The organism is Bacillus sp. JK62 (assembly GCF_053663455.1).
This window is the reverse complement of the sequence record NZ_JBSJQA010000008.1, coordinates 57520-114734: the sequence shown is the minus strand read 5'-3', so window position 1 is coordinate 114734 and position 57215 is coordinate 57520. Positions and strand designations below refer to the sequence as shown.

Annotated in this window: 58 protein-coding genes (2 of these 58 only partly in view); 13 read left to right on the top strand and 45 right to left on the bottom strand. The window is 48.0% G+C overall.

Features of this window, described 5'->3' with window-relative positions:
* The 5 genes from ACWJJ4_RS18205 to ACWJJ4_RS18185 form a co-directional block, all read right to left on the bottom strand.
* Positions 1 to 22 carry the 5' portion of a proline dehydrogenase family protein gene (locus ACWJJ4_RS18205; protein WP_087920787.1) on the bottom strand. 890 nt of this gene lie to the left of the window's left edge, so 22 of the gene's 912 nt are visible here — the first part of the coding sequence; it begins with the start codon at positions 20 to 22; its stop codon lies off the left edge, out of view.
* Positions 23 to 209: 187 nt separating this feature from the next.
* The gene (locus ACWJJ4_RS18200) at positions 210 to 995 is read right to left on the bottom strand and encodes a nucleotidyltransferase domain-containing protein (protein WP_025650333.1); all 786 of its coding nucleotides are present in this window, start codon (positions 993 to 995) and stop codon (positions 210 to 212) included.
* Between the two features lie 65 nt (positions 996 to 1060).
* On the bottom strand, positions 1061 to 2017 hold the full coding sequence (gene cah / locus ACWJJ4_RS18195) for a cephalosporin C deacetylase (RefSeq protein ID WP_025284201.1): 957 nt from the start codon (positions 2015 to 2017) through the stop codon (positions 1061 to 1063).
* Positions 2018 to 2160: 143 nt separating this feature from the next.
* On the bottom strand, positions 2161 to 2721 hold the full coding sequence (locus ACWJJ4_RS18190) for a shikimate kinase (RefSeq protein ID WP_003156609.1): 561 nt from the start codon (positions 2719 to 2721) through the stop codon (positions 2161 to 2163).
* A 125-nt stretch (positions 2722 to 2846) separates the two neighbouring features.
* Positions 2847 to 4157, bottom strand: a complete 1311-nt coding sequence (locus tag ACWJJ4_RS18185; protein ID WP_032857845.1) for an MFS transporter — start codon at positions 4155 to 4157, stop codon at positions 2847 to 2849.
* 198 nt (positions 4158 to 4355) lie between these two features.
* Between ACWJJ4_RS18185 and ACWJJ4_RS18180 the strand changes: the two genes are divergently transcribed.
* The 3 genes from ACWJJ4_RS18180 to ACWJJ4_RS18170 all read left to right on the top strand — a co-directional run bounded on the left by ACWJJ4_RS18180 (position 4356) and on the right by ACWJJ4_RS18170 (position 6257).
* A complete protein-coding gene (locus ACWJJ4_RS18180) occupies positions 4356 to 5144 on the top strand; it encodes a sugar phosphate isomerase/epimerase family protein (RefSeq protein ID WP_326359137.1) in 789 nt (262 codons plus the stop codon).
* Positions 5145 to 5198: 54 nt separating this feature from the next.
* Positions 5199 to 5792, top strand: coding sequence for a tunicamycin resistance ATP-binding TmrB (gene tmrB, locus ACWJJ4_RS18175; RefSeq protein WP_077721765.1), 594 nt, complete (start codon positions 5199 to 5201; stop codon positions 5790 to 5792).
* Between the two features lie 180 nt (positions 5793 to 5972).
* Positions 5973 to 6257 (top strand): antimicrobial peptide LCI, encoded by a 285-nt coding sequence (locus ACWJJ4_RS18170; RefSeq protein WP_017419366.1) that lies wholly within the window; start codon positions 5973 to 5975, stop codon positions 6255 to 6257.
* Positions 6258 to 6303: 46 nt separating this feature from the next.
* On the opposite strand, the gene nadE is transcribed toward ACWJJ4_RS18170, so the two are convergent.
* Positions 6304 to 7122: an ammonia-dependent NAD(+) synthetase gene (gene nadE / locus ACWJJ4_RS18165; RefSeq protein WP_007409061.1), complete on the bottom strand. Its 819-nt coding sequence runs from the start codon at positions 7120 to 7122 to the stop codon at positions 6304 to 6306.
* 134 nt (positions 7123 to 7256) lie between these two features.
* On the bottom strand, positions 7257 to 7853 hold the full coding sequence (locus ACWJJ4_RS18160; protein WP_454021854.1) for a DUF1989 domain-containing protein: 597 nt from the start codon (positions 7851 to 7853) through the stop codon (positions 7257 to 7259).
* Between the two features lie 124 nt (positions 7854 to 7977).
* Here ACWJJ4_RS18160 and ACWJJ4_RS18155 point away from each other — a divergent pair, with 124 nt between their 5' ends.
* The gene (locus ACWJJ4_RS18155; protein WP_007409059.1) at positions 7978 to 9306 is read left to right on the top strand and encodes an amino acid permease; all 1329 of its coding nucleotides are present in this window, start codon (positions 7978 to 7980) and stop codon (positions 9304 to 9306) included.
* A gap of 1 nt (position 9307) precedes the next feature.
* Here ACWJJ4_RS18155 and ACWJJ4_RS18150 read toward each other — a convergent pair whose 3' ends face one another.
* From ACWJJ4_RS18150 to ACWJJ4_RS18140, 3 genes are all read right to left on the bottom strand, one after another.
* Positions 9308 to 10069 carry a YqcI/YcgG family protein gene (locus ACWJJ4_RS18150; RefSeq protein ID WP_454021853.1) on the bottom strand — a complete coding sequence of 254 codons (762 nt, stop codon included), beginning with the start codon at positions 10067 to 10069 and terminating at the stop codon, positions 9308 to 9310.
* A gap of 64 nt (positions 10070 to 10133) precedes the next feature.
* A complete protein-coding gene (locus ACWJJ4_RS18145; protein WP_007409057.1) occupies positions 10134 to 10763 on the bottom strand; it encodes a LysE family translocator in 630 nt (209 codons plus the stop codon).
* A 63-nt stretch (positions 10764 to 10826) separates the two neighbouring features.
* Positions 10827 to 11288 (bottom strand): MarR family transcriptional regulator, encoded by a 462-nt coding sequence (locus ACWJJ4_RS18140; protein WP_017419364.1) that lies wholly within the window; start codon positions 11286 to 11288, stop codon positions 10827 to 10829.
* Between the two features lie 114 nt (positions 11289 to 11402).
* Between ACWJJ4_RS18140 and ACWJJ4_RS18135 the strand changes: the two genes are divergently transcribed.
* Positions 11403 to 12935: an MDR family MFS transporter gene (locus ACWJJ4_RS18135; RefSeq protein WP_045206666.1), complete on the top strand. Its 1533-nt coding sequence runs from the start codon at positions 11403 to 11405 to the stop codon at positions 12933 to 12935.
* 41 nt (positions 12936 to 12976) lie between these two features.
* On the opposite strand, the gene ACWJJ4_RS18130 is transcribed toward ACWJJ4_RS18135, so the two are convergent.
* The 4 genes from ACWJJ4_RS18130 to ACWJJ4_RS18115 form a co-directional block, all read right to left on the bottom strand.
* Positions 12977 to 13930, bottom strand: coding sequence for an L-lactate dehydrogenase (locus ACWJJ4_RS18130; RefSeq protein WP_454021852.1), 954 nt, complete (start codon positions 13928 to 13930; stop codon positions 12977 to 12979).
* Positions 13931 to 14201: 271 nt separating this feature from the next.
* On the bottom strand, positions 14202 to 16181 hold the full coding sequence (amyE, locus tag ACWJJ4_RS18125) for an alpha-amylase (protein ID WP_232213369.1): 1980 nt from the start codon (positions 16179 to 16181) through the stop codon (positions 14202 to 14204).
* 229 nt (positions 16182 to 16410) lie between these two features.
* Positions 16411 to 16899: a DUF6773 family protein gene (locus ACWJJ4_RS18120; protein ID WP_064107321.1), complete on the bottom strand. Its 489-nt coding sequence runs from the start codon at positions 16897 to 16899 to the stop codon at positions 16411 to 16413.
* A gap of 91 nt (positions 16900 to 16990) precedes the next feature.
* Complete coding sequence (locus tag ACWJJ4_RS18115) at positions 16991 to 18424, bottom strand: YfcC family protein (protein ID WP_003156632.1); 1434 nt, start codon at positions 18422 to 18424, stop codon at positions 16991 to 16993.
* Between the two features lie 134 nt (positions 18425 to 18558).
* On the opposite strand from ACWJJ4_RS18115, the gene ACWJJ4_RS18110 reads away from it, so the two are divergent.
* Positions 18559 to 19680: a M20 peptidase aminoacylase family protein gene (locus tag ACWJJ4_RS18110; RefSeq protein WP_077721761.1), complete on the top strand. Its 1122-nt coding sequence runs from the start codon at positions 18559 to 18561 to the stop codon at positions 19678 to 19680.
* Positions 19681 to 19715: 35 nt separating this feature from the next.
* Here the strand turns inward: ACWJJ4_RS18110 and ACWJJ4_RS18105 are convergent, their stop codons facing one another.
* The 10 genes from ACWJJ4_RS18105 to ACWJJ4_RS18060 form a co-directional block, all read right to left on the bottom strand.
* Positions 19716 to 20597, bottom strand: coding sequence for a glycine betaine ABC transporter substrate-binding protein (locus ACWJJ4_RS18105; RefSeq protein ID WP_007409051.1), 882 nt, complete (start codon positions 20595 to 20597; stop codon positions 19716 to 19718).
* Positions 20597 to 21445 (bottom strand): glycine/proline betaine ABC transporter permease subunit OpuAB, encoded by an 849-nt coding sequence (gene opuAB / locus ACWJJ4_RS18100; RefSeq protein ID WP_003156639.1) that lies wholly within the window; start codon positions 21443 to 21445, stop codon positions 20597 to 20599. The genes ACWJJ4_RS18105 and opuAB overlap by 1 nt, the downstream gene beginning before the upstream one ends.
* Positions 21446 to 22702, bottom strand: a complete 1257-nt coding sequence (opuAA, locus tag ACWJJ4_RS18095) for a glycine/proline betaine ABC transporter ATP-binding protein OpuAA (RefSeq protein WP_003156640.1) — start codon at positions 22700 to 22702, stop codon at positions 21446 to 21448.
* Positions 22703 to 23084: 382 nt separating this feature from the next.
* Positions 23085 to 24287 (bottom strand): MFS transporter, encoded by a 1203-nt coding sequence (locus ACWJJ4_RS18090; protein ID WP_172614424.1) that lies wholly within the window; start codon positions 24285 to 24287, stop codon positions 23085 to 23087.
* A 114-nt stretch (positions 24288 to 24401) separates the two neighbouring features.
* Positions 24402 to 25490 carry a toxic anion resistance protein gene (locus tag ACWJJ4_RS18085; RefSeq protein WP_003156642.1) on the bottom strand — a complete coding sequence of 363 codons (1089 nt, stop codon included), beginning with the start codon at positions 25488 to 25490 and terminating at the stop codon, positions 24402 to 24404.
* A gap of 6 nt (positions 25491 to 25496) precedes the next feature.
* Positions 25497 to 27119, bottom strand: coding sequence for a YceG family protein (locus ACWJJ4_RS18080; RefSeq protein ID WP_070081333.1), 1623 nt, complete (start codon positions 27117 to 27119; stop codon positions 25497 to 25499).
* Positions 27120 to 27191: 72 nt separating this feature from the next.
* Positions 27192 to 27965, bottom strand: a complete 774-nt coding sequence (locus tag ACWJJ4_RS18075; protein WP_003156644.1) for a TerC family protein — start codon at positions 27963 to 27965, stop codon at positions 27192 to 27194.
* A 38-nt stretch (positions 27966 to 28003) separates the two neighbouring features.
* Positions 28004 to 28582, bottom strand: a complete 579-nt coding sequence (locus ACWJJ4_RS18070) for a TerD family protein (RefSeq protein WP_003156645.1) — start codon at positions 28580 to 28582, stop codon at positions 28004 to 28006.
* 33 nt (positions 28583 to 28615) lie between these two features.
* The gene (locus ACWJJ4_RS18065; RefSeq protein ID WP_003156648.1) at positions 28616 to 29197 is read right to left on the bottom strand and encodes a TerD family protein; all 582 of its coding nucleotides are present in this window, start codon (positions 29195 to 29197) and stop codon (positions 28616 to 28618) included.
* A gap of 23 nt (positions 29198 to 29220) precedes the next feature.
* On the bottom strand, positions 29221 to 29817 hold the full coding sequence (locus tag ACWJJ4_RS18060) for a TerD family protein (RefSeq protein ID WP_003156649.1): 597 nt from the start codon (positions 29815 to 29817) through the stop codon (positions 29221 to 29223).
* A 275-nt stretch (positions 29818 to 30092) separates the two neighbouring features.
* On the opposite strand from ACWJJ4_RS18060, the gene ACWJJ4_RS18055 reads away from it, so the two are divergent.
* Positions 30093 to 31088, top strand: coding sequence for an LLM class flavin-dependent oxidoreductase (locus tag ACWJJ4_RS18055; protein ID WP_007409045.1), 996 nt, complete (start codon positions 30093 to 30095; stop codon positions 31086 to 31088).
* Between the two features lie 44 nt (positions 31089 to 31132).
* Here the strand turns inward: ACWJJ4_RS18055 and ACWJJ4_RS18050 are convergent, their stop codons facing one another.
* The 6 genes from ACWJJ4_RS18050 to ACWJJ4_RS18025 form a co-directional block, all read right to left on the bottom strand.
* Positions 31133 to 31972 carry a metal ABC transporter permease gene (locus ACWJJ4_RS18050; protein WP_146283843.1) on the bottom strand — a complete coding sequence of 280 codons (840 nt, stop codon included), beginning with the start codon at positions 31970 to 31972 and terminating at the stop codon, positions 31133 to 31135.
* Positions 31930 to 32625, bottom strand: coding sequence for a metal ABC transporter ATP-binding protein (locus ACWJJ4_RS18045; RefSeq protein ID WP_003156655.1), 696 nt, complete (start codon positions 32623 to 32625; stop codon positions 31930 to 31932). The genes ACWJJ4_RS18050 and ACWJJ4_RS18045 overlap by 43 nt, the downstream gene beginning before the upstream one ends.
* A 54-nt stretch (positions 32626 to 32679) precedes the next feature.
* Entirely contained in the window at positions 32680 to 33639 is a 960-nt protein-coding gene (locus ACWJJ4_RS18040; protein WP_003156656.1) for a metal ABC transporter substrate-binding protein, read from the bottom strand.
* A gap of 190 nt (positions 33640 to 33829) precedes the next feature.
* Complete coding sequence (locus tag ACWJJ4_RS18035) at positions 33830 to 35509, bottom strand: glycoside hydrolase family 13 protein (protein ID WP_003156658.1); 1680 nt, start codon at positions 35507 to 35509, stop codon at positions 33830 to 33832.
* An 82-nt stretch (positions 35510 to 35591) separates the two neighbouring features.
* Positions 35592 to 36371: a glucose 1-dehydrogenase gene (locus ACWJJ4_RS18030; RefSeq protein WP_003156659.1), complete on the bottom strand. Its 780-nt coding sequence runs from the start codon at positions 36369 to 36371 to the stop codon at positions 35592 to 35594.
* Between the two features lie 115 nt (positions 36372 to 36486).
* Entirely contained in the window at positions 36487 to 37608 is a 1122-nt protein-coding gene (locus ACWJJ4_RS18025) for a response regulator aspartate phosphatase (RefSeq protein WP_003156660.1), read from the bottom strand.
* Positions 37609 to 37717: 109 nt separating this feature from the next.
* Here ACWJJ4_RS18025 and ACWJJ4_RS18020 point away from each other — a divergent pair, with 109 nt between their 5' ends.
* Positions 37718 to 38221, top strand: a complete 504-nt coding sequence (locus tag ACWJJ4_RS18020) for a M15 family metallopeptidase (protein WP_060563028.1) — start codon at positions 37718 to 37720, stop codon at positions 38219 to 38221.
* Here ACWJJ4_RS18020 and ACWJJ4_RS18015 read toward each other — a convergent pair.
* Positions 38218 to 39576, bottom strand: a complete 1359-nt coding sequence (locus ACWJJ4_RS18015) for a YcdB/YcdC domain-containing protein (RefSeq protein ID WP_436335377.1) — start codon at positions 39574 to 39576, stop codon at positions 38218 to 38220. The two genes, ACWJJ4_RS18020 and ACWJJ4_RS18015, sit on opposite strands and share 4 nt — an antisense overlap.
* A gap of 200 nt (positions 39577 to 39776) precedes the next feature.
* Positions 39777 to 41165, bottom strand: coding sequence for a YcdB/YcdC domain-containing protein (locus ACWJJ4_RS18010; protein ID WP_454021851.1), 1389 nt, complete (start codon positions 41163 to 41165; stop codon positions 39777 to 39779).
* Between the two features lie 128 nt (positions 41166 to 41293).
* On the opposite strand from ACWJJ4_RS18010, the gene ACWJJ4_RS18005 reads away from it, so the two are divergent.
* The gene (locus ACWJJ4_RS18005) at positions 41294 to 42289 is read left to right on the top strand and encodes a DUF5105 domain-containing protein (RefSeq protein WP_014304282.1); all 996 of its coding nucleotides are present in this window, start codon (positions 41294 to 41296) and stop codon (positions 42287 to 42289) included.
* A 43-nt stretch (positions 42290 to 42332) separates the two neighbouring features.
* On the opposite strand, the gene ACWJJ4_RS18000 is transcribed toward ACWJJ4_RS18005, so the two are convergent.
* The 4 genes from ACWJJ4_RS18000 to ACWJJ4_RS17985 all read right to left on the bottom strand — a co-directional run bounded on the left by ACWJJ4_RS18000 (position 42333) and on the right by ACWJJ4_RS17985 (position 46559).
* Entirely contained in the window at positions 42333 to 43265 is a 933-nt protein-coding gene (locus ACWJJ4_RS18000) for an aldo/keto reductase (RefSeq protein WP_454021850.1), read from the bottom strand.
* A gap of 130 nt (positions 43266 to 43395) precedes the next feature.
* Complete coding sequence (locus tag ACWJJ4_RS17995) at positions 43396 to 44466, bottom strand: helix-turn-helix domain-containing protein (protein WP_003156670.1); 1071 nt, start codon at positions 44464 to 44466, stop codon at positions 43396 to 43398.
* 136 nt (positions 44467 to 44602) lie between these two features.
* Positions 44603 to 45247 (bottom strand): esterase/lipase family protein, encoded by a 645-nt coding sequence (locus tag ACWJJ4_RS17990; protein ID WP_070081325.1) that lies wholly within the window; start codon positions 45245 to 45247, stop codon positions 44603 to 44605.
* Between the two features lie 196 nt (positions 45248 to 45443).
* Positions 45444 to 46559 carry a type II asparaginase gene (locus ACWJJ4_RS17985; protein ID WP_077721752.1) on the bottom strand — a complete coding sequence of 372 codons (1116 nt, stop codon included), beginning with the start codon at positions 46557 to 46559 and terminating at the stop codon, positions 45444 to 45446.
* 177 nt (positions 46560 to 46736) lie between these two features.
* Here ACWJJ4_RS17985 and ACWJJ4_RS17980 point away from each other — a divergent pair, with 177 nt between their 5' ends.
* Both ACWJJ4_RS17980 and lmr(B) read left to right on the top strand, forming a co-directional pair.
* The gene (locus ACWJJ4_RS17980; protein ID WP_070081323.1) at positions 46737 to 47303 is read left to right on the top strand and encodes a TetR/AcrR family transcriptional regulator; all 567 of its coding nucleotides are present in this window, start codon (positions 46737 to 46739) and stop codon (positions 47301 to 47303) included.
* Between the two features lie 36 nt (positions 47304 to 47339).
* Positions 47340 to 48779 (top strand): lincomycin efflux MFS transporter Lmr(B), encoded by a 1440-nt coding sequence (lmr(B), locus tag ACWJJ4_RS17975; protein WP_070081322.1) that lies wholly within the window; start codon positions 47340 to 47342, stop codon positions 48777 to 48779.
* Positions 48780 to 48814: 35 nt separating this feature from the next.
* Here the strand turns inward: lmr(B) and ACWJJ4_RS17970 are convergent, their stop codons facing one another.
* Positions 48815 to 49942 (bottom strand): aminotransferase class V-fold PLP-dependent enzyme, encoded by a 1128-nt coding sequence (locus tag ACWJJ4_RS17970; RefSeq protein ID WP_454021849.1) that lies wholly within the window; start codon positions 49940 to 49942, stop codon positions 48815 to 48817.
* Positions 49943 to 50013: 71 nt separating this feature from the next.
* Between ACWJJ4_RS17970 and pcp the strand changes: the two genes are divergently transcribed.
* Positions 50014 to 50661: a pyroglutamyl-peptidase I gene (pcp, locus tag ACWJJ4_RS17965; RefSeq protein WP_024084855.1), complete on the top strand. Its 648-nt coding sequence runs from the start codon at positions 50014 to 50016 to the stop codon at positions 50659 to 50661.
* On the opposite strand, the gene tatC is transcribed toward pcp, so the two are convergent.
* From tatC to ACWJJ4_RS17945, 4 genes are all read right to left on the bottom strand, one after another.
* The gene (gene tatC / locus ACWJJ4_RS17960; RefSeq protein ID WP_003156680.1) at positions 50658 to 51383 is read right to left on the bottom strand and encodes a twin-arginine translocase subunit TatC; all 726 of its coding nucleotides are present in this window, start codon (positions 51381 to 51383) and stop codon (positions 50658 to 50660) included. The two genes, pcp and tatC, sit on opposite strands and share 4 nt — an antisense overlap.
* A 61-nt stretch (positions 51384 to 51444) precedes the next feature.
* On the bottom strand, positions 51445 to 51642 hold the full coding sequence (locus ACWJJ4_RS17955; RefSeq protein WP_003156681.1) for a twin-arginine translocase TatA/TatE family subunit: 198 nt from the start codon (positions 51640 to 51642) through the stop codon (positions 51445 to 51447).
* A 12-nt stretch (positions 51643 to 51654) separates the two neighbouring features.
* Positions 51655 to 53406, bottom strand: coding sequence for an alkaline phosphatase D family protein (locus ACWJJ4_RS17950; protein WP_146283851.1), 1752 nt, complete (start codon positions 53404 to 53406; stop codon positions 51655 to 51657).
* Between the two features lie 263 nt (positions 53407 to 53669).
* Complete coding sequence (locus tag ACWJJ4_RS17945) at positions 53670 to 54098, bottom strand: cell wall hydrolase (protein ID WP_003156683.1); 429 nt, start codon at positions 54096 to 54098, stop codon at positions 53670 to 53672.
* Positions 54099 to 54251: 153 nt separating this feature from the next.
* Between ACWJJ4_RS17945 and ACWJJ4_RS17940 the strand changes: the two genes are divergently transcribed.
* Complete coding sequence (locus ACWJJ4_RS17940; protein WP_003156684.1) at positions 54252 to 54635, top strand: DUF2512 family protein; 384 nt, start codon at positions 54252 to 54254, stop codon at positions 54633 to 54635.
* A gap of 334 nt (positions 54636 to 54969) precedes the next feature.
* Here the strand turns inward: ACWJJ4_RS17940 and ACWJJ4_RS17935 are convergent, their stop codons facing one another.
* The 4 genes from ACWJJ4_RS17935 to ACWJJ4_RS17920 all read right to left on the bottom strand — a co-directional run.
* Positions 54970 to 55308, bottom strand: coding sequence for a thioredoxin family protein (locus ACWJJ4_RS17935; RefSeq protein WP_071392173.1), 339 nt, complete (start codon positions 55306 to 55308; stop codon positions 54970 to 54972).
* A 179-nt stretch (positions 55309 to 55487) separates the two neighbouring features.
* Positions 55488 to 55877 (bottom strand): DoxX family protein, encoded by a 390-nt coding sequence (locus ACWJJ4_RS17930; protein ID WP_003156689.1) that lies wholly within the window; start codon positions 55875 to 55877, stop codon positions 55488 to 55490.
* A gap of 102 nt (positions 55878 to 55979) precedes the next feature.
* Positions 55980 to 56918 (bottom strand): ring-cleaving dioxygenase, encoded by a 939-nt coding sequence (locus tag ACWJJ4_RS17925; protein WP_454021848.1) that lies wholly within the window; start codon positions 56916 to 56918, stop codon positions 55980 to 55982.
* 24 nt (positions 56919 to 56942) lie between these two features.
* Positions 56943 to 57215: the 3' end of a nitroreductase family protein gene (locus tag ACWJJ4_RS17920; RefSeq protein WP_070081316.1), read on the bottom strand. 348 nt of this gene lie beyond the right edge of the window; 273 of the gene's 621 nt are visible here — the last part of the coding sequence; its start codon lies beyond the right edge, outside the window; it ends in the stop codon at positions 56943 to 56945.

The following is a 57215-nucleotide window of genomic DNA, read 5'->3' as shown; positions in this document are numbered from 1 at the left end:
AGAAAAAATCTCTTGTAATCACTTCCAACCTTAACACCCCGCAATCTAAGAAGTATTTGTATGAGTCTATTGTAAATGGACAAAACATCCTCTCACAATATTCTAAAAATACAAAGATTCTGATAAATTTTTGTGGTTTTACCACAATCAGCTTCTTAGATAGCAGGCGGATTATGCCGAAAAAAGGCGGACGGAAATGACGGCAATCGTCAATTTCCGCCTTTTTCCCCCCACGCCTCTTCGACAGTCTGAATCAATAGCTGATTCAGTTCCTCCGTTATGTCAGGTTTCGGCGTTTTGATCGTTTTGACATAGTGCCCGATGCGTTCTATTTCTTCTTCTATAAACGCGTGAATCATCGTATTTCTCGGTTCCGGAGCCAGCTCCTGACCGCTTTTTTTCCTTGTAAGCAGTATATTGATTTCAGAAATGAGCGCTTCATCCGTCAATAAGGCGTCGGCCAGTACGGGAAATGACATCGGCGGTACGGAGCCGAACGTTTCAATCCATCTGCAGGCAAGGAGAGGACGCAAAACATAAAAATACTTTTTAATCTTCACTTCACTGCCCTGCAATTCCGTTTTTTCATTCCGTTTTGCCATATTGAGATAATGATAAATGCCGGCTTCAGGCGAAAAGGCGCGGATTTTCAGTTTTCGAAGCTTTTCAGCCGCTGAGAAAGCTTCATAATAGATCATCTCAGAAGAGAGCCATTCCAAAAGAGGCGGATTTGATTTTTTAAAAAGCCGCAGCGCTTTTCTCAGTTCCCAGCCGCTGATGTCAAGCATGTCATGAATCGGCTCTTCTATGACATCCCTATGCGGTTCGATCGAAAAGTACCATTCTTTTTTCGGCACATAGAGAAACCGCACATCGTAGTCGCTGTCGCTTGACGGAAATCCCCATGCGCGGCTCCCTGATTCTACGGCGTAAAGCACCTTGACGCCGTGCTGTGCTTCAATTCGTTTTAATTCTTCGATGATCCTTTGTTCCATCTGTATCCGTCCTTTTCCGTGATCATTCCTGAAAAAAGCCCAAGTACTTGGGCTTTTCGCTGTTGTCAGCCTTTCAGATGCGCTTTCAGAAAGGCCAGCTTTTCCGTATGGAAAGAAGGTATGTATTCATGTCCGAAATATCGGTACACCTTCAATTCTTTTTCCGTTTCCAGATGATTGTAAGCGGCAAACACCGTCGACGGCGGAGTCACGCGGTCAATCAGCCCGATGGACATGAGCACCGGAACTTTTACGCGGTCCGCCAGATTCATGATATCAAAATAGGCCAGTGTATTCATCGCGGCCTTCTCCGTCTCAGGGCTGCCGTTCTTTCTGAAAAAGGAGTTAATCTCAAGATACGGCTCATCAAGAGCGACATCAATGGCCCGCTCAAAATTGCTTAAATAAGGATAATCGGCCGCAACCGCTCTCGGAATGTCAGATAGTGCCGCCGCGGCGATTGAAAGTCCGCCTCCCTGGCTCCCGCCGATGACGGCGATTCTCGTTTCATCCACTTCATCAAAGCCGCTGATGACTTCCAAAGCCCGGACGGCGTCTAAGTACACGCCGCGGTAATAATATGTATCTTTATCTAAAATCCCTTTCGTCATCCAGCCGGGAACGTGTCCGTGCGGTGAGACGCTTGTATCTGTGCTGCTGTGCTGGCCGCGGACAAGCATCCCGAACGCGGCATATCCGTGAAGCGCCCAATTTACGATGTCATGTATATCCCCGTCATAGCTCGCGTTGTAGCCGTGATATTTCACGATGGCCGGATGCGGTCCTTGCCGGTCGGGAACGGCGTACCATCCCTCAATTTCCGCCTTGCCGAAGCTCCGGTATGTCAGCCGGAATACTTTCACACCGTCAGCCGGGTAGCTTTCAGCCGTCAATTCAGGCTTTGCCTCTTCCTTTGCAAGCTCATGTAATGATGATGCCCAAAAATCCGAAAAGTCATGAGGAGCGGTTTTATTTGGTTTATAGGTTTGCAGTTGGTCGAGCGGCAAGTCGTATAATTGCATATCCGATTAATCTCCTTTGTTTTATAAGATTTAATTTTCTGACTCTATCTTAACACGATTTTACACTCATTTTCTAAAAATTTTATAAACGTTTGTTTAAAAGAAAACAAAAAAGCCGTACGCTCACAGCGTCACGGCTCTTTTTACATCGGCTGATACAGATCCCAGCCGATTTTTAACGTTTCTACGATATAATCGGCGATTTCTTCTGGTTCCAGATTATCCGTCGCCACTTTTGAATTATGTTTATCATAGATGCTTTGGCGCTCGTTAAAGAGCTGCTGCATTTCATCCATGGAACGGTTATGCAGAACGGGACGGCTTTCAATCAGCAGATCAGCCCGCTGCTTCCAATTCTCCCATGATAGATCCAGATGGAGCACGAGACAGTTTTCAAGGCAGCACTGTCTGATTTCCTCTTGTTTAAACGAACCGCCCCCAAGCGACACGATCTTGAATTTCGTATTGCGGCAGATATCTAATATATAATCCTTCTCGGTCTGACGGAAAAAGGCTTCACCTTTTTTCTCAAACATTTCAGGGATGGACATATTGAAATCTTTCTCAATCTGCAAATCAATATCAATGAAGTCTCTGTATAATTTCTTAGCGACCAGCTGGCCGATTGTTGTCTTTCCGACCCCCATGAATCCGATCAGTACGATATTTCTTTCTCTTACGGGAATGGCACGTTTTGCGTTCATCTTCGGCGAAATCCTCCTAAGAAATGAAAAAGTTATGTTTATTATATGATAACTCAATATTGAAATATAGAGATAATGCAATGAAAGAAAACCCATCCTTTATAAGAAGAGATGAGTTTTTCTTTCTATCGGAGCGTAATGCGTTCCACCTTTCCGACAATGAAAATATAAGAAAATGCCCCGATAAATGCGACAGCGCCGACAAACAGAATCGCTCCGTTATATGAACCGGTCGCAGAAACGATAAACCCGATGATAAGCGGGGTGATAATGCCGGCCATATTGGCGAAAAAGTTAAACACGCCTCCTGCCAATCCGATTGTTTCGCTTGGCGCCACCTCACTCAGCATCGTCCAGGATATATTGGACATGCCCTGCGCAAAAGAAGCAATGGATAAGATCGTCAAAACCGCAGGAGCAGAATCCGTAACATTCGCGAGCACGATGGAGCCTGTCAGCAGAAGACCGAGGATGACGGGGGTTTTTCGGGCAACGTTCACCGACACGCCCCGTTTCATCATTCCGTCAGACCAATATCCGCCGAACAATACGCCGAAAAAGGCGGCGATATACGGGATTGATGCGGCGAAGCCGACTTTCAAGAATGCCATGTGCTTTGCCTCCGCCAGATAAGTCGGAAACCATGTCAAAAAGAAGAACAGCGTGGAGGCTACGGCGAATTGGCCGATATACAAGCCGACAAGCTTGCGGTATTTAAGAAGCTGGACGAAATCCCGCCACGTGATCCTGCCGGCTGATTCAGACACCTCTGTCAGTCCGCCGCCTTCTCTAATATAATCAAGCTCTTCCCGGTTCACTTTCCGGTACCGATTCGGCTCGTGATACATTTTGAACCAGAAAACGGAGAAAACAAGCCCGAGCACGCCTGAAGAAATAAAGACGGCGCGCCAGTCAAATGCCGTTAACACCCAGAATAAAACCGGTGTGGCGAACGCCAGTCCCACATATTCCCCCGCCGTATAAACACCCGTCGCAAAGGCGCGTTCCCGCCTTGGAAACCATGTCGTGACAATCCGGTTGTTTGCCGGAAACGCAGGCGATTCAGCCAGCCCGATAATCAGGCGGCAGCCGAATAAAAACCCGAAACTGGCCGCAAAAGCCTGCACTCCGGTGAAAACAGACCAGATCATTAAAGAAACGCCGTACGTCCGTTTTGACCCGAATTTGTCCAAAATGAGCCCGCCGGGAATCTGCATACCCGTATAGGTCCAGCTGAATGCGGAAAAGACGACGCCCAAAAGCGCGGGGCTTATGTTCAGCGATGTCTGAATGGACGGGGCGGCGATGGATACACTGGCACGGTCTATATAATTAATCGCAGTGATAAAAAACAAAAGAAACAGTATCACATAACGAGCGCGAGTCGGTTTATTGCGGACGGGACTGAAGTCCGTCAGCTCCGTTTCATTTTTCAATGGCTTCTCCCCCCTTACTCGAATGAAATTAATTGTACAACACTTCGGTCAATTATTTAATACTTTGACGCAAAAAAGCGCTAAACAATTTGTATGCCGCACTGACACCCTGCTTATAAAAGTGTCTGCCCTTTTCACCTGTTTATCCGTATCTCACCCGGGGAAAAGTACACATATACAGTTACGGGAGGATTACCGATGAAACTGAGTTTTTGCACGACAGGATTTAAAAAAAAGCATATTTTCGACATCATTTCTTTCGCAAAGGAGCACTCCTTTGACGGAATCGAACTGTGGTACGGACACGCTAAACAATATATAGAGGAAATCGGCCCGCTCGACAGGCTTGATCAGCAGCTTCAGGAGGAAGGCATCGGGGTGCCTGCCGTCAGTTTGTACACTGACTTCGCCGCTCAGGATGAAAGGCAGGCGTTAAAGGATGTTCAAAGGGCATTAAGCGCGGCACGACAGCTGCACAGCCCCTTGATCAGAGTCTTTGCCGGCAATCTTCCTTCGCATCGGACGTCACCGGAAAAGTGGCAACGTGCGGTTGATCAATTTCAGCAGTCGGCACGGCTCGCAGATGACTATGAAGTCGATATCGGGCTTGAGATTCATTACGATACGTACGCGGATACACCGGAGGCGGCGCTGGCATTTTTGGAGGATGTCGGCCATCCGCGGGTCCGCACCATTTTTGACGGCTCCAACCTACACGTCAATCACGTTGACCAAATGTCCGCTTTAGAAAAGCTGTATCATACCGTAAGCCATATTCATCTGAAAAACTATCACTGGAATTTTGACAACTGGTATCTCAGCAAGCCAACTCCGATTTTTCAAGGAGATCTCGATCAAAAAGCATTTTTAAAAGAGCTGATGAACAGACAATATGACGGTTTTGTTTCTCTTGAGTATTTTGGAGAACATGCCTTTACGCATATAAAGGAATCGCTCCGGGAATATACGTCTGTTTTTTCCCGCTGACTCTTCGATCGAAGGGTCTTTTTTTGTATCATATAGAAAAAGGGGGATATCATGATGATCATTTGGATAAATGGGGCTTTCGGTTCCGGAAAAACACAAACAGCGTTTGAACTGCACAGAAGACTGAAACCGTCTTACGTATATGATCCTGAAAAGATGGGGTTTGCGATGCGTTCGATGATACCGCCGGATATCGCTGAAGATGACTTTCAAAGCTACCCTCTATGGCGGGAATTCAATTACAGCATGCTTTCCTATTTGTCAGATACATATCAGGACATCATCATTGTGCCCATGACCATTACGAACGATCAATACTTCCATGACATTATCAGCAGGCTGAGACAGGATGGCCGGACCATTCACCACTTTACCCTGCTGGCTTCAAAGGAAACATTGCTGAAACGCCTGCGCACCAGAGCGGAAGGAAAAAGCTCCTGGGCCGCAAAACAAATCGACCGCTGCATCAACAGCCTGTCTGATAGCCTCTTCACAGAACATCTCCATACAGACCAAATGTCTATTCAGCAGGTCGCAGAAACGATCGCTGCCCAAGCAAATCTGCCTCTTGAGCCTGATTCGAGAGGCAGCCTTCGAAGATTCACCGACAAATTAATGGTGAAGCTGAATCATATCCGTATCAAATAAAAAAATGTTTTGAAAACATGTCCCTGATCCATGCAAATGGATCAATAAATAAAAAGTCCCTCCGAAGAGATGTTTTTTTCAATTTAAGAAAAAAATTTTAGAAATAAAGGAGGAATTATATGGATAATCGTCTAATTATTAACACTGTAATACATTTCATTTGAAAAGGGAGTGTTCGAAATGAAATTCAAAAAAGTGTTAACCGGTTCTGCGCTGTCTCTTGCCTTACTGATGTCTGCCGCTCCTGCCTTTGCCGCATCACCAACAGCATCTTCATCCGTGGAAAATAGCCCAATCTCAACGAAAGCAGATGTTGGCATTAATGCCATCAAGCTCGTTCAAAGCCCTGACGGCAATTTCGCTGCTTCTTTCGTTTTAAACGGAACAACGTGGATTTTCAAAAGTAAAACTTATGACAGCGGCAGAGGGATTTGGATAGGGGTTTATGAAAGTGTAGATAAATAAAAACGATAACAAAAACCTCCCTTTCAAAAGGGAGGTTTTTTTCATTCTATTTCCACCAATCATCAAACATTGATGCCGGCACCTGGCGCTTGTGCTCCGTACTGAGGTAGCGTTTTTCCAGCGCCTCAATCACTTCGGAAGAAACGTCCTTGCCTTCTAAATAATCATCAATGTCATTGTATGTGATGCCGAGTTCGGTCTCATCCGTCTGCTGCGGTTTTTCATCAAGCAGATCGGCCGTCGGTAATTTCAAATACAGGCGTTCCGGCGCGCCGAGCTCTTCTAATAAACGTCTGCCCTGGCGTTTCGTTAATCCGGTCAGCGGCAGCAGATCAGCTCCGCCGTCACCGTATTTCGTGAAGAAACCGGTCACCGCTTCGGCCGCATGGTCGGTTCCGATGACAAGCAGGCCCTCTTGTCCGCCGATGGCATATTGAGCGATCATCCTCATTCTGGCTTTTACATTTCCTTTGTTAAAGTCAGACAGCTGATCGCCCGTGTCTTTTTTGTACTGATCAGCGAACGCGCTGACAGCGGACTTAATATCAAATGTCCATGATTTATCAGGCTTAATGAATTTGAGCGCCAATTGGGCGTCATCCTCATCCTGCTGTGTGCCGTGCGGAAGACGGACGGCGATAAATTCCGCGTTTCCGCCTTCTTCTCTGATGCTTTCAGCCGCCAATTGGGCGAGGCGTCCCGCAAGCGTGGAATCCTGCCCGCCGCTGATGCCGAGCACAAAGCCTTTGGCACCTGTTTTTTTCAAATATTGTTTCAGAAAGTTCACTCTGTCCTCAATTTCTTGTTTCGGATCAATCGAGGGTTTTACATGGAGATCATTCATAATTTGTTTCTGGATGCTCATCCCAATCACTCCTCCTGCATTGTTTCTTTATGATTCATTTCCCGTTCATGCTGAAAATGAATCATGCCACTATGTACGACTCTTTGTTAAATATAGCACAGGTGCAGTTTTTAAGTGAATCAAATACACCGGGATCAGCTGATTTCCACCCGCAGCGCCGTGATGCTGTCGCCGTTGCATTTTCCTTTTTCGATCGGACAGGATGAAAATGCGACGACGAGATCCATTTCCGCACGGAGCCGTACATAATCACCCGCTTCAGAAAGAGGCGTTTCGACTGATAAGTTCCCCTTCTCATCGAGCACCGTGTTCATAAAGATGGCAAATGGGTAATGCATATGCGGCCGCGGCACCCCGAACGGTTCAAGCGCCCCGCTCATATTGTCATAGCACGTATCCTGGAGCTCGTCTTTATGCTTTCCGTATAAAAGCCTGTTCATATCCGGACGGCAGGCGGGAAGCAGCAGGTCATGCTTGCCGACTGTATCCTCAATCAGCGTCAGCATCGGCTTGTATAAATTCGAATAAATATGGTCACCCGTTTTTACATGAATGGACTGGTTGGCATCAATCGTCGCGCCCTGATCAAGATGCTCATAAAAGTCCTTGGCATGATACGCCGTAAAATCAGCCACCTGCTGTCCTTCCACATCGACAACTTTTATAATCTGCCCTTTGTGAACCTTCAGGCCGAGCCCTTTTTTCGGCGGTACGATAAATTTCTGTGTCATCAGACTGCTCCTTTTTTTCTTCTATTATGAACTCCGGCCGTTTGTTTCATGTAAAGCAATTTATTGGATGTATATTCCCCTTCTGACGGCCGCAATCTAAGCTTTGATAAAGGGGTTGAACTTCATGGGTAAATCACAGGACCAGCCTAAAGGAAATCTCGCTTGGTGGCAGCTCTCCTTAATCGGTGTCGGCTGCACAATCGGGACGGGCTTTTTTCTCGGGTCCAGCATCGCTATTGTCAAAAGCGGATATTCCGCGCTGATCTCATTTCTTATTGCCGGGCTCGGCACCTATTTTGTCTTTGAGCAGCTCGCGAAGCTTTCGGCCAAACAGCCCGAAAAGGGGTCTTTTTGCGCCTATGCGAGAAAGGCTTTCGGCACTTGGGCCGGTTTCAGCAACGGATGGGTGTACTGGTCGTCCGAGATGCTGATCACGGGAAGCCAGCTGACAGCGATCTCGCTGTTTACGAAGCATTGGTTTCCGAATGTGCCGCTGTGGATTTTCGCCTCCATTTATGCGGTGCTCGGTCTTTTGATTATATTTACGGGGCTGTCCGTTTTTCAAAAAACGGAAAATGTGCTCGCTGTTGTCAAGACGGCGGCGATTTTTATGTTTATCGTGATCGCCATATTGGCGCTGTGCGGTATATTTTCTCATAAACCGGATGTGCAGGTGCCGAACGAATCAAAGGATTTGTTCCCGCACGGAGCGATGGGGTTATGGACGGGATTGATTTATGCGTTTTACGCCTTCGGAGGAATTGAAGTCTTGGGGCTGATGACCGTACACTTGAAAAAGCCGGAGGAAGCCTCAAAATCAGGCAGACTCATGCTTGCCGTACTTGCGGTGATTTACGTCATTTCTCTCGGCCTGGCGCTGCTGTTAGTGCCGCTGGGCAAATTCACCGAACAGGACAGCCCGTTTATTACATCGCTGAAGGGTTTTCATTTAGATATCATTCTTGATATTTTTAACGGAATTTTTATTATTGCGGGATTTTCCACGCTCGTCGCCTCGCTGTTTGCCGTGACGACATTGCTTTGTACAATGGCCGATGACGGGGATGCGCCGAAATGCTTCAGATTAAAGGAAAACAAAAAAATCTGCTGGCCCGCGCTCGGATTGACGTTTGCCGGACTCATCGTCTCCATCATCCTGTCATTGGTGCTGCCGAAAAATATATATGAACACATGACAACCGCGGCGGGCCTGATGCTTCTTTATACGTGGCTGTTCATTTTGTTCTCGGGCAAGAAACTGCTTGAAACGACAAAGATGGGAACCGTACAGATTGTTATCGCCCTTGTGCTGATTGTCGCGGCCGTCTCCGGGACGCTGTTTGAGAAATCGAGCCGGCCCGGTTTTCTGGTCAGCCTTTGTTTTCTCGCCGTCATTGCGATCGTGACATGGATCGTACAAAAAAAGCAGGGACACAGCCCTGCCGGATCATAGCTTATTTCATCGGTTTAAACAGTCTCTTCAAATAAGAAAAGGGACACTTTGACACTTGCGTCTCATCATCACGGAGGAAATATTGCTTCCATTCTAAATTGTTTTTTCCTCCGTACCACCCCAATCGGGGATGAAGAGGGGCTTCGTCATATGCCTCTAAACGTTTTCTGATCAGCCGGCTCATGTTTCGTCCGAACGCGGTTGAATCATTTAATCCTTCGAAAACCCATCTCGGCTGAAACGCCAGCATAAAAAACGGGAAGCTTCTGCTTTGTCTCGCTTCATGCGCAGGCGTCGCGCACAGAATAAAATACGGTTCGCCGTCAAAGCAGAACTCCCATTTATAATGTTCAGGGTCTTCCGGCATGTCTTCCGGCCAGTCTTTCGGGTCGCATCCGCTCAGCCGGTTTAAAAAAGACCAGAACAGCTCTTCATACGCCTCAACGGAATAATGCTCAGCTAAATCCTCAGGCGTATCAAAAATCACAAGCAGCGACGCGTATCTTCCGGTATTCCTTGAGATCTTTCCGTACTCAGACAGCAGCATCCCCACTTCCTCCGGGGTTCCCTCTTCGCGGGGATCACCCGCAAAGGATATCCGGAGCTGATCTGTCAAAAATCCCTGACGCCCGGGAATGCACGGAAACGTATCCGCTTTATCGCCTACTTTTTCTGATAGAAGCTCAAAAGCGATTCTCTGCCAATTTGGCAGATCCAATAACTTTTCCTCAAGGCAACTTTTTGTGTACAGCCCGCTTGCCATCGGCCCACCTCCAGTATCGTCATGATACGTTATGACGGAGATAGGCGATGGGTGACTCTTCTATTTATGAGATGAGCATTTGAATCCCCTGCCATCCGAAATAAAACCCGAAAACGATCAAAGACACACCCGCCGCTCCCGTCAGCCAGCGGAGCGCTTTTTCATGAAGGAGATTTCTGAAAGTGCTCGCGGCGACCGCCATGCAGAAATCCCAGATCAAAATGCCGAGAAGAATGCCGGAGCTGTAAATCAAAAGCTGATTTGCATCGAAGGATTCAGCGGTTTTGGCGAGAATGCTCCCGTATATGCCGAGCCAGAATAAAATGCTCAGCGGATTGGAAAGAGAAATAAAAAATCCCGCGCCGAATGTTTTGTAAAAAGCCGGTTTTCCTTTTCCGCTTCTGACATTCATGGCTTCCCTGATATTTTTTAACGTTTCGACTCCCGTGTAGGTCAGCACGAAAAAACCGAAGAGCCACAAAAACGTTTTTACAAAAGGAGCGGTCAAAAATTGAGACAGCCCGAAATAGATCAGAATCATATACAGCCCGTCCGCGGCCATGGCGCCGAGACCGAAAATCCATGCATGCCAAAAGCCATTTTTGATGCCTTTGTCAATTTGCGCCGCATTGACCGGTCCGACAGGTGCTGACAATGACAGCCCGAGAACGATGTAGCTTAAAAAGATGTTCATTGGCTTCCCCCTCATTCATGCAACTTGTACAAGTTATTCATGAATGGGCCGTGCTATGATATTTTATTTTAATTTCTCAAGCTCGTCTTCCATTATGTCCGTCACTTTTCCTAAAAAATCGAATATCAGCCGCAGTTCTTCTTCTTTATATTGCCGGCAAAGGCTGATCGTGGACTGGGATAAGGAGCTGAACAATTGCTTCACATTCGCTTTTCCGGCTGTCAGCGGCACGATGATCACCCGCCGTTTGTCTTCGGGGTCTTTTTTCCTCATGACATATCCCGCTTTTTCGAGCCGGTCAATGAGCGCCGTTACCGAACCTGTGCTGAGGCCGGTTTTTTTCCCGAGCTCGCCTGCGGTCATCGGGCCTGCTTCATTTAAGATATCAGCTGATTTCAAATCGGTCGGAAACAGACCGAGAGATTGAGCGGCCGCCTGATGAAAAAGGATCGTCCTTGTGGCCATCTTCCGGAATAACTGTATGGCGGTTTCCTCCGTCTCGCTTCTGGTATTTCTTGTTGACAACTGACAGGCCTCCCTATAAAATCAATTTATCTTGACGATCAAGATAATTTTCGGCAAATCTAATATGATCATAGCAAATTTAATGATCAAAAGTAAGTATGGGAGGAAAAAAGCATGGAACAAACAGCCGCGAAGGACGCCTCGACAAAGTTTGTCGTCATCGGTCTTTTGCTGGGCATTTTAATGTCGGCTATGGATAATACAATCGTTGCCACTGCGATGGGAAATATCGTGGCGGACCTCGGAAGTTTCGATAAGTTCGCGTGGGTGACGGCATCATACATGGTAGCCGTTATGGCCGGTATGCCGATTTACGGAAAACTGTCCGATATGTACGGACGTAAGCGTTTCTTTTTATTCGGTCTTATTCTTTTCTTAATCGGATCTGCATTATGCGGGATCGCCCAAACAATGGATCAGCTCATTATTTACCGCGTCATTCAGGGAATCGGCGGAGGCGCGCTGATGCCGATCGCCTTCACGATCATTTTTGATTTATTTCCGCCGGAAAAACGCGGAAAAATGTCGGGCATGTTCGGTGCCGTTTTCGGCCTTTCCAGCGTTCTCGGGCCGCTTTTAGGCGCGCTCATTACCGACTCCATCAGCTGGCACTGGGTGTTTTACATCAACGTGCCGATCGGTATTTTATCATTGTTTTTCATTCTTCGTTACTATAAAGAATCCCTTGAACATAAGAAACAGAAAATCGACTGGGCCGGCGCAATCACACTGGTGGTTTCCATTGTCGGTCTGATGTTCGCTCTTGAGCTCGGCGGAAAAACGTATGATTGGAACTCCGTGCAGATCATCGGTCTGTTCGCTGTGTTCGCCGTGTTCTTTATCGCCTTTTTTATCGTGGAAAGAAAAGCGGAAGAACCGATTATCTCATTTTGGATGTTTAAAAACCGTTTATTTGCTACGGCACAGATTCTGGCGTTCCTTTACGGAGCCACGTTCGTCATTTTAGCGGTGTTTATCCCGATCTTCGTTCAGGCTGTGTACGGAAGCACCGCGACAAGCGCGGGCTTTATTTTGACGCCGATGATGATCGGTTCTGTTATCGGAAGTATGATCGGCGGAATTTTCCAGACGAAAGTGCGGTTCCGCAATTTAATGCTGATTTCCGTGGTCGCTTTCTTTATCGGAATGCTGCTGCTTTCCAATATGACACCGGATACGGCGCGTACGATGCTGACGGTATTCATGCTGATCTCAGGATTCGGCGTCGGCTTCAACTTCTCACTGCTGCCGGCTGCGTCCATGAACGATCTGGAGCCGCGTTACCGCGGAAGCGCCAACTCAACAAACTCGTTTTTGAGATCATTCGGTATGACGCTCGGTGTGACGATTTTCGGAACCATCCAGACGAATGTGTTTACCAACAAGCTCACAGATTCATTCAGCGGCATGAAAGGAGCGGGCGGCGCGATGCAGAACATCGGAAATCCGCAGGACATTTTCCAGGCCGGCACGCGCGCCCATATTCCGCCGCACATTCTGGATCGCATTATTGACGCCATGTCGCAAAGCATCACATATGTATTTACGCTTGCGCTGGCGCCGATCGTCATTGCGGCCGTTACCATTTTGTTTATGGGAAAAGCGAGAGTAAAAACCTCTCAGGAAATGGCGAAAAAAGCGAATTAAAAAAAGCAGTACATGGCGTTTGTCATGTACTGCTTTTTTGTTTACTCTGCGAAATGCGGAGCGAGAATATCTTTCAGCACGTGTGCGCTGCGGCTGAATTGAGCCTGTTCTGTTTCATTCAGCTCAAGTTCCGTCACGCCTGCGATGCCGTTTCGATTGACGACGGCCGGAACGCCGATAAAGACGTCGTTTACACCGTATTGGCCGTCCAGATATGTGCTGACGGTTAAAATGCTGTTTTCATTACGCAAAATCGCTTTTGTGATGCGGGCGAGGCTCATCGCCACTCCGTAATATGTCGCGCCTTTTTTCTCGATAATATGGTAGGCCGCGTTTTTCACATCGTCAACGATCTGATCCAGCTCGTCCTGTTTGTAAGCTGCATTTTTCTCCAGCAATTGCTGTACCGGCACTCCGCCGATATTGGCGTGACTCCATACAGGAAGCTCGGTATCGCCATGCTCGCCGATAATGTGGGCGTGTACGTTTTGCGGAGCGGCGCCGAAGTATTCACTCAGCATATAACGGAATCGCGCAGAATCCAGTGTCGTGCCGCTGCCGATGACGCGTTCTTTCGGAAGCCCGCTGAATGTCCATGTCGCATAAGTGAGAATGTCGACCGGGTTTGTGGCAACGAGGAAGATGCCGTCAAATCCGCTTGCCATTACTTCACTGACAATGTTTTTAAAAATGGCGAGGTTTTTTTCGACCAGCTCAAGTCTCGTTTCGCCCGGTTTTTGATTGGCTCCGGCACAGATGCACACGATATCGGCATCCTTGCAATCCTCATATGTGCCGTAAGACGTTTTGACCGGATGAGGCGCAAATGCCTTTCCGTGATTTAAATCCATGACATCGCCCATGGCTTTTTCTCTATTTACATCAATGATCACAAGCTCATCTGTGATCCCTTGGTTAATTAACGCAAATGCATAACTGCTTCCAACAAAACCTGCTCCGATTAATGCTACTTTGTTCACTCGTTCGTTCATCATGTATGCTCATCCTCCAGTGTTTCGTGGTGTCTGTTTTTAACTTGTGAAGTATTTCACATTTATATTGTGCAACATTTCACAAACTTTCGCAAGAGAAAAGTTTGATTTTTGGACAAAAAAAATATCGGTGATGGTTATCAGATTGTTGACAACATCCTAAAACGGAACCGTTTTAGGATGTTGTCATCTTTTCAGCGTGATTGAAGATGCGCTGTCCTTTTCCCAGAAGCAAGGGTTTGCCGGCACGCTGATGTAATGATGGCCCTATCCATTAATGCGGAAGATAACCGTTTAAACCGGAGTTGTTATACAAACCATTCTGCACATAATCAAAGCCGGGCTGGTTCTGTCCGGGCACTTGGGCGCTGCCATTGTTAAAAATCACTTTGGCATTGGCCGTATCCGCATTCGCAGGCAGCGTCAGCGTGTAAATTCCATTTGCATTCTTAGTCATTGCTTTCCCCGGCCACGATCCGGTTAATTCTATGGCCCTGCCTCCATCATGTTTGTAAATATAAGCATTTACCTGGCCCCAATGATCCGGATTTTGATAGCCAATGATGTTGGTTTGGGCCGGGTCTTTTTTGACAAACGTGTATTCTTGGGTTCTCTCTGCACCCTCGCCGTTCGTTCCGGTTAACTTGATGTTGTATGTCGTGCCGATTGGATCTCCTTTCCCGATCGTTAATCGGTCTCCATCCTTAAATGCTGTCTGCTGCCCATTATTGATTTGGTAAACGGCTTTTGCTGTTTTCGCATTTGCACGCAGGGTGACCGTCAGCTGATCATTGAAAGAATGGACTGCCCCCGTTTGGTAATTCTCAAGAAAGACCTGAGGCGCATTTCCAATATCATCGGGATAAAGAACAGCCGCGGATCTGGCATTGATCGTACCTGTCAGTTTGCCGTTCGCTACTTGAAATGAACCGGCGCCGGCCCTATTATCATACCTGCCGTCAGGCAATTTCGTTGAAGTATTGACGGTGACAGAAGACGATCCCGCATTAGCCAGCACAACGCCTTTTGAGCCGCGCTGATTCATAAATATTTGATTGTTCCCATTCGGATTCGAGAGTTCCTCAGGCTGCCCGGCCATTACATTGTGAAATTGATTGACCGCGGTGATCGCCTGATCTTTAAATAAGGCGCTCCCGCGATCTCCTATTTGACTTTTTCCGGGAAATCTTACACCATTTCCTCCGCCCTCAGGTCTGGAAAAGAAAAGAGGCGTGCTTCCTGAGCGGGAACCAATCACTGCCCAGCCTAAACGGATATCGTCATCACTCATCCATGTGGACTCTTCCTCATCATTGGCATACGTATCATGTGATTCCACCCATGTGACTAACTTGTCCGCAGACACGTCAGATGCATAATGGGAGATATTCGACACACTCAGATTACGGTTCTTTAAAGCGGATCTGATGGAATGCCCATAGTTAGAAGCCGTCACATTCATATAATTCGCATAAGCAGTATCTCTGGAAGCGCTGTCTTGCAGGATTTCTCCGTATTGGAACTCCGCCGATGTATTTGTGATATTCGGCCAAAATCGGCTGCCGTAATTCCCATCATCCGGAAGCTCTATATGCTTGGCGGCATCATAGCGGAACCCGTCCGCTCCGTCATTCAATGCTCTTTCCAAGAAACGTTTCAGATAGGCCTGCACCTCAGTATTCTGTGTATTCCAATCATACAGCCCAAGCAATGAATTTTGAGTGACGTCCCACCTGTCCGACCAATTTTTAATTTGTGTGTTTCCATGGGTCCAGTTTGGAATACGCTTAATCTCGTCAGAAATCGCGGCGTAATCGCTGGTGGTATGATTGATAACCGCATCGACAATGACTTTTACGCCATACTTTTCCGCGGCTGCACACATGTCCTTAAATTCTTGTTCAGTGCCTAAGTAACGGTTGCCGATTTGGTACGATGTCGGCTGATACAGCCAGTACCAGTTCCTCATGCTTTTATCTCCTTGGTTCCCTTCCTTTACTTGGTTAATCGGAGACGTCTGAATAGCTGCATAGCCCGCATCACGAATATCTTTCATATTTTGTGTTAACGTATTGAACGACCAATTCCAGGCATGAAGGATGGTCCCGTTTTTGACCGATGACGCGGCCGCCTCATTCGATTTGTTTGCAGTTTCAGCGTTTGCAGCCGCCGGGCCTGACAAAACCAAATGAAACAGCAATAAAAATCCGGCGAATAACGGCAGTAAAGAGGTTTTGAATCGTTTTTCAAACATTTTTGACACTCCTTATTTCATTTTTGAAGACTGACTGCGGAGTCAAAAATTCCTCTTACTCTTTCTTCAGCTCCTTTCAACTGTTGTGAAGACTGGAGAATTCTGTTAACGCTTACATTTCAACTTATCACACTCTCTCTATCAAAGCAACGTGACAGAGTGAATTCAAATCTATATTCCTATCAATTAAAAAGACTTCCCGCTTTCAAACAAAAAAAGAAACCACCTGTCAGGATGATTTCTTTTTTATTTCTTTTATCGCTCTTCTGTAAGACAGCTTCACAATGACATACCGAAGCAAAAACAGAACGCCTCCGCAGACGATAAAAAGAAAGATCATTTTCAGCCAAGCAAAGAATGTATGGGGAAACCCCCTGTCGTACATCGTAAGCGCCGCCACCGCAAAAGTGACCGCAATTGAATCTATCCGCTGCTGCTTCACCCGCTTTTTCAGTTCTTCTTTGGTGTCTATTCTCGGCATGAGCATTCCCGACGCTCCCGCCCTGATGCAATAATAAACAATTATAATGAAGAAAACCGCCAAGCTTCCGGCCCATTCCCTAAATGGACAGTTCAGAACAAGTCCGCGTACGATGATGTCAAGCAAAGACAGTGTGCCCACAAGCATTCCGACTTCTGACCAAATCATTCGTTCTTTCTCTTTCACACTCTCACTCTTTCCATTCACGTTTGAAAGTCCGTTCCGACGCTGATTCATGACTTCCTCCCGTACTATTAAGAATGGCTTACAACTCCCATTATATCTTGCTGATTCATAATGATAAACCGAAATATCATTGACAAAATGTTTAATAAGGACCCCAATTGATCAGGACGCCTATGCAGATAAACACGAGGCCGATGACAAACCAAATCAGCGCCAGCGGAATCATGAAGCGAAGCCACTTTACGTACGGAATGCCGCTGGCAGCCAGTACGGCCATCAGCACGCCGGAAGTCGGATTGACACAGTTTACGACGCCTTCTCCAAGCATGACCGCTTCAACCGCGACCTGTCTCGTGATGCCCATCAGATCGGCAAGCGGCGCCAAGATCGGAATAAATACGACCGCCTCCCCTGAGCCCGATGATATCAGAAAATGAAGCAGGGCGCTGGAAATATACATTCCGATTGCGCCTGCCATCGGGCTGAAACCGTGCAGCAGTGACGCAAGTCCATTGACTACCGTATCAAGCAGCTTTCCGTGTTCCAGAATAACGGAAATGCTTCTCGCCATTCCGACGATCAGCGCGCCGTAAACGAGGCCCTGACAGCCTGTAATAAACGTTTTTGCGATATCATTTGCCGCCATTCCCGCAATCAGGCCTGACACGATTGAGATAAAAATGAACACGGCGGCCATCTCTGAATCAGACCAGCCAAGAGTAAGCGCGCCGTATAAAAAGCCGGCAAGCGACAAAGCCGCGACAGCCAGAATCAATTTGTGGCGGACGGTAAACGGGACTGGCTTGTCCTCCGGATCGGAAGCCTGCGGGATTGAACCTGCCGCCGGAAACCAATCGTTCCCCAGCAGACTGGCGTCCTTTGCTTTTCTGAGCCTTCTCGTATACCGATAAATATATAAAATAGATGATAGCAGAAAACAAATGTAGACGGCAATCCGCAGGCCGATGCCGGAAAACAGCGGCAGCTCCGCGATGCTTTGTGATAACCCGAGCGGTGAAGGTGATAAAATCGTCGCGTTAAACCCGGCATAACAGCCGATATAAATGACGGCCGCTCCGGCCACGGCGTCCCATTTCAGCGAACGGGCGACGATCAGGCCGATCGGAATAAAACCGATCACGGAATTAACGACGATGCCGGTTGTGCCGAGGATCGAAAATAGAGATCCGACAATCGCAATAAACAGCAGCTGTTTTGTGCGGAACGTACTGATGACATTACTGATCAATCCATTGATGGCGCCCGTTTTCTCCAAAATCGCAATGGTGCCGCCCGTAAACAGGATTAAAAAAATAATCGGCGCGGAACTTGTCATCCCTTCCTGAATCGCGGTAAAAAAAGCGATCGGGCTGACAGGAGACTGGTCTAAAGAATGATAACTTCCCGGGACGGCGGACGTCACACTGCCCTTTGTCACCCTGTCAAATTCCCCCGCGGGAACGATGTACGATGCTATCGCGCATAGTAAAGCGACAATGAACAGCAGCACATAAGCATCAGGCATCACAAACAATTTCTTCTTTTTCAATACAGGTTCGGCCTTCGGCACAGCCATAACATCACCATCCCGCTTTAAATTTATAAACTATTCAGAAAATACAGATATGTGCTATATTATATACAGACCGATTGCCTGTTTTCAATATCAAAAAATAAAAAACAGACAGCTTTTGAAGGAGGACTTACGGCATGAACAGACTCACAGAGCATGAAAAGCAAGTCATTATGGACATTTTTGACCACCTGCACGCCAATCCCGAAGTAAGCTGGAAAGAATATCAAACAACTGAATATCTGACTGAAAAACTGAAAGAGGCCGGCTGCCGAATCCGTACGTTTGATGATTGCACCGGTGTTGTCGGCGAAATCGGAGAAGGCTCGCCCGTTGTGGCTGTCCGGGCGGATATTGACGCGCTGTGGCAGGAAGTGGACGGTGTCTTCCAGGCGAACCATTCATGCGGACATGATTCACATATGACGATGGCGCTCGGCACGATGATGCTTTTAAAGAGTCAGCCGAAGCTTCCGAAGGGCACCATCCGCTTTATTTTTCAGCCGGCTGAAGAAAAAGGCGGCGGAGCGCTGAAAATGATTGAAAAAGGCGTACTGGATGATGTTGACTTCTTATACGGCGTGCACGTGCGCCCCGTACAGGAAACGGCAAACGGCCGATGCGCACCGTCCATCCTGCATGGCTCAAGCCAACATATAGAAGGCCTGATTATCGGAGAAGAAGCCCACGGCGCGAGACCGCATCTCGGGCTTAACAGTATCGAAATCGCCGCTCTTCTCGTCCAAAAACTCAGCTTCATTCATCTTGATCCCGGCATCCCGCATTCCGTGAAGATGACAAAGCTTCAGGCAGGCGGAGAAAGTTCCAATATCATTCCGGGAAAAGCATCGTTCAGCCTTGATCTCCGCGCACAAACCAATGCCGCCATGGAGAAATTAACCGCCGAAACCGAAAGAGCCTGTGAGGCGGCGGCTGCCGCATTCGGCGCAAAAATCGAACTGCAAAAAGAACACAGCCTCCCGGCAGCCGAGCGAAACAAGGAGGCGGAAGCCATCATGGCATCTGCGATCAGCAGCATTCTCGGAGAAGAACATGTGGATGAACCCCTTGTGACAACCGGAGGAGAGGATTTTCACTTTTACGGGTTAAAGGTGCCGAACTTGAAAACGACGATGCTCGGCCTAGGGTGCGGCCTGGAGCCGGGACTTCACCATCCCCAAATGACATTTGACCGAAGCGCCATCTTTACTGGCGTTGAGATATTAACGGCCGCCGTCCTCAAATCGTTTGAAGCATAAAAAAAAGCAGCCCGTTACAGGGCTGCTTTTCCTCATTACTTCTTCAGATCTTCAATTGAATTGACGTTTTTCATGTACTGAGGAACGACCAGACCCATCTTGACGCCTGTCAGACTCGTTCCTACATCTTCATATTTACCTTTATATTTAGACGCATATGCCTTATGGGTATTCGGAAGCCAAGCAGACAATGACGCATCCGCGCTGCCTGTCGCAATCGCAGTCCACATCGGTCCTGCCTCCACTTGCGTCAGCTTCACGTCATAGCCGAGGTCTTGAAATACTTTTCCGATTACATTCGTACTTGCGATTTCACTGTCCCATGCCACATAAGCCAGGTTGATTTTATCCCCTTTGACTTTATGGGCGCCTTTTGTCCATTGAGCCACTTGGTCTTTATGTTTTTTCACATATTCAGCTGCGGCTTTGGCCGGCTTTTCGCCTTCCTCAACGGCAATCATGACTTCTCCCATATCGTCCTGCGTCCATTTGAACTGGCTGAGAACTTTGGCCGCGTTAGGCTGTTCCTTACTGAAGCCGGTTCTTGTAATCGTATGAATCTGCTCGGCAGTTCCGTACGTTTTTTTCGGATCATCAAGGAACTTCAGCTTGTATCTGGAGAACATCCAGTGCGGCGTCCACCCCGTTACGATGATCGGCTTTTTCCGGTCATATGATTTCTTCAATGTCGCCGTCATGGCAGCACTTGACGCCGTGACGACATTCCAGTCTTTCAATCCGTAATCCTTCACGGCCTCATCCGTCAGGGCCATGATCCCCGATCCCGGATCAATACCGATAATGGTTTTGTTCACCTGATCCGCAGCCGTTGCCTTACCATCAGTCTGCGAACCGCAGGCAGCCAAAGAAAGAGCCAGCGCAGCGGTAACGCCGACACCGATGATTTTCTTAAGCATCAGGCATTCCCCCTGCTCTTCTTCTTCACTTTAATGTTTTGCGTGATACGGTCGAGTGTAATCGCTACGATAACGATCGCGATACCCGCTTCCACTCCGACACCGGTTTTCAACTGTGTCACGGCGCTGTATACTTCAGAACCGAGACCCGGCGCACCGACCATGGCCGCGATAACGACCATTGACAAAGCAAGCATGATGCTTTGGTTAATACCGGCAAGAATTGTTTTTGTGGCAAGCGGAAGCTGCACCTTGAACAGACGCTGAGACGTCGTTGAACCGAATGCTTCCGTCGCTTCAATCAGATCAGCCGGAACCTGTTTAATACCGAGAACCGTCATGCGGATCGTCGGAGGCATCGCGAAAATAACAGATGCCACAACGCCTGGCACAACCCCGATATTAAAGAAGAAAATTGCAGGCAGCAGGTATACGAAAGCCGGCATGGTCTGCATTAAATCCAGAATCGGTGTGACAATGCGGCGGACCGTTTCTTTCTGAGACGCCCATATGCCGATCGGAACCCCGATAATAATGGAAATCAAAACAGATGTGACGACAAGCGCCAACGTTTGCAGCATCGGCGACCAATAACCCAAATAATCAATAACAAGGAATCCGATTAACGTAAAGAGTGCAATTCCTCTCGTACTGATCCACCAAGCGAGAGCTGCAAAAATAACAGTCAATAAAATAGACGGGATGAAACCCAAACCGCTCACAATCGCGTTTACGAAAGCGGCCAAACCGTTTGAGATTCCGTCAAAGAAACCTCCGAACGTCATGGTAAGCCAGTCAACAAACCGGTCAACGATATCTGCTAACGGAATTCTAGGCAATCTGTCCATTTACTTCACCCCCTGAACAGAAGAATCCTGAGCTTGTTCAGCAGAATCTTCAACATTTATATAATCGTTATTTCCTGAAAGCGCGCCGATTAATGCGCCTTTTACGACAATGCCTTTCATGCGGTCCTTATCGTCCGTGACGGCGATCGGAATATTCGCATCAGACACGACATCGAAAATTTCCGTCAAGTATGTGCTTTCATGCACAGTCGTAAATTCAGTATTTAAAATATCCTGAAGCGATAAGTCGGATTCCACCGCTTTTTTCGCATCCGCCGCGTGAATGACGCCGAGAAGCTGTTTCTGTTTATCAACGGCGTAAATAGAAGAAATACCGAGATTCTTCATGAGCTGCAGCGCTACACGAGGCCCTTTGTCAATCCGCACGGTTTCAGCGCGCTTCATGATGTGGCCCGCTGTCAGAACTTTGGATAAGTCAACGTCCTCAACGAATTTCTCAACGTATTCATTGGACGGGCTCATCAGAATTTCTTCAGGCGTCCCGATCTGAACGATGTTACCGTCTTTCATCAGCACGATTCTGTCGCCGATGCGCAATGCTTCATCAAGATCATGCGTGATGAAGATGATCGTCTTGCCGACAGAGTCATGAAGGTCTAAAAGCTCATCCTGCATGTCTTTGCGGATCAGCGGATCAAGCGCACTGAAAGCTTCATCCATCAGAAGAATGTCAGGATCATTCGTCAATGCGCGGGCAAGTCCGACACGCTGCTGCATTCCTCCGCTGAGCTGATCAGGGAATTGGTGTTCAAAGCCTTCAAGACCGACAAGTTTAAGCGAATCAAGCGCTTTTTGCTCACGCTCTTTTTTGTCGACGCCTTGGAGCTCCAACCCGTATTCCGTATTTTCAAGAATCGTTCTGTGCGGAAACAGCGCAAATTTTTGAAAGACCATGCTGATTTTTTTCCGGCGCACTTCCCGGAGCTGGTCTTTTGACATATTTGTTATCATGTCACCATCAATATAAATATTCCCGGCAGTCGGTTCAATAAGCCGGTTTAACAGCCGAACTAAAGTTGATTTACCGCTCCCCGATAGACCCATGATGACAAATATCTCCCCATCATATACATCAAAGTTTGCTTGATTGACACCAACGGTTGATCCGGTCGCTTTCAGGATCTCTTTTTTGTTTTTTCCGCTGGACAGCATCTGAATGGCTTTTTTTGTCTGTTTTCCGAAAACCTTAGATACATTTTCGACTTTTATCTTAATTGGTTTCTCATCCAAATTCATATTTTCCCTCCATAATAAGCAATCTTTAATACCGTAACACGTTTGTAATAAGTCAAACAAACATCATAATCCCTTTTATTTTGTATCATTACTTTAAAAACATCCCTGTGTCTTATTTTCCTCTGGTATGCTTCTAAATACTCTCTAATCCTCCTTATTGAGGATAAATTATAACGGAAACCGGGCTTTTATCAGGCTTGAGAACGTTTCCATCGAATGTGCTGCAAACTGATTTCCTATCCTTTTTTTACAAATACAAGAACTTTTTTGCGACATTGTCCCGGAAAAAGAAGTTTTCGCTTCCTAAAAATAAGGAATTTTAAGGAAAAATATAGGTCTGCCAACAGACAGCCCCACTAAAAAAAGCACCCCAAAAGGGTGCTCATTGCGCAAGCTCTGTCTGTTTCGTTTCTTTTCCGAGAATAAGAATAGTGATGACGGCAATCAGGATGGCCGCACAAAAGACGGCGAAAATCACTGTAAACGAAACGTTCCGTCCTGCAAGCGATCCGACGAGAAGCGGACCGAAAATGCCGCCGATTCTGCCGACGGCCGCCGTTGTTCCGGAACCGGTCGCACGGATCGCCGCAGGATACTGCTCCGGTGTATAGGCGTAAAGCACGCCCCATGCGCCGAGATTGAAGAAGGACAGCAGCATGCCGGCTGTGAGCAGCATGCCCAATGAATCCGCGGCACCGAAGAAATAAGCGCTGCCCGCCGTTCCGAGCAAATAGATGACTAAGATGGTCTTCCGCCCCGCTTTTTCGATCAGCCACGCCGCTGAGAAATATCCGGGAAGCTGGGCAAGTGTCATCAGAAGGACGTATTCGAAGCTCTCAATCATGCTGTAGCCTTTCATCAGCATCACGCTCGGCAGCCATAAAAACATGCCGTAATAAGAAAAGACGACGCAGAACCAAACGACAGACAGCAGCACCGTCGCCCGGATATACGGTTTCGTCCAGACACTTCCCGCCTGCCCGCGTATGCTTTTTTTCTGCGGCAATGCCTGATGCGCCGGTGATTCCGGAAGGCTTTTCCGCAAGTACAGCGCATAAAACGCGGCCAGCGCCGTTAAGAGCAGTGCGGCCTGCCAACCGAATGCCGGTATGACAAAGTAGGAAATCACCGCCGCAAGAAGCCAGCCCGCGGCCCAAAAGCTCTCAAGCAGCACGATGATCCGTCCCCGCTTTTCGGGAGCGGACGCTTCTGACACGAGCGTCGAGGCAACAGGCAGTTCCCCGCCAAGCCCCATTCCGATCAGAAAACGCAATATGAGAAAAACCGTCAATCCCGTTGCGAAAGCGGATATGCCGCTTCCGACAGAAAAGAATAACAGCGTGATCATAAACACTTTTTTCCGGCCGATCCTGTCGGCCAGCATTCCGAATACAAACGCACCCGCTGCCATACCTATGGAATTGACGCTTCCGATCCATTTCATTTGATCGGGTGTTAAATTCCAATCAGTGTGTAGCGCGGCGATAATAAACGATAAAATTCCGACATCCATCGCATCAAACAGCCAGCCCATTCCGGCAATCGCCAGAAGTTTTCGCGGAGTGACGGCAGGTTGTTTGTTCATAAGCAGCACCTCAAATCGAAAATGATTACCGTATAAGTTTACACATGTCTTTACACATTGTCATTACCTTTTTCACAAAAAAATCCCGCTTGCCGTAAGCAAGCGGGGTGTGCGTTAATTCTTTAAGACTGCGTTTTTAATATTATCCTGAAGCTGTTGAATCCGTTTCGCTCCGTCTTCTCTGATACGTCTGTTCTCTTCCTCGATCTGTTTCGTTTCCTGCATACCGCTGACAATCGTATTCCAAGACGTTTCAATCGTCTCAATGTCAATGCTCGGACGGCCTGCCATACGGGCGATCTCCACGCTTTGGTTTGAAATATTTTCAGCGTTGCGCTTCAGCATTTCATTCGTGCGGCGGTCCAGCTCGCTCATTGAATCAGCCACAAGCTTTTGCCGTTTGACTGTGACAGCCTGAATAATGCCGTTTTTGAAAATCGGAATTGTAATGACGAATGCGGAATTGATTTTCCCGATGAGCTTCGTATTTCCGCGCTGAAGGAGGCGGATCTGCGGCGCTGTCTGCAGCGCCACCATCCGCGCCATATCTAAATCATAGACACGTTCCTCAAGCGCCTGAAGCCCGTCACGCAGCGTGTCAAGCTGCATTTGCGCAAGCTGGTTCCCGCCGGCCGCTTTTTCTTCATAAGAAGGAATGAGCGCCTGCATTTCCTCAAGCTTCATCTGCCCGGCAACGACATATTTTTCAAGCTCCATGTAGTAGTTAATGTTGTTTTCATACATCTCTTCAAGCGTATGGTTCGTCTTTGCCATTTCATCTTTGTATTTCGAAATTTCGACGTGGATTTTTTCAATTTCTCCGCCCAGGGTGCGGTACTTTTGAAAAATCTTTTCAATCATGCTGTTGCCGCGTTTGAACATTTTAGCGAGAAATCCTTTTGGTTCATCGAAATCATTTTTGTCGAAACGGTCCATGATTTTTCCGAGCTGCGTCAGCATTGTGCCTGAATCCGTGACACTTGTTGTTTTCATCATATTTAAGATGCGGTCGGAGAACTTCGAGATTTCAACTGCCGGTTCTTTTCCGTACTCAAGCAGCTCCATTTGGTTTTTCACGTCAATCTGCTGCGAAATGCGCTGCACTTCAGGGTCTTGGCGCAGCTGCATCCGGATGTCATCTGCTTTTTGTTCAGAAATCTCTTCATTTTTATCAAGAACAAGCGGATTTTGATTTTCTGTCATGTTTATTTACTCTCCCTGCTTTTGCGTAATGGTTCTAAACAGCTTTCTTACGAGTGACGGCTCCTTATATTCCTGCCGAAACACCATGTCCTCCAGCCAATGGACATCAAATTGGCTTTCTTCAATATAATGCTCAATGTCCTGATGGCCCGGCGGATTATACAAGATGATATCGACGCCGAATTTATTTAAAAACAAAAGAGCGGCGGCATCAGAACGTGTGAGTTCGCCATTTTGTTCCGTATGATATAAAACGAGTTTCGGAACGGTTTGGGCGTAATCAAACGTCTGAATCAATTGCAGCAGCGAAGCGGGCAGATTCGTCGCCTGGCGGAACAAATAGATTGCGGCATCCCTTGACTGCTCCCCGGGCAAAGTCTTCAGCCCTGGGTTTCTGCACATGTCAGAAATCACATTGGCGATGGCGCTCTGCACACCTGAAGGCAGATGCTTGTACTGCCAGATGTTGCTTCTTTTCAGCCTGTCCGCGTCAATCTCTCCTTTTTCATTTAAAACCTGACTGTAGTGATACTGGTAGTTGGCTTTCAGCTCTTCCGTAAACGGAAAACTGCGGATCATGTGTGTCTCCTGATAGTCCGCGGCGGTATGAAGTCTGTTCCAATATTCTTTCGTATCTTTGGAAACCCCCATCACTTTCGCAAAAAGGTTCGGAACGGCCACCCGCTCCCTGTCCGCTTTAAATTGCGGCCGGATAAACGCCCGCTCCTTCGCAATGAGAAATAACTCATCATATGTCGTTTTTAAGGTCACGGACTGCGGGGTGTGCTCCCTGAACTGCCAAGGCTTATACATCATGGATTCCTCATGGTTCAGCACATGCTCAATTTCTTTCGTTGACCGGTAGGCCGTCGTGGACGTTCTGTCCGGCTTTTCTTTCGGAAAAGGCTCAAGACCGCCTGTTGCGGGGAGCTTTATCACAAAGCTGAGCTCCTCATCCGGATCAATCAAGCTGAACGGATCTTCCGCAGCCGGATGAAACAATAGGACATCACAGCCGATCAGCATGAGATAATAGAGAAAATAGAGCTGGCTTTTGGTCGCGTCTCCATACCACACCACCTTCGGCATCTCACGCTCTATATCGGCTTGTTCGAGCCATGGATTCAGGTGGTTCAGCGAAAACTTTGACACATCCAAGAGCACACGCCGGAAATCGGGATGATTCAGCCCGTTTTCATGCCGGTCCGCAAAGGTTTCCAAAAGCGTCATAAACGCGGTTCTCAGCCGGCGGTGCATAAGCGGATCAGCGTGTTTGGCAAGCAGCCTGCCCCCATCGAGAAACGCGACAAACCTGGAAACCGAAAGCCCTTTCTCTTTTTGATTGACCGAATGGATGTGCTGCAGCGCCTGAAACGTTTCCGGCGCGATGGTCTTATCCAGCGTCTCGCTCAACACATGGATGTTTTCATGAGAAGACAGCTCGAAAAGCTTACTGTAATACTCCGTCTCATCATAAGGAGTGCCCAAAATCCGGACGGCAAGCCGGGTAAACGCCAGCCCGTTTTCCCGCTCGTAACCGGGACGTTCCGGCAGCGGCAGCATCAGAAACGTTTCCCAGTCATCATTTTCCGGCTCGGCCTTTCGGATCACCAATTCCTCCTGCTTCATCATTTTCCTCCTTTCTCTTCATGATAATCGGTACAAAAAAGGAAGGAAATGAACTCTCCCTCCTTTTTTGTTTTATTCTTCTTTAGATGCAGCCGTCTGCTCCTGAACCTGCTTTTGTTTGTTGAAATAGTGGATAATAAACGTCACCACAAACGCAGCGATGATGATTCCGAAGAACACCACGTGCGGCATTTCATAATCAAAGGCGCTCGCCGCCATTTTCACGGCGATAATCCCGATCAGCACAAAAGCCGTGTTTTCAAGTTCAGGGATTTTATCAATTAACACAAGGAATACTTTTGCGACTGTACGCATCATGAGAATGCCTAGCATACCGCCGATCAAGAGCACCCACACTTTTTCCGATACCGCAAACGCGGCTAAAATGCTGTCAACAGAGAAGGCCAGATCCATTAACTCAACTGAAACGACAGTGGCCCAGAAAATTCCGAACGTACGGACCATCCATGAATTTTTCTTCATGCCTTCCGTATCGTCATCACCTTCTCCGATCCAGAAATGCTTAATGACGAGCCAAGCCAGGTACAGCGCGCCAAGCACTTTGATCCACCAGAACTTAATGAGCAGCATCCCGATTCCGATAAAGATAAAACGGAAAATATATGCCCCGAACAATCCGTATGTTAATGCTTTCTTCCGTTGTTTTTCAGGCAGATGCCTTACCATAACCGCAAGCACTAACGCATTGTCGGCCGACAGCAGCCCTTCCAGCAGAACCAAGGAACCGATCAGCCCCCATGATACAGGGTCAGTCAGCACCTCACCCCACATTTTCCAATCAAAAAAGGAAGCGTAGGTCGACATAATATGATGTAGAAAATCCAAGTTTTTTCCTCCTATTTAGTAAAACGGTAATTTCCTGCTTACACCTGCAAGCCGTAATTCCGGCAAAGTGATGCCAGACCGCCGGAAAACCCGCTGCCGATGGCGTTAAACTTCCACTCAGCCCCATGGCGGTAAAGCTCACAAACGACAACCGCCGTTTCAATCGAGAAGTCTTCCCCTAAATCGAAACGAAGCAGTTCATTCTGGCTGTTTTCATCGACGACGCGCACGAACGCGTTCGAAACTTGTCCGAAATTTTGGCCGCGCGCTTCCGCATCATGAATCGTGACGGTGATGCCGATCTTTTCAATATTTGCGGGTATTTTTGAGAAGTCGACGATAATTTGTTCATCGTCTCCCTCTCCCTCGCCCGTCCGGTTGTCTCCCGTATGGATGACGCCCCCGCTCGGGTGTTCCAGGTTATTGTAGAAAACAAAATCAAGATCATTAACACAGTTGTCATGGGCATCGACAAGAAAAGCCGACGCGTCAAGGTCAAAGTCATGCCCTCCGGAGTACTTGTTCGTATCCCAGCCTAAGCCGATCACCGCTTTTGTAAGACCGGGGTTCGTTTTTGTCAGATCAACACGCTGTCCTTTCGCCAATTGAATAGCCATGTACCGTCTCTCCCTTCTGTGCTTGATATGGTTTTAGCCGATTTGCAGGCCGTAATCTGTCGCAATACGGGCCAGTCCGCCTTGATAGCCTGAGCCGATCGCGGAAAATTTCCATTCGCCGTTATGTCTGTAAAGCTCTCCTGCGATAATGGCTGTTTCAATTGAGAAATCTTCAGCCAGGTCGTAGCGGATCAGCTCTTCATTTGTCTCTTCATTGACAATGCGCACGAACGCGTTGGAAACTTGTCCGAAGTTTTGGCCGCGCGCTTCCGCTTCATGAATCGTGATGACGAATGAAATTTTGTCAATAGCGGCAGGCACCGCGCTCAGGTTGACCCTTACGCTTTCGTCATCACCCTCGCCCTGGCCTGTCAGGTTGTCGCCTGAATGTGCGACAGAGCCGTTTCCGCCTTCAAGCTGATTATAGAAAATAAAATCATCGGGCGACGCGCATCTTCCTGCTTCATTTAATAGAAAGACGCTGGAATCTAAATCAAAATCATGTCCGCCGTCGTATTTGTTTGTATCCCAGCCAAGGCCGACAACGACTTTAGAAAGACCCGGATTTGTTTTAGTCAAATCTACTTTTTGTCCTTTTGCCAATGAAATTGCCATGTGTGCACTCTCCTTTTTATCGTTTAGGCGTATCGGTTAACGATATCGCCGATTTTTGTATCGTTTGTGCCTTCTCCTACCGCGGCGAATTTCCACTCGCCGTCCTCGCGGTAGATTTCAGCCGCGATCAGGCTCGTTCTGCCTGAATAGTTATCTCTTAAATTGTACGTCACCAGTTCTTCGCGATTAGCCTGATCAACGACGCGGATGAACGCGTTTTGAATCATGCCGAAGTCCTGTTTTCGTCTGACGCAGTCGTAAATATTGACGACAAACACAAGTTTATTAATCTGAGCGGGCACTTTCGCCAAATCGATGAGAATTTGTTCATCATCGCCGTCGCCTTCACCCGTCAGGTTGTCACCCGTATGTACGACACCGCCGCACCGGCTTTTCAGATTGCCGAAATAGATGACGTTTTTGCTGTCTGTCATTTTATCATTTTCAAGCATCAATACGGAAGCGTCACAGTCGATATTGGCACCGCCTCCGCCGAACAGCTTTCCGAAAAAGCCGCCGGATGATACAGGGTCCCAGCCGAGTCCGACCAGCAGTTTTGACAGGCCGGCTTTTCCTTTTGTTAAATCAATCCGCTGTCCTTTTTGTAAAGAGATCGCCATATGATTCACTCCTATTCTGTAAGGGTGCCGCTAAGCACGCCGCAAGTGCGCATTTTTACTAAATTCCGGGACAAGAATCCCGGTGTTTATTAAGATATACGTCTTTTATTATATCAAAGTTTCATAAAACATAAGAATTTTTGGCGAAAAACGGCGAAAAATTACTTCCTATATTCTCCTTCGTTCCGGAGAGAATAGAGAAAACAAAGAAATTGACGGGGACTGAACATTTTTCCTATCCTTGTATCAATACATGTCAGGAAAGGGGCAGACGAGTGATTGATTTAAGCATACTTGATCAGGCGCCCGTATCCAAAGGAAACGGGCCGCACGAGACGCTCCGCCGTTCAGCGGAACTCGCCCGCCTCAGCGAAGGTTGGGGCTATAAGCGGTACTGGTTTGCCGAGCATCACGGCACAAGAGGGCTCGCAAGCGTTTCGCCGGAAATTATGATCGCTCATACCGCCGCAGCCACAACATCCATCCGTGTCGGATCAGGCGGCGTGCTGCTGCCGCAGTACAGCCCCTATAAAGTCGCGGAAACTTTCCGTCAGCTTGAGGCGCTGCATCCGAACCGGATTGACCTTGGGGTCGGACGCTCACCGGGAGGCACGACGAAAATCCGGCTCGCCCTCACAGACGGGGTAAAGAAAAGCATGACCGAGTTTAACAGGCAGCTTCAGGATTTATCATCCTTTCTGACAGATTCGGTTCCCTCGGACCATGCTTATGCCGGAATAAAAACAGCGCCCTTGATTGAAACAGCCCCGCAGCTTTGGGTGCTCGGCCTCGGGGAAAACAGCGCCAGACGCGCCGCTCTTCAAGGTGCGGGCTATGTCTTCGGCCATTTCATTAATCCGGAACGCGGGGAAAAAGCCTTTCAGATCTATCGGGACCATTTCCGGGCTTCCGCCCATTTTTCCGCTCCCGCCTCGCTCTGTGCCATTTTCGTCATATGCGCAGCTACGGATGAGAAAGCGGAAGAACTCGCCTTAAGCCAGGATTTATGGCTTCTTCGTGTCGGAAAAGGCGCCGACAGCCGCGTGCCGAGTGTGGAAGAAGCGAAGGCTTATCCGTATTCGCCGGAGGACCGTAAACAGATAGAAGAAAACAGGAAGCGGATGGTGATCGGCTCACCTGCCGCAGTGAAACGCCGTCTGCTTGAACTTTCCGAACGTTATCAGACAAAAGAGATGATGGTGCTGTGCAACGTCTTTGATTTCGAAGCGAAAAAAGAGTCATATGAGCGTCTTGCTGATATATTTCTGTAAAAAAAAGCCGTCAAACGGCGCAGCAGATGAAACTGCTACACCGCTTAACGGCGGTTTTTTCGTTCTTTTCCTTTTTTAAACGCATTCCAAATCCCCTGCAGCATAAAGCCGAGCAGAAGCAGAATGATTAACAGTAAAGTGATTGACGGCCCCGGAGGCGTTCCGAGCTGGTACGAAGACGTCAGCCCCATGAACACACTGAAAAGAGAAATAATAATGGCTGCCGCAAACACCCATTTAAACCCTTTGGCGATACGGATTGCAAAAGCCGCGGGCAGTACGAGGAGCGCGGAAACGAGCAGCACGCCGATAATCGGAATAATGACCGAAATCGCCAGCCCCGTCACGATGCTGAATGACATTGACAGGAGATTTGTGTTAATGCCTGATGTCTTTGCCGTCGCCTCGTCAAAGGTAAGCAGATAGAGCGGTCTGTTTAATATAATGAAATAAAGCAGAATCAGCAGGGTAATGCCTCCGATAATATAGACCTGCTGCTGGCTGACCGTGACAAGCGATCCAAATAAATATTGATCGATGCTCATCGACGCGCCGCCTTTTGACAGGCTGATCAGAAACATCGCAAACGACAGCCCGGCCGCCATTAAGATTGCGATGGATACCTCTGAATATGTACGGTATGCCCGCCGCATATATTCGATGCCGATCGCTCCGATCGTGACGACAGCGATGCTCGCCGCCGTAATATTGGTACTGAGAAAAAAACCGATGGCCACGCCCGACAATGAAATATGAGACAGCGTATCCGCCATCAGCGCCTGTCTTCTCAGCACGAGATATACGCCTAATATCGGCGCCATAATTCCGATCATGCTTCCCGCTAGAAAAGCTCGTCGCATGAATTCCAAGTCAAACATTTCCATCCGCCTTTTTCCCCCCTCTCAAGCCGTATGACTTTATCCAAATACTGCTGTACTTCGTTTTGTTCGTGTGTCACCATGACGACAGTGCGGTTGTGATTTTTCACCTGATGGTGCATAAATTCGTAGAAACCCTGTCTGCTTTCATAATCAACCGCGGTTGTCGGTTCATCAAGCATCAGCAGATCCGGATTGCTTGCAAGCATTCTCGCAATGCAGATTTTCTGCTTCTGTCCGCCGGATAAATCGCCGATTTTCCGGTGGCGGAAATCCCACATTTCCACCATCTTCAGCGCGTTTTCCACCTCGTGGTGATCCGTTTCGTTCAATCGTTTAAACCATTTTCCTTTCGTATAACGGCCTGATTGCACAAGCTCCAGAACCGTGCTTGGGAATCCTGCGTTAAATGAAGAAATCTGCTGCGGAACATAGCCGATTGTCAGGCGTTTTCCGGCTGCGTTTTTTTTACTGATCTCGGCCGTTCCTTCCCAAGGTCTGAGCATGCCGAGCATGACTTTCATGAGCGTCGATTTTGACGCGCCGTTCGGTCCTGTAATGCCGACGAATTCGCCGCTTTTGATTTCCAGCGACACACCGTCAAGCACGGGTGTATGCGAATAACCAAAAACGATATCCTGTAATGTAACGAGATTCATGCTGACCTTCCTTTCCCGCATAGAAATAGTGTGCACCCCGCGGCGCACACTATGTTATTTAACCAATAGCGAATCTTTCAGTGCATCAAGGTTTTTCTCCATAATGTCGATATAACCGATGCCTTTATCCCGTTCTTTTTGGCTTAAACCTTCCAGTGTATTGAGCACTTCCGTTTTCGCGCCGATTTCACCGGCAAGTGTATCTGCAACTTTAGGCGATGCAACTTCTTCAAAGTAGATGATCTTCACATCATGCTTTTTGGCAAACGTTTTGAGATCCGCCAGTTTGGCCGCACTCGGCTCTTCTTCAGGAGAAAGGCCTGCAATCGCGACTTGTTTTAAGCCGTATTCTTTGGCGAGATAGCTGAATGCCGCGTGCTGTGTGATCAATTCTTTTTTCGACGCTTTATTTAATGTTGTACGGTATAGTTTATCAAGATCCTGCAGTTTTGCAATATATTCTTTACTATTTTTCTCATAGTATGCTTTATTCTTCGGGTCCTGTTTTACGATCTGCGCCGTAATGGTTTTGACCTCTTTTTGCGCAAGAACCGGGCTGAGCCACACGTGAGGGTCCATGCTGCGGCTGTGGTCATGACCGCCGTGTCCATGTTCCTCTTCCTCTTCATCCGAACCTTCGAGCAAGTCAATTCCTTTCGACGCCTTTACAAACTTCGCATGATCAGAGCTCATGCTTTTTTCCGCTGAAGGAACCCATGTCTCCATATATTCGCTGTTGTATACGAAAAGATCGGCGTTTTGAATGCCGGCGATATCCTTCGGCGTCGGCTCCCAATCATGGGGTTCGACCGAAGACGGGATGAGAATGTCTACATCGCCTTTGTCTTTGACAATTTGTTTCGTGAATTCGTACATAGGATAAAAGGTCGTCACGACGTGCAGTTTGCCGCTTTTCGAAGAACCTGACGAACCTTTCGAAGATGAATTGCCGCAGCCCGCCGCAATTAAAAAGCATGCCGCAATGACAATGATTCCGCTCCATTTTTTAAACAAGCCGTTTCCCCCTGTTCTGTAAATCAGAATGATGACGATTTCCAAAGCGTACTTTCTCGTTCATTTGTTACCTATACCATAATAAAACGAAGTAATTACGTTTTGCAAGTAATTTTTTTCTAAATTGATAACCGATTTACCTAAAAAGCCCCCGCCATGTATGGACGGGGGGCGTCGTATCACACACATATCAGGCAAGCAGATAAACTCTTGTTTCGTAAGGGCGGAACGTGATGCGAGATTCCGCGCCGCCGTTATTTTCATAGTTGCTGAGAAGCAGCTCGGCCCTTTCAGATTCGGAGCCGTCCGGCCAATAAAAGGCGGCTTCTTCTTTCGATACGTTGCTGATGGATATGATTTTTTGTCCGTTTGCCTGTCTTTCATACACAAACAGCTGCGGGTCATCGGGAAACAGCAGCGTGTAGCTGCCTTTTATGATATCAGCATGCTGTTTTCGCAGGCGGATCAGTTTTTTGTAAAAGTTCAATATAGAATAGGGATCATCCTGAGCCTCGGCCGCATTGACGGTTTTGTAATTGGGATTGACCTTCAGCCACGGTTCGCCCTCCGTAAATCCGGCATTCTTGCTGCCGTCCCACTGCATCGGTGTACGGGCATGGTCCCGGCTTTTCGCCATAATGGACGCCATGACTTCTTCCCTGTTGCGGCCCATTTCAAATACCCTTTTATGATACATATTGACGGTCTGAATATCTTGATAATCCTCTATTCTGTCAAACGGGGCGTTTGTTATGCCGAGTTCTTCTCCCTGATAAATGTACGGCGTGCCTTTCATGAAATAAAGCAGGGCGGCAAGCATTTTGGCTGATGCCTTTCGGTATTTGCCTTCGTCTCCGAAACGGGATACGATCCGGGGCTGGTCATGATTGCACCAATACAGCGTATTCCAGCCTTGATGTTCCAGTTTTTCCTGCCAGTCTGTGAGCACTTTCTTCAAATCGGCCAGCTCAAGCGGTTTTACATCCCAATGCTCTTGGCCCGGCTTTTGATCAAGCTCCATATGCTGAAAATGAAAAATCATATTCAGTTCATGCTCATCGGTTCCCGTGTAGACCAGTCCTTCCTCAGGCGTCACTGATCCGGCCTCGCCGACCGACATCACGTCATATTTGGAAAATACCTCTTTCGTCATTTCTTTTAAGTAATCATGTATCCGTGCTCCGTTTGGCCGGAAAGGCTTCGGATCGGCCCGGCGGGCGATGTAATCTTCATACGGCGGCAAGTATTCTTTTTTTGACAGAAGATGAAGCTGGTCTATTCGCAATCCGTCCACGCCTTTATCGAGCCAAAATCTCATCATCTCGTATACTGATTGCCGAACCTCGGGATTTTCCCAATTCAGATCGGCTTGTTTGACGGCGTTCATATGCAGGTAATATTCGCCCGTATGTTCTTCGTACTGCCAGACGGATTGTCCGTAATCCGACACCCAATCGGTCGGCGGGCCGTCCGCGGTGCCCGGCCGCCAAATATAATAATCGCGGTATTTGCTGTCCGGATTCATTTCCGCCTCTTTGAACCAAGGATGCTCCGTGGAGGTATGATTTAAGACGAAGTCCATCACAAGCTTTAATCCGCGGCTGCGGCATTCTGCAAGCAGACCGTGAAAGTCCTCCATCGTTCCGTATGATTCCATAATCGCTTGATGATCCGTCACATCGTAGCCGTTATCGACGTTTGGCGACGGATAAATCGGGCAGATCCATATCACATCAGCGCCAAGTTCTTTTATATAATCGAGACGCGCGATAATCCCCCGCAGGTCGCCTATGCCGTCGCCATTCGTATCTTGGAAGCTTCGCGGATAGATTTGATAGACAACGGCGTCTTTCCACCAGTCACTCGCCATCTTGCGGCCCTCCTGTTTTTTAGAGAACCATTACCTTTATGACCCTTCTCTAAACAAAAAAGAGAAGGTTTCCCCTCCTCTTTTAACTTTCCAGCTGAGACGGATAAAGCGTCATGCCTCCGTCGACGAAAAGTGTCGTTCCGGTTACGTAACTCGCTTCTTCCGACACCATCCATGCGGCGGCCGCGGCGACTTCTTCCGGTTTTCCGAAGGCGTTCATCGGAATTTTTTTCAGCTGGGCCTGTTTATGTGTTTCATCTTCCAGATCCTTATTGGACTCTGTGGCGATCGTTCCGGGAGCGATGGCATTCACCCGGATGCCTTTGTCTGCGTAATTGAGCGCCATCGTTTCCGTCATCATTTTGATCCCGCCTTTGGATGCCGAGTACTGCACGTTTTCAGGACGCGGTATTTGCTGATGAACGCTCGATATGTTTAAGACCGTTCCTTTTTTGCCGCGCTCGAGCATATGTTTCAGTGCCGCTTTCGCCCCCAAAAAGGTGCCGGTCACGTTGACGTCGATGACCCTTTGCCAATCCTCCAGGCTCATTTCATGGGGCATCGCTTCGGCTCCGTTAAAGCCGGAATTGTTGACCATCACGTCCACGCCCCCGAAATGCTCCTGAGCGGCATTAAACAGCGCCTGAATCCCTTCTTCTGAGGATACATCGGCTTTTACGGTGACGGCTCTGCCTCCCGCTTTCTCAATGATGTCCGCCGCTTCTTCCGCTCCGGCGGAATCACCGAGGTAGTTCACTACCACATTCATCCGCTCCTTGCCGAAGCGTTCGGCAATGGCTTTTCCGATTCCTTTCGAAGAACCTGTTACGATCGCTGTTTTTCCCTGTAAATCCTGATACATTGTCTCATTTCCTCCCTGATGTTAATACAGAGCATGTACCCGGTTTTAATCGGCTGAAAACAAAAGGAATCATAAAAAGAACGATGAAACCGAAGCTCCCTCGTTCTTTTTTTCATTATGCGTAGTTGTTCATTTGCAGCCTTTTTTGCACGCCGACAAGCCTGCTGAAAAAATAAGATGCCGCTTTGTAGTTCTCCCGTTTATGAAAGAAATGAGCCGCGTCCTGAAGCAGTTCCTCTGTGTCAGCCAACAGCTCCTTTGATTCCAGGATGTCAAAATACTCTTTGAGCGAATCCTGTCCGCCTTCCCCCTGATAAAGCTCTTTAATCAGACGGAATTTCGTCATATAGATCTCATCTTCCCACTCCGCCGCGCTTCTCATGCCCCGCGCGCAGCTGGCGGCGGCTTCACTGTATTTTTCCGTTTTAAAGTAGATATGTGTGAGTGAAAAAACAGCCTGGATGACCTGCCGGAAGCTGTGTGCTTCAAATCCGGCAGCCGCCCGTTCAAAATCCTCCGCCGCCTTGCAAAAGTCACCCAGACTGTACATACAGTGCCCGATATTATAATAGGCCGCAGCAATCATATATTGATCATCAAGCCGCTCCGCGTGCTCCAAGGCGCATTCGAGGTATTCCAGCGCTTTTTTATGCTGCTGGGCGTCCATCAGATTTCCGGCAATGATAAATTTGCACTGCACCCTTCTCATTCCGTATAATTCATATTTCTTGTAAATATCAAGCGCCTGTCCCGCGTAATTCATCGAAAAGAAAGTCTGCTTGATATGATAGTACACCTCAGAAATTTTATACAGAAACTCGGCTTTCTCTATGTCATCTTCCACATATTCAAGCTTTTCCTCAGCCCGCTTATAATGAGAAATCGCTGAGATGAAGTTTTTCTGCTTAAATTCATACATTCCTCTGAAATAGTAAAAATAATATTCCAGTAAGCCGGTCAGCTTTTGCTGGTTCATCTCAATCTCAGTGAGCATTTCAGAGAACGGAGGCTGGCAGTCGCCGTCTTTCATGGGTTTTAATTTATCCAGCATGATGCGGTGCCTAAATTCCATCAATGAAAAATACAACAATAAATCCTGATTTTCTTCCATATCTTCGAGTTCATATTGAATCTCCCGCTTCAGCGCTTCAGCTTTATCAGCTTCAAACGCGCGGATCAGCTTATACCATTCATTCATCTTAACGGCCACTTCTTCAGATGGAATCTTGGATTTCATAGATTTGCCTCCTTCCTCCGGCTACTAATTATGTTATATTTTATCATAGCAAATTTATGGCAGTGAGCAAACAAAGATTTTAATCAATTAAAGAAAGAGAGAATTCACCATGAAACTACCAGTCAGAATTGCGCTGCTTTTGATCCTCTTCTTTTCCGCAGACCTATGTTTTTCCTATGTGCAGAAAGAACTGAGGCCGCAGACGGCATTACAAGATAGAGCCATTCCAAGCGCTCTTCATCCGCTCGTGAAACAGAATGCGGAGCTATTGCAGACGGCCGCTCTGAAAAAAGGCATCACCGTCGTTATCACAGAGGGTTTCAGATCAATTGAGGAACAAAACGAATTGTACCGTCAAGGACGTTCAAAAAAAGGAAATATCGTCACCTACGCAAAAGGCGGGGAATCTTACCACAATTACGGCCTTGCGATCGACTTCGCCCTGCAAAAAAAGGATGGAAGCCTGATTTGGGATATGACGTACGACGGAAACCGAAACGGCACGCCCGATTGGCTTGAGGTCGTATCGATTGCCAAAACGCTCGGTTTTGATTGGGGAGGCGATTGGAGAGGCTTTAAAGATTATCCTCATTTACAAATGATCCCTGGCTAATAAAACCTTTTCTTTTTTCGCTTTTGCGCATCAATGTACGGAGGATAGACAGGCCTGTACACAAGCTTATATCCTTCATTGCCGGACGGCGTAAAATCGCGCTGCCACTCCAGCCGCAGATGGAAATCGGATAAAAAAGCGGCCTTTGCTTCTTCGGGAGTAACGGCCGGCACCGGATTGATCTTCTCCAGCTGCTCCGGGTCAATGTCAGGCGCCATGTAAGCTTCCACAAGCCCCGTTACGGGACTGACAAGTATTCTCGCAGCGCCGAACCGCAGCGGAATATCCTGATGCCATACGGAAAAATGGAAGCGGAACCTGCCCCTTCCGTCCGTTTTCAGCGGGTTCATTTTAAAAAACTCGTCCGCTCTCGGATAAAGCTTGTATAAAAATTGAAGCGCGACGGCCTCACACTCTTCCGCAGAATAAAAGGCCGGGCCCTGATGCTCAATAAAAGATTTAAAGGCTGTCATTTTCCCTGTCTTTTTGTCCGTTTTCATCTTCATTGTATTTTTGTTGCTGGTTTCAAAATAGCTTTCGATACTCAAATCTTTCCGTTCCGGAACCGACCCTTTCCGCCATGTCGTTCCGATCTCATCCCCGAGATCGCGCCGGCGCGTCTGAACCATATCCGAGGTAAACCCCATTAATTCATCCAGGCTGATTTCCCGTTTATGTTCAAACGCGGGAAGCGGTTTTGCCGGCTCATTCCTGTCTTCGCAAAGCTGCTGATCCGGCACGATATCATCTTCACCGGCCGGATAGCTGTAAGCCGGCAGAATCGGTTCATAGACGAGACGCGGTATTTTCTCAAAATTGACCACATCATAGACGAGACTGAATGTCAGCACACTCATATAATGCGAGACGACTTTTTCCCGATCGACGAATGTTTCCGGGACGGGCGCTTCACCCGTATCCCCGTAATAGATAAACTGCACGACGAAGCCGCTCCTGGTTACATCAACGAAAAAACCTGAATCGGGAAGCGGCCGGCCGAGCACTTTTTTTGTATAGATAAATCGGATGCACCCATTGCGTTCTTCCCTCGCCTGAAAGATGAAATTCATAAAAGTAAGCGGGCGGTGTCTCGCCGCAAACCGAAGAGCCGTCAGCTTTAATTCGGCGTCTGACAGCTGCATGTCTGAACCCGGACAGTCGTTGCGTGAGTATGTAAGCAAAGATCCGTCGTCGCCCAGCTCAATCGTTACCGTTTTATCCGGATGGTTACGATCTTTCCATATATAATAGGCTCTCGTTTTTTGTTTTTCATCATAATCTTCTATTTCAAGCTCATAGTGCGGCGGTATATTCCCGATCTCCAGCGCTTTTTTTCTCAGATGTTCTTTCAGCAATGGGGTCATCCTTTCAGAAGAGTGTATAAAAAAGAACTGTTTTTAATTATATAAAAACGTCCTTATCCTTTTAAAGGGAAGAAAGTGCCTTTTATGTGTCTATTTTTAGCAAAGAGGGAAAAGAGCCGTATTCAGAGCGGCTGTTTCCCATACAATAGTCACATTTCCCATGAAAGACCCGGGACGAACGCCCATGACCTTCAGCCTATTAAACTCGTGATCACTTCTCCCGTATGAGCCTCAATAAACCGCGGGAAAACCGGCTTATATACGAGCCTGTACACTTTTCCGCAGCTGCCGTCTTCGTAACAACGATCCCAAGCGAGCTCGGCTTTGATGGCCCGGCGGATCGCGTCCTTCGCCTCTTCCATTGTCAATGAAGGAACGGGATCGATTTCCTCGAGCTCTTTCGGATCAATTTCCGGCGGCATATATACAGTGACAAGACCCGTCTTTTTGCTGACACAGATTCTCCCCTCTCCGAATCGCAAATCAACGCCGCCTGAACAAGCCTTATATGTAAGTCCCACGTTTTCTCCTTCATCATATTGAACCCGGAAATACTGATCCGCTTCCGGAAACATGGCGAACAAAAAGCGGATGGCCATGTGATGGCATTCTTCCTCGGAAAACTCCGGTTCGCCTTCACTTTGTATAAATGACATTACCCCGGTGAGCCGGCCCGATTCTTTATCATACCTTGTTTTCAATACATGTTCATTCCGCTCTTTTAACAGACTTTCAAAGCTTTTATCTTTCCGGACGGATTTTGTTTTTTCAGGGCGCCAGGCAATACCGATACTGCCCTCTCCAAGATCGCTTTCCCTCTCTTTATAAAAACCGTCGTGCAGCCCGATCATGTCATTGATGCTCATCTTTTCCGCTTCAGGGGCAGGGCGTGAAATCGGGACATACGGCAGCATGTCGTCTTCCAGCTCTTCATATTCGTCTATTTCTGCATTCTCTTCCTTCAGGTCAGCCGATATCGGCCGCGTCGGAGACACGATTTCATAGACGAGATGGGGCTTGTCATCCCCCTGCACATAGACGGACTGATGCAGTACGGTGAACAACAGCTCCGCTTCAATATGTTTGACAAAGTGAGCCAATGCTTCCCGCTTGTCCGCAATTGTCCCGGGTCTTAAGAGATTATCGGACTTCCCATGGTAAGAAAAGCCGGTTACTTCCCCTGTCAAAGACAGGTCGACGTAAAACCCGGTCAGCGGAAGCGGCAGACCGTCAGCCATCTGAACATAGGAATATCTCACATCACCATCATTGGCGGAGCCGCTGTTTTCCAATTCGAACTCAGCCAATGCCCCAGGACGATGGGTTTCTACAAACGCCCGCATCCGTTCTTCTATGTCCGATTCCGAAAGAGCCGGCAGATCAGTCCGGAAAGCCGGACGGGATAAGGATTTCAGTTTTCCGTCCCGGTCTAGTTCAACCATGATGCCGGCTTCCGGATCATTCTTATCTTCCCACCAAAACAAAACCTCATCTTCCTGATATTCTTCCACATTACTCTCATAGCGGGCAGGTACGTTTCCGATCCGGAGAGCCAGCTGTTTCAATTCTTCTTTTTTCATCATAACACTTCCTTTTCTTCCAAAAAGATTGATGATTACCAAGACTCTTTTATACAAAACTAGTATAATTAACCTGTCTGTCTTCATGACTATTGAATTAATCATTATAACAACAGGGGGTAAACCAGATGTCCATCAAAAAAATGAGCGCCGTGTTTTTCATACTGCTTCTCACGGCATTTACCGCCGCATGCAGCAGCGAAACGAGCGGCGGCCAGGAAAGCAGCACGGCGAAAGTGAAAATAAAAGAGACGGCATGGGCCGCTTCAGACGATACTGAACATCCGGCCGCGCTGAAAGTAACGGTCACCGTCAAAAATACGGGCAAAGACCCGCTTACCGTCAAAAGCAGCGACTTCTCGCTTTATCAGGATGACGCGAAAACAGCGGCGGCCGATAAGGATGACCAGATGCAGAGCGGCACGCTTCATGCGGGCAAGACAGTGACGGGCAATCTGTACTTCACGGCTGACGAAGGCAAATCATATGAATTGGTATATCAGCCGCAGGCAAAAGACGCGAAGCCTTTATCTTATAAACTGAAAGTCAAAGGCACAGCCTCAAACGCAAAACCTGACCCGGCGGACGCATTATCCGCATACATTGATGTGATGCTGTACGGCAAGCACAATAAAGATTTCACCCGCCTGACCGGTGTAAATGAAAAAATGACGGCCGCCGCATATCAGGAATCGGCGAAAGCCAGCTTTATCGCTTCTGCAGGCATTTCACAAGAACAGGCGGATTCAAAAGCCATTTCCGCTATTATTGACGCCATGTCATCAGCGCTTCGGGATAACACAGAGCTCAAGGTGCATACCAAATCCATGTCAGGCAAAAAAGCCGTCCTTGAAGCAAAAGTGACGCCGCTTGATATGTCTCCGCTCGCGGGCCAGCTGCAAGACCGCGTGCAAGACTATGCCGGAAAGCACCCCGATGCTGATGAAAACGAAATTGTCAGCCACCTGCTTTCTGTCTATCCGGAAGAGTTTATGCGCCTGAAACCGGCTTCTTCTTCCGTAACAAGAGAAATCGAGATGAAGAAAAACGCCCGCGGCCAGTGGTATCTGGATACAGACGCCGATCTGGAAGGATTGACAGAAGCGTTTTTGAAAACGTCCTGACAGCAAGAAAGGAAATAGCGCAGGCTATTTCCTTTTTTTATTTTCACTTGAAGATGTCACTGATATATTGAACCTCATCCTCGGTCAACTGCACATCAAGCGCGCCCAGATTGTGTTTCAGCTGGCTGGGGCGTTTGGCTCCGGGAATGATCGCATCCACCGCCGGCTGCGACAGAAGCCACGCGAGTGCGATATGCGCTGTCTGCGCCCCTTTTTCTTCCGCAACGGACCGAAGCTTATCCACTCGCTCCAGGTTTTGGTGAAAAGCTTCTCCCTGAAACGGCGCCCTGTTTTTTCGGCTGTCCTCAAAGACTGTGTCTTTTGTAAACTTTCCCGTCAGCAAGCCGGAAGCAAGCGGAAAATAAGGAATAAAAGAAATGCCGTTCTTTTCACAATAAGGCAGCAGATCATGCTCCGCCTCACGCTGAATCAGTGAATATTCCGATTGAAAAACCTCTAAATAACCGTCGGCGTTAAACTCCTGCAATTGCCGGAAGCTGAGATTGGACGCGCCGATTGCTCTGATTTTCCCTTCGTCCTTCAGTTCTTTTAGCGTACCCGCCACTTCGGAGAGCGGTGTTTTGCCGTCAGGGAAGTGGACGTAATACAAATCAATCACGTCTGTTTTCAGCCGCTTCAGGCTGTTTTCCGCCTCACTCCGGAGAAATTCACGGCTGTTGTCCAGCTCGATTTGTCCGTTGACCTCTTTGTGCGCGCCTTTTGACGCAATCACGAGGCTGTCCCGCACGCCGCGCTCTGCGACAACTTCACCGATTAACTCTTCGGAACGCCCCAAACCGTATATAAACGCCGTATCAATAAAATTGACGCCGCCGTCCAACGCTGTGCGGATGAGTTCTTTTCCCGTTTCATCATTAAGATTCGGAAACAGATTATGTCCTCCGACCGCATTAGCGCCAAAACCGATACGCTTTACCCGTAAATCCGTCCTGCCCAGCGTACGTGTCTCATCCATGGCTCAGGCTCCCTTCCTTTTATCGCTCTGTTTAGTATTAGATAACCGGTAAGAATTATCCTGCCCCGAGAGCATTTCTGCAGAAAAAACCTTGAAAAGCATGTGCCCTTCAAGGTTTTTTGGCTGTGTATTAAGATGTCAGAGCTGCGGCGAAGCGTTCGGCTTCATCCGTGAGAGCACCCTCAATTTCCTTATAACGGCTGGAAATCGTTGAGGCGCTGACGCCGTACTTCTTCGCCAGCTTAGCTTGAGAAACGGACGCGCCGTTCAGAGAAATACTGTTTACGTAATATTCGACCGCCGCCGCGAAAGCTTCCGGCTTTCTGATCGTCGGTGTTTTTTTGACACAGAACGTTTTCCACAGGTCAATAACGGCCGGAACCAGCTCAGCCGGGTATTCATCCCCGCTCAGGCCTTTTTCAATAGCGTCCGCCGTTTCCTTCTCCATGTCGTTCGCCCACTCTGTCTGTTTTTCTTCAGCAGCCTGCTCAGGCTCTTCCGCCGTTCCTAAAAGAGCGGCCAGCACAGTGTCGAAGTCCTCCTGCATAAAGCGCTCAGGCGATTTTCCTTCCGCAAGGGCCGGGGCAGCCGCCTTTTTCACTTTGCTGATTAGAGCTTCGGTCCGCTTCACAGGGAAGATCGTAAACTGCATGAAGAACTCCGCTTTTTCCGCTTCGTGGATCGGATAGCCGAGAATCAGGCTTCCCGCCGGCGGAAGATCCTGCTGGCTGACGTCCATTTCCACTTTGAATTGTTTTTTCGTCATCACATCTTCAAAGTGAATCATTCCTTCTTTCACATCTTCAAGCACCATAACGGCAGGTGTCATGCTTTTCCATGATTCAACGATTTCCCGTGTTTTCGGGCGGTTGATGCCGCCGGCTTTTTTCTGAAGATATTCTTCAAAAATCGTCTTGCCGCCTGCCAGCGGACGGAAGAAAATTCCCCAGATGCCGAGGTTGAAGACTCCGATGTCTTTAGTCTGTCTGTCCAGCTCCGTAATGAACTCATGCTGGTTAATAAATGATGATATGCCGTCTCTATGTGCTGTAAAGGCGTACTCCATTAAGCTTTCCTGAATCTGTTTCGCTTCTTTTGCCGCGATGTCTGCCGGAATGGCAGCTTCTTTGCTTCCGCAGCATTTTTTATATTTCTTCCCGCTGCCGCATGGGCAAGGGGCATTTCTTTTCACTTTTCCCACAATAAACCCTCCGAATTCTGATATAACTTTATTATTTTAACAAAAATAACTTCAGAGGGCTTGGTTTACGGCGAAAAAAGAATATGGAAGAAAAAAGACCCCGGGATATTCTCATTCTCCGGGGGCTTTGAAACTGTTAATTTGTATTTTGTCCGCCGCCGTTCAGACCTTCTTTAATCAGCCCGTTTACTTGGCTGTTCATCAAAAGTCCGATGTGTCCGACACCGTGAATCTGCACGTTTTTCCCGCCGATCAGTCGTGACAGCGGGTTCAGGACGATCAAGTCCGCTGAGCTGTAAATCGATGTATATAAAATCTTTTGGTTCGGATCAGTCCCCGGAAGCGCCCGGTTGGTCACAAGGCCGTTCGCTCCGCCGAGTGTGACGACGTTGGCGATTTTGTCTCCGCCGTCAAGATTTTTAATGTAATAGAGCGTGTTGGCGCCGCCCATGCTGTGCGCGACGATATCGACTTTTTTCGCACCTGTTTCACTGAGCACTTTTTTCACGTAATTGGACAGTCTCGGCGCATTGTGTCTGTTGTTCCCGGTTTTGTCTAAGAAATCAATGGCGTACATCTCTTTTCTTGACCAGCCTTGGGATGCCAAGTATGTTTTGATTCCCGCGAAGTTAAAGGACGCCCCGCCGATTCCGTGGACCATGACAACAGGGTTATGCCCTGAGGAGGCTTTCGATACGGTCGGCTGGAAGGCAAATACGGAAATGACGGACAGCATGCAAACTGTAAGAATCGCTAGGATTTTGCTTTTGATTTGTTTCATGAACTTTCCTCCTGCTATGTAATATTTTTGCAATTTTCATTCTATTAGAGAAGGAAAGGAAAAAATAGTGTATTTTTTACTGTTTTCAACAATTGAAAAAGAGGCGAAAAAATGAGAAAGACGCCCCTTTCCCGAAAGCACGCTTATGCTTTAATACGTCATACCGAAAAAGGAGAGAACACCCGGTTCTCTTCTCCTAGTACTCATTGAAATAGGTTTGAATCCGCTTAGGATCATGCGTTTTTGTCAGCGCGAGCATGAGCAGAATCCGCGCTTTTTGAGGGTTGAGAGAGTTTGAAGCTGTCAAATGGTCTTTTTCATACTCTCGATTAGGTGTTACCGTTCCGTTTCCCGTCCTTGTGGAACGGACGACCGCCAGCCCGCTTTTGACCGACTTTACAGCGCCTTTTAGCGCCGCATCAGACATTGAGCCGTTTCCCGGGCCTGCAAAAATAATGCCTTGCGCCCCTGATTTTGCGGCGGCTTCAAAGAGATAGCTTCCGTCATTTTGATAGCCGTATATAATATCGACCTGCGGCAGTTTATCAAGTTTATCTATCTTGAAATCTGTATCCTTCGTATGCTTTCGGGTGATGATGTTATTAAAATAGACGTCATCGGCAATTGTTCCGATATAACCCATTTCTTCCGATTTGAAAGTGTCGGTCGCGGTTGTATTGGTTTTTGTCACATAACGCGCCGAAGCGATTCTGTCATTTAATACGACAAGCGTCCCCTTGCCTTTCGCCTCAGGCGCAGCCGCTGTTTTTACCGCGTTATATAAGTTGGACGGCCCGTCCGCTCCGATCGCCGTGGACGGCCGCATTGACCCGGCGACAACAACGGGCTTGTCACTTTTGACTGTCAAATTGAGAAAGTAGGCGGTTTCCTCAAGTGTGTCTGTTCCATGTGTAATGACAATGCCGTCTGTATCATCAGACTTGAGCAGCTTGTTTACCCGTTTTGCAAGTTTCAGCAGTGTCTCGTTATTCATATTCTGGCTGCCGATATTCACAACCTGTTCTCCGCTCACATGCGCGACCTCTTTTATCTCCGGAACGGCCTGAATCAGGGCATCAACTCCGATTGCCCCCGCCCGGTACTCCGTAGCGGACGTCTTCGAAGGAGCAGCGCCTGCAATTGTGCCGCCGGTGGCAAGAATTTTAATATTCGGAAGTCCGTCTTTTTTCGCAGAGGCTGCGGCTGCCATCTGGGGCGGTGTTTCTTTCGTTTGAGGAGATTGGGAGCAGCCGGCCGCGATGAAGAGCAGAGCCGTGATAAATGTAATGAAGGGCATGAATTGTTTTTTCATTCTTTTCTCTCCTTTTCTTTATTTATGAAGATTTTCCTCTCACCGGTCAACGCGCTTGTCAGGCAACCTTCCGAAGAAAATAACCGTTAAAAATTCTTGACACCGTCATGCGAAATCAAGATAATAGACCAGTCACTATATTTTAAATTTGTCACAAATCAGTAAGGTGGGAACATTATGAGCTATGGAGATTCTCGTGAAAAAATCCTCGCCGCGGCAACCAGGCTGTTTCAGCTTCAGGGGTATTACGGCACGGGACTGAATCAGATTATTAAAGAAAGCGGTGCGCCGAAAGGTTCTCTTTACTATCATTTTCCGGACGGCAAAGAGCAGCTCGCCATTGAGGCTGTCAATGAAATGAGCCATTATATCCGTATGAAAATAAAAGAAAGCCTTGATGCCTATCCTGATCCTGCGGAAAGCATTCAAGCGTTTTTACAGGACTTATCAAGCCAATTCACATGTCCGGAGAATTTTGAAGGGTTTCCTGTCGGTTTACTGGCTGCCGAGACTGCTTTAAAGAGCGAAAAGCTCCGGCAGGCCTGTCAAAGCGCTTATCAGGAATGGGAGAATCTGTTCGCGGGCAAATTAAGATCAGCTGGTTTTTCTGATGAGAAAGCGGCGGAAATCAGCACTGTTTTAAATGCCATGATAGAAGGCGGCATCATTGTGTCCTTAGCCAAAAAAGACAAAATGCCGATCCTCCATATTTCTAAACAAATCCCCAACCTGCTGAAGACATAAAATACGAGAGACATGTACGTATAGAAAGAGAGGAGAATGATTTTGGAAAACGCTCAGCCTTCCAAACAATATAAAGTCATGCCGATCATGATTTCTTTGCTGACGGCAGGGTTTATCGGCATGTTCAGTGAAACGGCGCTGAATATCGCCCTGACTGATCTGATGAAGGAGCTACATATCACTCCTGCGACCGTCCAGTGGCTGACGACGGGCTATCTGCTCGTTCTCGGTATTCTTGTGCCGGTATCGGGTCTGCTTTTGCAATGGTTTACGACGAGACAGCTGTTCATCGTTTCACTCGCTTTTTCCATTATCGGCACGCTGATTGCAGCGCTTGCGCCGAGCTTTCCGTTTCTTTTGGCGGCAAGAATCGTGCAGGCTTTAGGAACCGGGCTGCTGCTGCCGCTGATGTTTAATACAATCCTCGTCATCTTCCCGCCGCATAAGCGCGGAGCGGCGATGGGGACGATCGGGCTTGTCATTATGTTCGCTCCTGCGATCGGTCCGACATTTTCAGGGCTTGTGCTAGAGCATTTGAACTGGCATTGGATTTTCTGGATTTCCCTGCCGTTTCTTGTGTTGGCTCTTTTATTCGGCATCGCCTACATGCAGAACGTGTCTGACATTACAAAACCGAAAATTGACGTACTTTCCATTATTCTGTCTACGATCGGGTTCGGCGGCATCGTATTCGGATTCAGCAATGCGGGCGAAGGATCAGACGGCTGGTCAAGCCCGACGGTTATCGGTTCGCTCACTGTCGGCGCGATCGCGCTCATCTTATTTTCCATCAGGCAGCTGACAATGAAGCAGCCGATGATGAATCTGCGCGCTTTCCGCTATCCGATGTTTGTTCTCGGTGTCGTGATTGTGTTCATCTGTATGATGGTTATCTTATCGACAATGCTCCTATTGCCTATGTATTTACAAAGCGGACTGATGCTGACGGCGTTTACGTCCGGGCTCATCCTGCTGCCGGGCGGTATTTTAAACGGCTTTATGTCTCCGGTGACGGGGCGTCTGTTTGATAAATACGGGCCGAAGTGGCTTGTCATTCCCGGGTTTGTCATCACGGCAACTGTGCTTTCGTTTTTCTCAAACATTAACGGCGCTTCTACGGCGCTTCTGATTGTCGCGCTTCATACATGCCTGATGATCGGCATTTCCATGATCATGATGCCGGCGCAAACGAACGGCTTAAATCAGCTGCCGCCGGAATTTTATCCGGACGGAACAGCCATTATGAATACGCTCCAGCAGATGGCCGGCGCAATCGGCACTGCGGTGGCGGTCAGCATCATGGCTGCCGGCCAGAAGAATTATATGAGCACCGCGAAAAACCCGAATGATCCTTCCGCATACTCTCACGCGCTGATTGCGGGCGTCCAGCACGCCTTTATCTTCGCGATGATTGTCGCCGTTGTCGGCTTGATCAGCGCTTTCTTTATGAAACGGGTCAAAGTGAATCATTCATAAGAAAACAGCAGGCTCCCCGTGAGTCTGCTGTTTTTTTATATACCGCGCGCTTCAGCCAGTTCATCAATCGCATAGATCAGATCGTCAGCCGTGTTATAGAAATGAGGCGCCAGCCGGATGATTTGTCCGCTGGGTGCGCATACGATGTTTTTCCGCCTCAACAGCGCAGCCGTTTCCGCCGCTTTTTCATCCCGTATGGAAATCATGCCGGGTCTGTCATCGGCAGACGGCGGCCCTGTGAGATTCAGTCCTTTTTCAGAAGCGTATTCATACGCAAATGCGCTGAGTTTTTTTACTTCTTGGTGAATGCGGTCTGTGCCGGCATCGTTTAATAGAGATAAAGCCGCCTGTGCCGCATATATGCTGATAAATGCCGGGGTCCCGGTCTCAAAGCGTTTGGCTCCGTCCGCATAAGAAAAACGGGTTAAATCCGGCATCGACGCCCGCTGCTGCCCGAACCACCCGGTGACTTTCGGCTTCAGCCGTTCGGCAAGTTCCTTTCTGACATAAAGAAACGCCGTTCCCGGTATGCCGAGCATATACTTTCTCGCACCCGCGGCCAGCATATCAACTCCCCATTCTTTTACATCAATCGGGATGTGCCCCGCCGATTGATAAGCATCGACAAAAAGAAGCGATCCCTTCTTTGCGGATATCTCGGCAATGCGCTTTATATCCTGGACAAATCCCGACGTATATGACACATGGGGCACACAGGTGAAAAGCGTCTGCTCCGATATGTACGTCTCATACCGCTCTAACGGGATCATTCCATCTTCAGACGGCACGACTGAAAGCTCCATCTCAGTCTGCGCCTTCAAAATGTGGGCGATCGCCGGAAAATCCAATTCCGTATACACCGCCTGTTTCTTTCGGCAATCCGGTAAAGCAGAAACGACGGCAGAGACAGCAGCCGTTACTGAAGGTAAAACGGCGATTTCTTCAGGATGGGCGCCGATCAATTTCGCAAATTCACACCTTGCCTGCTCCGTACGTCCAATGGCTTCTTCCCAGTTTCCGCCATGCTGAAGCAGGCTTTCCTGATAGTCATTGACCGCTTTTGAAACCGGCAGGGCAAGAGCGCTTTGAGAGCAGCTGGCGAGCATCGTATGTGTGCGGAGCGCCGGAAATAAAGATCGGTATTGCACCAGAGGCGAATTCAAGACATGTTTCCCCCTTCGGCAGGAATATATGTCCATTATAGAGTATGGTAAAAAGAAAAGGAGGGTTTTATATGGAGAAAAAAGTATTACTGACAGGCTTTGACCCCTTCGGCGGGGAAACGGTCAATCCTTCATGGGAAGCGGTCAAACGGCTGGACGGTTCCCATGAAGGCCCTGCCTCAATCGTATCCGAACAAGTGCCGACCGTTTTTTATAAGTCTCTTGCCGTGCTGCGCGATGCGGTCAAAAAGCATCAGCCTGACATTATCATCTGTGTCGGCCAGGCAGGCGGCAGAATGCAGATCACGCCGGAACGGGTCGCGATCAATCTGAATGAGGCGCGCATACCGGATAACGAAGGAAACCAGCCTGTCGGGGAAAACATTTCTCAAGACGGTCCCGCGGCCTATTGGACCGGCCTTCCGATCAAACGGATCGTTGAGGAAATCAAAAAGGAAGGCATTCCCGCGGCTGTATCCTACACGGCGGGGACGTTTGTATGCAATCATCTCTTTTACGGGCTGATGGATGAAATCGCCCGCCATCATCCGCACATCCGCGGCGGGTTTATACACATCCCGTACATTCCGGAGCAAACCTTGCAGAAGTCTGCGCCGAGCCTCAGCCTGGATCTCGTGACAAAAGCGCTCAAAATCGCCGCGGTGACCGCCGCGGCGCATGAGGACGATATTGAGACCGGCGGAGGCGAACTTCACTAAGCTGCAGACGCCGCCTCGGCCCATTTCTTCCGGTAAACGATGCGGGACAGCGTCACACTGATTTCATAGAGGACGAGCAGCGGAATCATGACGAGAAAGTCAGACATAAAATCTGGAGGCGTAATCAGCACCGAGACGACGATCAGCAAAAAATACGAAAGCTTCCGCGCCTTTGCCAGCCGGGTTGGATTCACGATTCCGAGCCGTGTCAGAAACATGACGGCCAGAGGCATTTCAAACAAAAATCCGAACGGCAATGTAAGATTCAGCATAAAGGTAAAATACTTGTCCGCCGTAAATACCATGTCAAAATGGCCGGCGGATAATTGTGTTAAAAATCCGAGCACAATCGGAAACAGCACAAAATACCCGAAGGAAATTCCGATAATAAACAAAAGCGAAAGCCCCGGAATGTAAAGCAAAGCGGCGCGGCGTTCGAACGGGGTCAAAGCCGGCGCCGTAAAACGCCAGAGCTGAAAGGCCGCAACCGGAATCGCTGCCGTAAGGGCGCATATTCCCGCAATCATCATATACACCCATAAAATCTCGCTCGGCCCTAAAACGGCCAGCCTGCCATGCAAATCCTTGATCAGCCAGTCATAAATATCCTGTACAAACCAGCAGGCGCCGATAAAAAACACGAGAAAGGCGATAACGGTTTTAATGAGACGCTGCCGGACTTCCTCTAAATGCCCGATCAAGTGGGTTTCTTTTTTATCCAATCGTACATCCTCCTTATAGAGAAAGAGGCAGAAGCGGATTCGTCTGCCCCCATGTCAGGATTCAGCCTGCCGTTTTGTCTTTCTCAGCGGTCTGCTTGTCCGGCTCTTCATTTGAGACCAATGTTTTTGCGGCGCTTTTAAATTCAAGCAGCGTGCGGCCGGCGGCACGGCCGATTTCCGGAAGCTTTGAAGGCCCGAAAATGATGAGAGCGATGACGAAAATCAAAATTAACCCGGGAATGCCGATATTTGAAAACATGAGTGCGCCTCCTTATTGTGAGATTTTGGCCCGTTTCTTTCTCATTTGCTTTTCATGCGCATTGTTATGGGCGAAGAAACGATCCTCTTCCACCTCGTTTGACTGCTTTAAACCGCCTGCAACCGCCGCTTGAGAGACCTTCCGAATCCCCGTCTGGTCTTTTTGATAAATGAATGAAGCCCGCGTGGAAACCTCAGCCCCCGGCTCCGTCACGTACGGCACCACTCTGTAATCCGCTCTCCATTGGGCAGGCGTCACCGTACAGCGGACATAGCCGCGGTAATCGTTGAAAAACTTAATATGCGGGTTTTGTTTTAAGATCTGATCCGTATCGGCCCGTTTATCCGCCCCGTTTCCTCCAGATGTAATGGAAGTCCCGACGAATTCGGCTCCGAAAATTTTTGAATTCGTTTGATTAAAATCGGTATGCAGGTTTGACGCCCAGCTTGCATGAACATCACCCGTCAGCACGATGACATTGTTCAGGTTTTTGTTTTTTATAAAATCGATGACCCGCTCCCGCTGAGCCGGGTAGCCGTCCCATGAATCCATGCTGTATATCGGATTGGCGGTTGTTCCGAAATTCCATTGCGCGAAAAAGATTTGCTGCGCCAGCACATTCCACTTCGCTTTTGAGGCGGCTAAATTTTCGAAGAGCCATTGCTCCTGCTCTGTCCCCATCAATGTGCGCTTCGGGTCTCTCCACTCATCAGAAGGCGGCTTATTCCCGTCGCCGTTGGCCTGATCATCTCTGTACTGTCTTGTATCAAGCACATTGAACGATGCTAAATTGCCATAAGAAAATTGCCTGTACAGCCGCATATCAGGACCGTTCGGCAATGACATGCGCCTGAGCGGCATGTGTTCATAATAAGCCTGATAAGCTGCGGCCCTCCTGAGCACAAACGCTTCAACGGATTGGCCTTTTTCAGGGATAACATTGGCATAATTGTTTTCCACCTCATGATCGTCCCACGTCACGACCCACGGAAATGCGGCGTGGGCGGCTTTCAGATTGGCATCAGAGCGGTATTGGGCGTGACGGTTGCGGTAATCTGACAGTGTGTACACTTCGGCGCTGCTGTGCGTCCTGACATTTCCCGTTTTTGACACATACTCGTTCGGTCCGTATTCATAAATGTAATCTCCGAGATGGAATACGAGATCAAGCTTTTCCTTCGCCATATGTTTATACGCCGTATAATAGCCGTGTTCATACTGCTGGCATGAGGCAAATGCAAACGTCATGGCGGATACGTCAGCGCCTGGAGCGGGCAGCGTTTTCGTCCGGCCGACGGGACTGAGCTCATGCCCGCTTTTAAACCGGTAATAGTACACTTTATTGGGCTTGAGCCCGTCCGCCTCGACATGGACGGAGTGTCCGAGATTCGGCTTGGCCATTTCCGTTCCGCGTTTGACGATGTGACGGAAATGTTCATCTGCGGCGATTTCCCATTTTACCGGCACGGCCTGCTTCGGCATGCCGCCCCCATTCAGCGGGTCAGGGGCAAGACGCGTCCAGAGAATGACGCTGTCAGACAGCGGGTCGCCGGAAGCTACGCCGAGGGTGAACGGATAGTTTGAAAATTTTGGAGCGGCATTCACTTCAAACGCGCCGATGGATTGCGCGATCGCTAACCCAAGGGAAAGACCGGCGATTTTCCCGGCGCCCTGTATAAATGCGCGGCGGTCAAACGTATTGTTCTGAAAGCTTTTGTTCTCCAATTCCTTGATCCATTCATCTAAACGGCCGTCATGTGTCATGTCAGTTCCCCTTTCGTCTTATTGATCGCCCTTATTATAAAAAAGAAATGTTAAACCGCTATGAAGAAGTGTGAAGGGTTTGTAAGGCTGAAAAATGAACGGCGGGAGACATTTTTCACATTGTTTCGACAAACCTTGCCCCGCCGGAAGAAAACCCCCTCTGTTTCTTTTTGGCTTGTCATCCGTCAAGCGCACTTTTTTCCTATTTTTCTTCACAAAACATTAAAAAAACACCGTTCATTTTAAGAACGGTGCGCCCGGGATCAAAATGTATTGTATACGTTTTCGCACGTCTCACCTGTCGGCTGATAGAAGCAGTGGGATCTGAATCTGGCGACAAACGGCTGGCCATACCAAGTCTGCGGGCAGTTGCCCGGCGGCTTAAAGTACCACAGACTGAACTTAGCCGGCCAAAACCGTTCTCCGTTAATGTTCCTGCGGGCAAGCCTCCGCTCGGATTCACGCGGTCTCTGGTAAAAGTATCCGTGAGTCACCGCTTCAAACGCGTGCGGCTGAAACACCATCTGCCTGATGGTGCGCAGGCCTTTAAAATCAGAACAATTCGCCCGCACCCGATTGATTCCCACATTGCCGACCAAAAGCATTCCCTGCTTCCCTTCGCCTTCCGCTTCCGCCCTGAGCAGCCTTGCCATTAGATCTACATCGGCGCTCGACGCTTTTACGACTGCCATCATGACACCTCCCGTATTTTCTCCTTTCATCATATTCAGCCGCGGCCCAGTGATGACAGCCAAAAGCCAGAAAACAAATGTTCACGAAAAAAGGGTTTATATTTCACGTTATGAGGAAACATACTAACATGATTTCCATAAGGAGGAATTCGCATGGAACACATTAAAGCGCTTGCCATTAAAGGCATTATGACCATCATTATTCTGTATCTGATACTCGGCTTAGGTTTTCGCTTTACATTCGGTGACGTGCTGCTGATGACCATTGTGCTGGGAGCCGTTTCCTACTTTACGGGCGACCTGTATGTGCTTCCGAGATGGAATAATATCACGGCGGCGTCCGCTGATTTCGGAATCGCGTTTCTTGTTGTCTGGCTGATGGGAATGCCGCTGTCCATGGGCATTTCCGGAGGAAGACTGGCGTTTGCCGCTCTTATTTCCGCCGTGATCATCGCCGTCGGAGAATATTTTTTCCATATCTATCTGATGAGAAAAGACTTGGGCGGGTCCCGTTTTTTAGAACCCCGGTCCGAATAATGTAAAAAAGGCCGGATAACGGCCTTCAGCTTGTAGAGAAAATGATGTTTTTTCTGCAAGCTTTTTTGTTTTTGCTGTTTCTTTACATATTCATTTGATTTCAGGTGCAGAAAAAGGACATCTATGTATTTATCAATTTTTCGAAGAAGGTGATCCTCTTCGACGAGTTGGTCAAACAGAACGAATTCGGCTGTGTTTTGAGAAGCGTCTCTTGTGCGGGTCTTTTATTTTATGACAGGGAAATGGATATTTTAAGGGGAAAATAAAGGCTGTCGAGATTTCCTCGACAGCCTGAGCCCCTTAAAGGGGGGCTTTTTATTTGTAAAGTAACGCTTTATACATCTTGATATAACTGATAAACCCTTTTCAGCCTTTCTTCGAGCTGTTCAAAATGAACAAAGCGGGCTTCTCTCAGAAACTCAGTCCCATCAATGAACAAAAGAAGCACGGGGACAGTGAAGACTGAAAATCTGCCGGCAACCTCTTCTACCTCGTCAGCGTTGGTATGCCCCAATTTGATATTCGGAAACTGATCCAATACGTTTCTGAGCTGCGGCAGAACAGCGTGACATACTGTACAGGCAGGTCTTGAAATGTAGATAAAACTGAATTGATGCTGCTTAATAAAATTCTCGATAGAATCTAATGAATGTAAGTCTGTCAGCTCTTTCATCAAAACCCTCCTTCAAATCGGCTCGTCTTTCATGACCAAGCTCATCAATACTCGTACATTCACTATACACATTTATATTGATCATATCCGCTTTTTTGCGATTCAGAGCACCTTAACGTCGTGCTTGAAAAATAAAAGAACAGTTACCGCTTTTCAGTAACTGTTCTTAGATACTTATATTAAAAATGCAAAGCGTAAGCTCCTGAACCGATGAGTGCAACTCCGATGGAGACGGCAATCAGCACCACGTTATATTCAAAACCGCCGGCACCGTTCGCAAACCCTTTCGCTCCATGAACTTTTACAATGGCACCTAACATAATGATTGTTATGATAGCAGCTCCAAGCGGGAGGAATACACCTAAAATAAATAAAATTCCGCTTGCGAGTTCCCCGAGACCTGATAAAGCGGCCGCGGCATTACCTGGTTTAACTCCAATTGACTCGAACCATTGTCCGGTTCCTTTAATCCCGTATCCGCCAAACCAGCCGAATAATTTTTGTGATCCATAAAACAGAAACACCACACCAATCATGATTCGAATAAGTAATAGTCCTGCATCTTCCATTTTTATCTCTCCTTATCTTTGATTTCATCTGATTCTTTGCTGGACGGTACCATCCAGCAATCATCAATTGACTATATGTTTCTTTATTTTTTATGTGTCAAATCAATCTAATTCTCTTACTTCAAACGGCAGCAGCCCTTGTTCAATTTGTGCCCGGTGCGGTTCATACTGCTCAGGGAGCATCAATTTTCCGCCCATTGTTTCTTGTGATTCATCATGTGCAAAGCCCGGCGGATCAGTTGCGATTTCAAATAAGATTTCCCCATGTTCTCTGAGGTAAACCGCATTAAAATAGTTTCTATCCTGAACAGGAGTCACACCATATCCGTGCGCAGCAATGAATCTTTGCCAATCTAATTGATCTTCGTCATCCTGAGCCCGCCAAGCGATGTGATGCACTGTGCCGACACCCATTTGTCCGCGGCCGATAGGCGTTAATTTAAGATCAATCACATTCCCGATATCACCGGCAGAACGATAACGAACGAAGTCTCCTTCTTTGCCGACTCGCTCAAGCCCCATGATGTTTTCCAGCAATTCACCTGTTTTTTCAGGCTGTGCTGATAACAGGGTTGCACCGCCAAAGCCTTTAATGGCAACATCCGGGGTTACATCTCCGAAAGTCCACGTATTGGCCTCCCCTGCTTCTCTTTCCACGATTTCTAAATGCAGGCCATGCGGATCATCAAATTCTATATATTGTTCTCCAAAACGCTCGATTTTTGTGTATGGCACGTTGAACTTTTCAAGTCTCTTTTCCCAAAATGCCATGGCACCTCTCGGCACGACGTAAGATGTCACGCCAACCTGTCCGTCTCCAATGACGCCTTGACGGGCGTCCGCCCACGGAAAGAATGTGATGATTGTTCCCGGCTTCCCGCCTTCATCCCCAAAATAAAGGTGATACGTACCCGGATCATCAAAATTGACCGTTTGCTTGACCAATCGCAGCCCCAGCACTCCCGCGTAGAAATCAGCATTCTCTTGAGGGTGACCGACAATTGCTGTAATATGATGGATTCCCATCGTTTTTTTAGCCATTTTTATCCGCTCCTTTACAAATATTTAAATATACTCCACAAACTCATTCACAGGCTTTCGGTAGCCGCGCGGCCTTCTGCTTTCTATTTTTTCTTTCCCGATTGTAATCATCATGACGACCTCAAATTGATCATCTATATTCAAAATCTGTTTCACGGCTTCAGGATCAAACCCTATCATCGGACAGGTGTCCCAGCCTTTTTCCTTAGCAGTCAGCATAAAGATCATCGCAGAAAGTGAAGCATTTCTTATCGCCTCATCTCTCTTAAACAGTTCTCCCCTGTTTTCATAAAACGA

Coding starts and splice junctions, on each gene's coding strand:
- ACWJJ4_RS18200 (WP_025650333.1), bottom strand. CDS start 995: ATGGAACAAAGGATCATCGAAGAATTAAAACGAATTGAAGCACAGCAC.
- cah (WP_025284201.1), bottom strand. CDS start 2,017: ATGCAATTATACGACTTGCCGCTCGACCAACTGCAAACCTATAAACCA.
- ACWJJ4_RS18190 (WP_003156609.1), bottom strand. CDS start 2,721: ATGAACGCAAAACGTGCCATTCCCGTAAGAGAAAGAAATATCGTACTG.
- ACWJJ4_RS18180 (WP_326359137.1), top strand. CDS start 4,356: ATGAAACTGAGTTTTTGCACGACAGGATTTAAAAAAAAGCATATTTTC.
- tmrB (WP_077721765.1), top strand. CDS start 5,199: ATGATCATTTGGATAAATGGGGCTTTCGGTTCCGGAAAAACACAAACA.
- ACWJJ4_RS18170 (WP_017419366.1), top strand. CDS start 5,973: ATGAAATTCAAAAAAGTGTTAACCGGTTCTGCGCTGTCTCTTGCCTTA.
- nadE (WP_007409061.1), bottom strand. CDS start 7,122: ATGAGCATCCAGAAACAAATTATGAATGATCTCCATGTAAAACCCTCG.
- ACWJJ4_RS18160 (WP_454021854.1), bottom strand. CDS start 7,853: ATGACACAGAAATTTATCGTACCGCCGAAAAAAGGGCTCGGCCTGAAG.
- ACWJJ4_RS18155 (WP_007409059.1), top strand. CDS start 7,978: ATGGGTAAATCACAGGACCAGCCTAAAGGAAATCTCGCTTGGTGGCAG.
- ACWJJ4_RS18150 (WP_454021853.1), bottom strand. CDS start 10,069: ATGGCAAGCGGGCTGTACACAAAAAGTTGCCTTGAGGAAAAGTTATTG.
- ACWJJ4_RS18145 (WP_007409057.1), bottom strand. CDS start 10,763: ATGAACATCTTTTTAAGCTACATCGTTCTCGGGCTGTCATTGTCAGCA.
- ACWJJ4_RS18135 (WP_045206666.1), top strand. CDS start 11,403: ATGGAACAAACAGCCGCGAAGGACGCCTCGACAAAGTTTGTCGTCATC.
- ACWJJ4_RS18130 (WP_454021852.1), bottom strand. CDS start 13,930: ATGATGAACGAACGAGTGAACAAAGTAGCATTAATCGGAGCAGGTTTT.
- amyE (WP_232213369.1), bottom strand. CDS start 16,181: ATGTTTGAAAAACGATTCAAAACCTCTTTACTGCCGTTATTCGCCGGA.
- ACWJJ4_RS18120 (WP_064107321.1), bottom strand. CDS start 16,899: ATGAATCAGCGTCGGAACGGACTTTCAAACGTGAATGGAAAGAGTGAG.
- ACWJJ4_RS18115 (WP_003156632.1), bottom strand. CDS start 18,424: ATGGCTGTGCCGAAGGCCGAACCTGTATTGAAAAAGAAGAAATTGTTT.
- ACWJJ4_RS18110 (WP_077721761.1), top strand. CDS start 18,559: ATGAACAGACTCACAGAGCATGAAAAGCAAGTCATTATGGACATTTTT.
- ACWJJ4_RS18105 (WP_007409051.1), bottom strand. CDS start 20,597: ATGCTTAAGAAAATCATCGGTGTCGGCGTTACCGCTGCGCTGGCTCTT.
- opuAB (WP_003156639.1), bottom strand. CDS start 21,445: ATGGACAGATTGCCTAGAATTCCGTTAGCAGATATCGTTGACCGGTTT.
- opuAA (WP_003156640.1), bottom strand. CDS start 22,702: ATGAATTTGGATGAGAAACCAATTAAGATAAAAGTCGAAAATGTATCT.
- ACWJJ4_RS18090 (WP_172614424.1), bottom strand. CDS start 24,287: ATGAACAAACAACCTGCCGTCACTCCGCGAAAACTTCTGGCGATTGCC.
- ACWJJ4_RS18085 (WP_003156642.1), bottom strand. CDS start 25,490: ATGACAGAAAATCAAAATCCGCTTGTTCTTGATAAAAATGAAGAGATT.
- ACWJJ4_RS18080 (WP_070081333.1), bottom strand. CDS start 27,119: ATGAAGCAGGAGGAATTGGTGATCCGAAAGGCCGAGCCGGAAAATGAT.
- ACWJJ4_RS18070 (WP_003156645.1), bottom strand. CDS start 28,582: ATGGCTATTCAATTGGCGAAAGGACAGCGTGTTGATCTGACAAAAACG.
- ACWJJ4_RS18065 (WP_003156648.1), bottom strand. CDS start 29,197: ATGGCAATTTCATTGGCAAAAGGACAAAAAGTAGATTTGACTAAAACA.
- ACWJJ4_RS18060 (WP_003156649.1), bottom strand. CDS start 29,817: ATGGCGATCTCTTTACAAAAAGGACAGCGGATTGATTTAACAAAAGGA.
- ACWJJ4_RS18050 (WP_146283843.1), bottom strand. CDS start 31,972: ATGGAAATGTTTGACTTGGAATTCATGCGACGAGCTTTTCTAGCGGGA.
- ACWJJ4_RS18045 (WP_003156655.1), bottom strand. CDS start 32,625: ATGAATCTCGTTACATTACAGGATATCGTTTTTGGTTATTCGCATACA.
- ACWJJ4_RS18035 (WP_003156658.1), bottom strand. CDS start 35,509: ATGGCGAGTGACTGGTGGAAAGACGCCGTTGTCTATCAAATCTATCCG.
- ACWJJ4_RS18030 (WP_003156659.1), bottom strand. CDS start 36,371: ATGTATCAGGATTTACAGGGAAAAACAGCGATCGTAACAGGTTCTTCG.
- ACWJJ4_RS18025 (WP_003156660.1), bottom strand. CDS start 37,608: ATGAAATCCAAGATTCCATCTGAAGAAGTGGCCGTTAAGATGAATGAA.
- ACWJJ4_RS18020 (WP_060563028.1), top strand. CDS start 37,718: ATGAAACTACCAGTCAGAATTGCGCTGCTTTTGATCCTCTTCTTTTCC.
- ACWJJ4_RS18010 (WP_454021851.1), bottom strand. CDS start 41,165: ATGAAAAAAGAAGAATTGAAACAGCTGGCTCTCCGGATCGGAAACGTA.
- ACWJJ4_RS18005 (WP_014304282.1), top strand. CDS start 41,294: ATGTCCATCAAAAAAATGAGCGCCGTGTTTTTCATACTGCTTCTCACG.
- ACWJJ4_RS18000 (WP_454021850.1), bottom strand. CDS start 43,265: ATGGATGAGACACGTACGCTGGGCAGGACGGATTTACGGGTAAAGCGT.
- ACWJJ4_RS17990 (WP_070081325.1), bottom strand. CDS start 45,247: ATGAAACAAATCAAAAGCAAAATCCTAGCGATTCTTACAGTTTGCATG.
- ACWJJ4_RS17985 (WP_077721752.1), bottom strand. CDS start 46,559: ATGAAAAAACAATTCATGCCCTTCATTACATTTATCACGGCTCTGCTC.
- ACWJJ4_RS17980 (WP_070081323.1), top strand. CDS start 46,737: ATGAGCTATGGAGATTCTCGTGAAAAAATCCTCGCCGCGGCAACCAGG.
- pcp (WP_024084855.1), top strand. CDS start 50,014: ATGGAGAAAAAAGTATTACTGACAGGCTTTGACCCCTTCGGCGGGGAA.
- ACWJJ4_RS17955 (WP_003156681.1), bottom strand. CDS start 51,642: ATGTTTTCAAATATCGGCATTCCCGGGTTAATTTTGATTTTCGTCATC.
- ACWJJ4_RS17950 (WP_146283851.1), bottom strand. CDS start 53,406: ATGACACATGACGGCCGTTTAGATGAATGGATCAAGGAATTGGAGAAC.
- ACWJJ4_RS17945 (WP_003156683.1), bottom strand. CDS start 54,098: ATGGCAGTCGTAAAAGCGTCGAGCGCCGATGTAGATCTAATGGCAAGG.
- ACWJJ4_RS17940 (WP_003156684.1), top strand. CDS start 54,252: ATGGAACACATTAAAGCGCTTGCCATTAAAGGCATTATGACCATCATT.
- ACWJJ4_RS17935 (WP_071392173.1), bottom strand. CDS start 55,308: ATGAAAGAGCTGACAGACTTACATTCATTAGATTCTATCGAGAATTTT.
- ACWJJ4_RS17930 (WP_003156689.1), bottom strand. CDS start 55,877: ATGGAAGATGCAGGACTATTACTTATTCGAATCATGATTGGTGTGGTG.
- ACWJJ4_RS17925 (WP_454021848.1), bottom strand. CDS start 56,918: ATGGCTAAAAAAACGATGGGAATCCATCATATTACAGCAATTGTCGGT.